This window comes from Burkholderia sp. Ac-20365 (genome assembly GCF_017104715.1).
Lineage (GTDB): Bacteria > Pseudomonadota > Gammaproteobacteria > Burkholderiales > Burkholderiaceae > Paraburkholderia.
The window spans coordinates 1-57,494 of record NZ_JAAGPI010000029.1 but is presented as its reverse complement, the minus strand read 5'-3'; the positions used below and the strand labels follow the sequence as shown (position 1 = coordinate 57,494).

Sequence of the window (57,494 nt, the reverse complement as noted above, 5' to 3'; positions counted from 1 at the left end):
TGCTGGCGTGGAGTCTCGCGAGCGGCCGCAGCCGTGCGATGCGGCTCGCGTCGAAGATGACGGCCGAAGTGCGCGCGAGCGAGGCCGAACTGCGCATTGCCGCCGTCGCGTTCGATTCGCTCGAAGGAATGATGGTGACGGACGCCGCGGGCACCATTCTGCGCGTCAATTCGGCTTTTACGGAGTGCACCGGCTACACGGCCGAAGATGTGATCGGCAGGAATCCGCGCATGCTCAGCTCGGGCCGTCACGATGCCGCGTTCTTCCGCGACATGTGGGACACGATCCGGCGCGTGGGCGGCTGGCAAGGCGAAATCTGGGACCGCCGCAAGAACGGCGAGATCTATCCGAAGTGGCTGACCATCACGGCCGTGAAAGCAGTGGATGGACGCGTCACGCATTACGTCGGCACGCACTACGACATCACCGAGCGCAAGCTCGCCGAAGAGCAGATCAAGGAACTGGCGTTCTTCGATGCGCTCACGCATCTGCCCAACCGCACGCTGCTGCGCGACCGGCTCAAGCAGGTGATCGCACTGAGCGCGCAGAACCATACGCACGGCGCGCTGCTGTTCGTCGACCTCGACAACTTCAAGACGCTCAACGATACGCTCGGCCATGACAAGGGCGACCTGCTGCTGAGCCAGGTCGCGAAACGTCTGCTGCTGAGCGTGCGCGAGGGCGATACCGTCGCGCGCATGGGCGGCGACGAGTTCGTGATCGTGCTGAGCGACCTGAGCCGCAACCGCGACGAAGCCGCGAGCGAAACCGAGAGCGCCGCAGAGAAGGTGCTGGCCGCGCTGTCCAGCCCGTACTACCTCGCGGGCACGGAATTCCGCAGCACGGCGAGCATTGGCGCGACGCTGTTCACGGGACACGAGACGTCGATCGACGAACTGCTGAAACAGTCCGATCTGGCGATGTACAAGTCGAAGGAAAGCGGCCGCAACGCAATCTGCTTCTTCGACCCGGCGATGCAGACAGTCGTGATGGAACGCGCGGCGCTGGAAGCGGCGCTGCGCCGCGCAATCGACGAAGACCAGTTGCTGGTTCACTATCAGGCGCAGGTGTACAACGGCGAGCGCGTGACGGGCGCCGAGGCGCTGGTGCGCTGGCAGCATCCCGAGCACGGCCTCGTGCCGCCCGCCGAATTCATTCCGCTGGCCGAAGAGACCGGACTGATCCTGTCGCTTGGCGACCGCGTGCTCGATACCGCCTGCCGGCAGCTCGCGCAGTGGGCGACGCGCGAGGACCGCGCGCATCTGTCGATCGCCGTGAACGTGAGCGCGCAGCAGCTGCGCGAAGGCAACTTCGTCGCCAGCGTGCTCGATGCGCTCGCGCGCACGGGCGCCAATCCGAGCCGGCTGAAGCTGGAATTGACGGAAAGCGTGCTGGTCGACAACGTCGAGGACATCATCGGCAAGATGACCTTGTTGCGCACCAAAGGCGTGGTGTTTTCGCTCGACGATTTCGGCGTCGGCTATTCGTCGCTGTCGTATCTGAAGCGCTTGCCGCTCGGGCAATTGAAGATCGACAGGTCGTTCGTGCGCGACGTGCTCGACGATCCGAACGATGCCGTGATCGCGCGCACGATCGTTGCGCTCGCACAGAGTCTGGGGCTGGGCGTGATCGCGGAAGGCGTGGAGACGGAAGCGCAGCGGCAGTTCCTGGCCGATGCCGGATGTCAGGCGTATCAGGGCTATCTGTTCTGCCGGCCGCTGCCTATCGAAGATTTCGAGGTTTTCGCGGATACCTTCGATTCGAAGGAGTGGGCGCTGGAGACGCCTTGAGGGTGGCAGGGCAATCTGCCCTGATCCTGCGGAGTTGATAAACTCTCGGGATTCAATTCGCGCGCTTCACGCGTTGTGCCGTTGTACGTGGGGCGCCCCGTCATCCTCGAGGAAAAGCACATGATCGATTTGCGCAGCGATACCGTGACCCGTCCCAGCAAGAACATGCTCGCCGCGATGACGGCCGCCGAAACCGGCGACGACGTCTGGGGCGACGACCCGACGGTCCTGCGCCTGCAAGCCACCGTTGCCGAACGCGCGGGCAAGGAAGCCGGTCTGTTCTTCCCCAGCGGCACGCAGAGCAATCTCGCTGCGCTGATGGCGCATTGCGCGCGTGGCGATGAATACATCGTCGGTCAGGCGGCGCACACGTACAAATACGAAGGCGGCGGCGCGGCCGTGCTCGGCAGCATCCAGCCGCAGCCGCTGGAAAATGCGCTGGACGGCTCGATTCCTCTCGACAAGATCATCGGCGCGATCAAGCCCATCGATAACCACTTCGCGCGCACGCGTCTGCTCGCGCTGGAGAACACGATCGGCGGCAAGGTGCTGCTGGCGGGTTATGTCGCCGAGGCGACGCAGCTTGCGCGCGAACGCGGGCTGGCCACTCACCTGGACGGCGCTCGCGTCTGCAATGCGGCCGTCGCGTCGAAGCAGCCGGTCGAGGCGCTGTGCGCGCCGTTCGACTCGGTTTCCATCTGTTTTTCAAAGGGACTCGGTGCGCCTGTTGGTTCGGTGCTGGTCGGCAGCAAGGCGCTGATCGACGTGGCGCACCGCTGGCGCAAGGTGCTGGGCGGCGGCATGCGCCAGGCTGGCGTGCTCGCGGCGGCGTGTCTCTATGCGCTCGATCACAACGTCGAACGGCTCGCAGAAGATCACGACAATGCCGCGCATCTGGCGGCAGGGCTCGCGCAGATCGATCAGGTGAAGGTGCAGTCGCAGGCGACCAACATGGTGTTCGCGCAGTTCCCGCAAGAGCATTGCGCGCCGCTCGAGGCATGGCTGAAAGAGCGGGGGATCCTCACGCAGATGCTGTATGCGTCGCGCTTCGTGACGCATATGGATGTGTCGCGCGCGGATATCGATACGTTTGTGGTGGCGGTGAAGGATTACTTCGCGCGGTAACGCGCCTGGCGCTTCACACGCGGGTTGTGTGAAGCGCGAATCCCAAGTCGTCTACTGCTCCTTAGCCGTGACCGTTGCCGCTGCCACACCAACCGGCGCGCGATGCGACGGCGCGAACAACCGCAACCCGCTCGCGATACTCGCCGCCCCGGCGAACACCGCGCCCGTCGCGAGTGCAAGCGTCGGGCCGTGACGTCCCGCGATGCTGAAGCTCAACGCCACCAGCGCCGCGCCCGTCGCTTGCCCGATCAGCCGCGACGTCGCAATGATCCCGCTCGCGCCACCACTGCGATTGGGCGGTGCGCTGGCCATCAGCGCTTTCAGGTTCGGCGACTGGAAGAAACCAAAGCCCGCGCCGCAGATCGCCATGCGGATCGAAATATCGAGCACAGACGGATGCGGCGGCAGCATCGCGAGCGCGGCCATGCCGCCGCACAGGATCGCAAGACCAATCGCGCCGAGCAGCCCCGGCGGATAGCGATCGGACAGCCGACCAGCGAACGGCGCCGCCAGCGCGACGATTACCGGCCACGGCGTCATCAGAAAGCCTGTTTCGACCTGGCTGCGATGCAGCACATCTTCGAAATAGAACGGCAGCGAGACGAACGCGAGCCCTTGCGCGGCGAACGAGCACACGGCCGTCACGGCAGACAGTGCGAATACGGGCAGCTTGAACAGATCGACGGGCAGCATTGGCGCCGGGTGGCCGGCTTCACGGCGCATCAGCAGCGCGCCGAAGATCACGGTGACAGCAGCCGCGCCGAGCACGATCGACGTCGATGCACGCTGTGCCGCTTCACCTAGCGCGAAGATCAGCGCGGCGAACGTGATCACGTTCAGCAGCGCCGCAACGCGGTCGAAATGATGCGTGCCACGCGGCGTGCGCGGCAGGCCCGGCAACGCGAACGACAGCGCCAGCACGCCGAGCGGCACATTGACGGCGAACAGCCACGGCCAGCTTGCCACCGAAAGAATCAGCGACGCCACCGTCGGCCCGACCGCGAACGACACACCCACCACCAGCGCGTTCAACCCGACACCGGCCCCGAGCCGATGCGGCGGATAAAGATGCTTGATAAGCGCGGTATTCACGCTCATGATCGCCGCCGCGCCGAGACCCTGTACGACGCGCGCGCCCGCCAGCCAGGGCAGCGTCGGCGACAGCGCGCAGGCGAGCGAGGCCGCCGTGAACACGCAGATCCCGCCGATATAGATGCGCCGGTGGCCGACGATATCGCCGAGCGCGGCGAGCGGCAGCAGCGTCGCGACCATCGCCAGCTGATACGCATTGATGATCCATACCGAGGCGGCCGGCTTCGTGTGCAGATCCGCGGCCATTGCGGGCAGCGCCGTATTGGCGATGGCGGTATCGAGGGAGGCGAGCGCGACGGACAGCATGATCGCCGCCATCGCGAAACGGTGGCCGGCGGACATGGGACCGTCGGCGACGCGGGTCGGGTTGGGTGTGTTCTCGGACAAGGACAGGCTCTGCAGATGGGTGAGCAGGGCGCGTATCGGCATCGGCCGCATGCTCGGGCGGCCGCCGTGCTCGAAGCGAATGAAGCGATTGTTACAGAGCGGCGCGGATTCTGCTGAGCGCCGCGCAAAATCGCTGCTTTTGAAAGGTCGTTGCAAGTCGTTGCCGCGATTGATGGTCTATTACGGCAACAATCGGAACATCGTGCAACTAACTGTCAGCCGCCAGCGGCGACCGCCAATCGGCGTGGGCGTTCAGCCCCGCGTAGGCATCAGCTGCACGACGCCAGCAGAATCGACAGCTTGCGGATATGCGCCCTGAATGCTTCCGTCATCTCCTGATCGTGGCCGTCGCTCAGATGCGGCGCTTCGGCCAGTTCGACTTGCCCCTGGAATTCGTCGGACACCTTGCGCCGGTCGCCGGGCGGAAGCGCGCGGATCAGCGACACGATCAGCAATTCCTGCGCATGGATGATTCCGAGCACGGATTGTGCGTTCATTTTCGACCTCCATCGGAGCACGACGATGCCAGCGACGCTACAGCGGGACTCGGCGGGACGCAGCACGGCGAGGCTGTCTCCGATCCGCCTTTTTACTCATCCATACTAGTGCAAGGAACAGAGCCGTCTGCACCGGCATCGTGCCAACCGCAGGATCTTCAGAGTAACGCCCGGCAAAACCAAACTATGCAGTTAAGGAACTGCGTGACGGTAAGGTTTGTCTGCTTGGGTTGGCGGGCTTTTCGATAACGTAATGGCCGCAGACGCGGGATGACGCAAAATGTCCTACTCTGCTTATTTATCCACCAGACCGGCTCGCGCCGCCCGCATCCAATACGCAAGCAGTGAAGCGCGCGCCGCGTCGTTTTACCGGAGGCTTCGATGACAGCGGTGGATCTGGAATTCGACCAGCTCAACAGTACCGTCGACGCGCTGCGGCGCTCGATTTCCAACCGCATGATGTACGGCGTCGGCAAGGACGCCGTGACTGCGCGCCCGCAGGACTGGCTGCATGCCGCGGCGCTCGCCGTGCGCGACCGGCTCGTCGCGCGCTGGATGAAAACCACGCGCCTGCAATACGAGCAGGACGTGAAGCGCGTGTATTACCTGTCGATGGAATTTCTGATCGGGCGCACGTTCACGAATGCGTTGCTCGCGCTCGGCATCTACGATCAGGTGAAAGAGGCGCTGGCGGACCTCGGCGTCGATATGGAAGCGCTCGTCGATCTCGAACCCGATGCCGCGCTCGGCAACGGCGGTCTGGGGCGCCTCGCTGCATGCTTTCTGGATTCGATGGCGACGCTCGGCATTCCGGGCTTCGGCTACGGCATCCGTTACGAATACGGGATGTTCAAGCAGCAGATCGTCGATGGCGAGCAGATCGAAACGCCCGATTACTGGCTGCGCGCGGGCAACCCGTGGGAGTTTCCGCGGCCTGAGGTGCAATACATCGTGCATTTCGGCGGACGTACTGTGCAGCGCGACGGTCATGTCGAATGGATCGAAACGCAGCATGTGAACGCGATGGCGTACGACACCGTGATTCCCGGTTTCGCGACTAGCGCGACGAACACGCTGCGTCTGTGGTCCGCGCGCGCGACGGAGGAACTCGATCTGTCGGCGTTCAATCAGGGCGACTATCGCCGTGCCGTCGATGCGAAGAACATGTCGGAGAACGTCTCACGTCTGCTGTATCCCGACGATTCGACGCCCGCTGGCCGCGAACTGCGTCTGCGTCAGGAATACTTCTTCGTCTCGGCGACGATGCAGGATCTGATCCGTCGTTATCAGAGAACGCACAGCACGTTCGGCCGTTTCGCCGAAAAGGTGGCGGTGCATCTGAACGACACGCACCCGGTGCTCGCCATTCCCGAACTGATGCGTTTGCTCGTCGATGTGCATCACGTGCCGTGGGCGAAGGCGTGGAAAGACATCCAGCAGATGTTCTCGTACACGAACCACACGCTGATGCCCGAAGCGCTCGAAACGTGGGACGTCGAAACACTCGCGCGCCTGTTGCCGCGTCACCTCGAAATCATCTTCGAGATCAACGCGGAATTTTTGAAGCAGGTCAGCGAGCATTCGGGCCATGACGTCGACATGATCCGTCGTATCTCGCTCGTCGATGAATATGGGCAGCGGCGCGTGCGCATGGCGCATCTGGCTATCGTCGCGAGCCAGAAGGTCAACGGCGTGTCGAAGTTGCACTCGCAACTGATGACGCGCGACATCTTCTCGGACTTCGCGAAGATCTGGCCCGAGCGCTTCACCAACGTGACGAACGGCGTGACGCCGCGCCGCTGGCTCGCGCAATCGAGCCCGTCGATGTCGAAGCTGATCGACGAACAGATCGGCACGCACTGGCGGCGCGATCTGTTCGAACTCGGCAAGCTGCGCGATCTGCGCGACGATCCGTCGTTCATTCACGCGTTCCATGAAGCGAAGCGGCAGAACAAGCTGCGTCTGATCCAGCGCCTGCAACAGCATACGAAGATGAGCTTCGATCCCGAAGCGCTCTTCGATCTGCAGGTGAAGCGCATTCACGAATACAAGCGGCAACTGCTGAACGTGCTGCATGTGATCGTGCGCTACAACCAGATTCGCGCCCATCCCGAGCGCGACTGGGTGCCGCGCGTCGTGATGTTCGCGGGCAAGGCGGCGTCTGCGTACCGGATGGCGAAGACGATCATCAAGCTGATCGGCGATGTCGGCAAGACGGTGAACGAAGATCCGATCATCGGCGACAAGCTGAAAGTGGTGTTCGTGCCGAACTACGGTGTGAGCGTGGCCGAGCTGATCATTCCCGCAGCGGACCTGTCGGAGCAGATTTCGATGGCGGGCACGGAAGCATCGGGCACGGGCAACATGAAGCTCGCGCTGAACGGTGCACTGACCATCGGCACGATGGACGGCGCGAACATCGAGATCTGCGATGCCGTCGGGCGCGAGAACATTTTCATCTTCGGGCACACGGCCGATCAGGTCGACGAGTTGCGCGCGACGGGTTATCGTCCGCGCGAAATCTACGAGCACAACCCCGAACTGAAGATGGCGCTCGACCAGATTCGCACCGGCTTCTTCTCGCCGGATGATCCATTGCGCTTCTCGGATATCTTCCACACGCTGGTCGATTGGGGCGATCACTACATGGTGCTCGCCGATTTCGCCGCACTCAAGAAGGCGCAGGACGAAGTCGACAAGCGCTACGTGGACCGGCGCGGCTGGACGCGAAGCGCGATCGAGAACGTTGCGGGCATGGGGCAGTTCTCGTCGGACCGCACGATTGCCGAGTATGCGCGCGAGATCTGGAATGTGAAGCCGCTCGAACTCGAGTGACGCGATGTGATGTGTGCATAAAAAAACCGCCGCGCGATGCTGAATCGCGCGGCGGTTTTTATTTTATTCGTGCGTTGCTTTAACCGCCCATTCGCTCAGTGTCGCGCGCCGCACGCAGTCCGAGCTGACCCTGCGCGAAGTCGAACAGCAAGTCGATATTCTGTAGCGACATCAACCCGATCACGATGCGGTTCGCGCCCGGCGCGGTCTTCACGATCGTCACCTGCGCGTCGTTGAAGCGATGCGCCCAGTCGCGCACGCCGAGTATCACGTCGTAGTTGCCCTGCGCGAACGGCGTGTGCTCGTCGACATCGCCGGACCAGTCGGGCGCCTTGTCGGTTTCGATGCGGATCATGTCGGTGCCGCCCGTCGAAAACACGACGGGCGCGCAGAAGCGCATCTTGCTGCCGACCTGCACGCAACCGACTGGCCATTGCACGGAGCCGTCCTTGCCAGGCGTCAGCGGCACGAGCGTGAAGTCTTTCGTGACGGCAACCGATGGACTCAGCACAAGAAACGGATGCGCGAGATTCGAGCGCACCATATAGCGCTGACCGATGTTCGCGGGCAGCGCTCGTAACGGTGGCGTGCAGCAGGTATCGCGCGGATCGTCGGCGCCGACGCCGAAGATGCCCGAGAAGGCCCAGCCGAACTCGCCCGTGTAGCCGTCCATTGCGACGCAGCGCTTGTTGATTTTCAGGCAGCTGACTTCGTCGACGGCTTGCGCGGCGACATCGACAGGCTTCGTGCCGACGATGCTCATCGGCAACGTGATGGCCGCGCCGGATATCTGGGCATCGGTCGCGAAGGTGAGCGAGCTGCGCGTGCCCGCAGACGGATAACCGGAACGCGGCAAGACCTTCGACAGCACGCGCACGCCGCGCGTGCCTGTATCGAGCATCAGGTAGACGGATTTGCCATCCATCTGCACGGGCAGGCCGATCGACGTGCGGCCGTGCGGATCGCTGCGCTCTGCGAAGAGCGGTACGAGCAGGCCGTCGCGTCCTTCGTTGATGAGGCTCGCCTTCATGTCGGGCGGCACGGGCGTGGAAATCGGCGTCGAGCAGGCCGCGAGCGCGAGCACGATCAGCGCGCCCGCAAAGCCGGCCATGCGCCGGAAGTAATGGACAGACATCGCACACACCTTGCAGAAGTGCGCGCCCTCCGACGACAGCCATGTCAGCCGTTCAGGCTTGGCAGTGCGCGTTAGCCGCGCGCGAGGGCACGCGAGATGACAGGACCGCCGACTCTACGCGGGCGACTCCCGTGACCTGCAAAAATGTGTGAATGCTGCTTCAGTGCTGCCGCGCGATTGACTGTGCGAGTGCGACGGAGCGCACGCGGCCAATGGTCGCGCGACGCAGCGTGCCGGCCAGCGCGCCGACGACATCGCCGACGCTGCGCGCCATCACATCGACGCGAAATGTGATGCAGTCGGCGCGTTTGTCGACGGACATCACGAAGACGCGCGAGCCTTCGCCGAGCGCCGCGAGCAGTGCGCGGCGTCCCGCTGCCGATGACGTGCCGGGGACCGTCACGTCGATCGTCACGAGCGACAGGGCAGCGTGCGTGGAGCAGTCGAAGGCGGGTGCGCGGCGCGGTAATGCGCGCGATGAGGCGGTAGCAGTGTGCATCGTCGATGCGCCGCCGCGAGGTTGGCGGCGCGGCTGTTGAGACGCGTCCACTGTAGCGGGCGGCGTCTCAAGCGGGTGCTAAAAGGAAGGCTGCGCGCCGTCAATTTTGTGTAAACGCGGCGCGAGTGCAATCAGCTTTTCGGGGCGGTTGCGCAAGCAAGCGCATCGCGGACCGTTTGCGCGACGCGTTCGACGAACGACAGATCGATGCTGGACAGCGCTTCGCGCTCGCTTTCCGCCGTCTGCACCATCAAGCGGTGCGTGACGTCCTGCGTGCGCCACGTCAGCCAGCCAACGACGATCAGCATCACGCCGACCACAACACCCAGCGGCGAAGCATACAAGCCGCCCGCGATCGCGCCGGCGAGGCCGATCAGCGAAATCGCGTAGGGCACGAGCCTGTTCTTCTGCACGGTGACGACGCGCACGTTCTGGATGTCGCGCAACGGAAAGACCTGGCCGGCCGCCGACAGCGCATTGCGCGTGACCGACACGCCGCGTTCGTTGAAAGGGGTTTCCATCTTTGAATTCAAGCTGGGAGAAAGGGCGCAGCGTAACAGAAAACGCAAGCGCCCAACCAGACAAGGATCAAGTGAAAAACTCGAGTGCGCCTGTGCTCAGGTTGTACATCGCGCCGACGATCCTTACCGTGCCTTGCTTTTCCATCTCGGCCAGCACGGGGCTGTCGCGCCGTATGTTCGCGATCGTCAGTTCGACGTTCTTGCGCGCCACGGCATTCACGAACGCGTAATTCGTTGCGCTGCGCTCGCCGCTGTACTCCGTGGCCTGCACCGCCGGTTTGATCTTGTCGAGCAAGGCCGTGAGATTGCCCAGTTCGGCGTCCGCAATGGCGCCCTTGATCGCGCCGCAAGCCGTGTGTCCCATCACGACGACGACCTTCGCGCCCGACAGCTTGCACGCAAACTCCATGCTGCCGAGGATGTCGTTGTTTTCGATGTTGCCGGCGACGCGGCAGTTGAAGATGTCGCCGATGCCGAGGTCCATGATGACTTCGGCGGGTGCGCGCGAATCGATGCAGCTCAACAGTACGGCGGCGGGATATTGTCCCGCCGCGCTTGCGCGCTGCTCGCGCAGATAGTTGCGCGGCTTGCGCTCGCCTTTCTGGAAGCGCGCGTTGCCAGCTTTCATCTCGTCGATGATCTGTTGCGGCGTCATTCTGTCGCGCTGCGCTTTGGTCAGCGAATCGGCCTGCGCCACGTCCGGCATCAACGTGATCTGGGCAAGCCCGGCGACAGCCGCGGCACCCGTCAACCGCAGAAACCGGCGACGGCCCGAGCCCGAGTACTGGCGTGGATATTCATACGTATTGCACATGGTATTTGCACCCGATGCGTCACGCATCAATCGACTATAGGCGATGCCGGGTGGCGTTCAAGAGAAATGAACCCGCACGGTGTTTTCGCTTACGTGCTTCATGAACCCGATTGACTGTACAATATTGGTAACTTTAGATAAAACGTCTATTATGAAAAAGAGCGCATTGGAACGGGAGCAGGAGTCGCTACTCGATCAGGTGAAGCAGATCGCTGACGGTCTGGGGCAGACATTCGCGCCGTTTTGCGAAGTGGTGGTGCACGATCTGCGCGATCCGGGACATTCCATTCTCGCGATTCACAACAACCTGTCCGGGCGTGCCGTCGGCGATCCGACAACGGAACTCGGGCTTGCACGGATCGCAGACGAAAACTATCCGCAGCTGCTGACCAACTATCCGAACCAGTTCAGCGACGGCCGGCGCGCGAAGAGCACGTCGGTGGGGATCAAGGATTCGACGGGACGTTATGTGGCTGCGCTGTGCCTGAATGTCGACCTGAATCTGTTTCGCGGTATCCAGAACGTTCTCGAACAGTTCTGCACCACGTCCGGTGTCGGCGCCAGGGAATCGCTCGATCCCGCCAATGCCGAAGCGATCCGCGAGCGTATCGACCAGTATGTAATGTCGCTGTCCACCACGCCGCAGGCGCTGAAGACGGAACAACGGCGCGCGTTGATGCAGGAACTGAAGCAGGCGGGTTTTCTGGAGGTTCGCAAGTCGATGGAAATCATTGCTGCCCATCTGGGCGTATCTCGTGCGACGGTGTACAACGATGCCAAATGACGCGACATTGCTGCTTCTGAACAAGGACGACGTCGAACAGCTGCTCACGATCGACGACGTGCTCTCTGCCACGCATCGTGCGTTCGTGCTGCATGCCGAAGGGCAAGGGCGTGTGTTTCCCGTCGTGCGAGAAAAGCTTGCGACGGGCGGCGTGTTCGGCATCAAGTCGGGTGACGTGCAGGCAGAAGCGCTGCTGGGCTTCAAGGCGGCGGGTTTCTGGCCGTCCAATCGCACGCTGGGCGGCGAGCCGCATCAGGCGACCGTGATGCTCGTCGATCCCGCAACGGGACGTCCCGAATGCGTGATCGACGGCAATGCGATTACGACGATGCGAACGGGCGCGGCGGGCGGTCTTGGTCTGCGGAATCTGGCGCGCAAGGACAGCGAGAGCCTCTGCGTCTTCGGCAAAGGCACGCAGGCGCGTATTCAGGTGACATTTGCGCTGCATCTGATGCAGCAATTGAAGACCGTTCGCTACGTGACGGCGAATGGTGAGCCCGACGCTGCGTTCGAAGCGTTGTTCGCAGCACGTTGCGCAGTCGGGCACGCGAAGCAAGCGGATGAAGCCGTTGCGCAAAGCGACATCGTAATCACGGCAACACCGGGCGGCGGTCCGCTCTTCAGCGCTGACGCTGTGCGTCCGGGCACGCATATCAACTGCGTGGGCGCCGATACGAAAGGAAAGCGCGAATTGCCGCCGGGCATGCTGGAACGCGCGCAGGTTTATGTCGACGATCGCGTGCAGGCTTCGCAGATCGGCGAGTTGCAATGGAGTCCTGACACGCCGTGCGTGGAGCTTGGCTCGGTTCTCGGCGGTGCAGCGTCAGTCGGGCGGCTTGATGAAGCCATCACGATCTTCGATATGACGGGCCTCGCATTGCAGGACCTCACCGTCTCGCGGATGCTGCGCGATCGTGCGCGCGAGGCGGGTATTGGAACGAACGTCGCGTGGCCCTGGTAACGCGCGTTTGCGCTCACCAGCCGTAGAACCTCGGCCACGTTTCGACCGCGCCATCGTTCGAGAGCGCGTGATATTCAGGATGCTGCGCGCCTGTTGCACAAGCGTGATTCGGCAGGATGCGCAGCCGCGTGCCAACCGGGAAACGCTCTGCAATCGTCGTGTCAGTCGAACCTGTTTGCGAGACGATGCCGTGCTCCTGATTCGCAGCGCTCATCACGAAGCCTTCGATGGGCACGCCGTCTTCCGTGCAAACCAGCCCATAGCCGAAGTCCTGCTGCTGGCGTTGCGTGCCGCGGTCGCGGCTCATCGCCATCCAGCCCGCGTCGACAATCGCCCAGCCCTTGCTTTCCTGATGACCGATCACCGTGGTTAGCACGCTAAGCGCAATCTCGTCGACGGCACACACGCCGACGTTGTGCATCACGAGATCGAAGAACACATAGACACCCGCGCGAACCTCCGTCACGCCTTCCAGATGCTGCGCGGCAAGCGCGGTTGGCGTCGAGCCGATGCTGACCGTGTCGCACGGCAAGCCCGCTGCGCGCAGCCGTTGAGCCGCACGCACGCAACCGGCGCGTTCCTGTTCAGCGATGCGCTCCAGATCTGCCGTCGTGTTGTAGTCGTAGCTCGAACCCGCGTGCGCGAGCACGCCGCCCAGCTTCATCTTGCCGTCGTGCAGCGTGCGGCCTACCAGGAGCAGCAGGTCGTCGTCAGGCGCGACACCGGAGCGATGGCCATCCACATCGATTTCGATCCACACCTCGAAAGTCTCGTTGTGAGCGAGCCCGAATGCGACGATGGCTTCCGCCGAATGGACACTGTCCGTGATGATTTTCAGATTGCAGCCGCGCTGGCGCAGTTGCATCGCCTGTTCCAGCTTGCCGGGCGCCATGGCCACTGCATAGACGATATCGTCGATCCCCGCTGCGAAGAACTGCTCCGCTTCCTTCAGCGTCGAAACGGTGATGCCTTGCGCACCGGCCGCAAGTTGCGCGCGCACCACCGGCTCGCATTTGGTTGTCTTCACATGCGGACGGAATGTCACGCCAAGCGTGTTCATGCGCGTCTGCATGCGCTGGATATTGCGCATCATGACGTTGCAATCGACGATGGCGGCAGGCGTGTTGAGCGAGGGAAGATTCACGGCGGTGTCCCAGATGCAAAGAAGGTTCGCGTCCACTGTAGGACCTTTTGGCTATAGTGTGGTTAATCGCTCATCAATCTTTCGTTTAATTCAATTTAATGGTCGATCTCGACGATATGCGCATGTTCCGCGCGCTCGGCACAACGCATTCGCTTGCGGGCGCCGCGCGGCTGCTCGACGTTACGCCGCCCGCGCTCACCGTGCGGCTGCAAAAGCTCGAAGAGAGGCTGGGCGTGCATCTCGCGGTGCGCGAGGCGCGCGGCATCTCGCTGACGGAAGAGGGCACGCGGCTGATGCACGAAGCGATCGATCTGCTCGAACGCCTTGAAACGCTGCCCGAGCGGATCGCAGCCGAGCATCAGGCTGTATCGGGCAGCTTGCGTATCGTCGCGCCGCTGGGATTCGGGCGCGTTCACATTGCGCCGGTTCTCAGGGACTTTCATCTGGCGTATCCGAACGTGACGGCCAGCCTGAACCTCTCTGATAACCCGCTTGCCGATAGCGCAGGCGCGGACGTCGTGATCCATATCGGCGAGATGAAAGATTCGTCGTGGGTTGCGCACGTGCTCGCACCGAACGAGCGGTTCCTGTGCGCCAGCCCTCGATTCGCGGCGAGTCTTCCGGCGCTCGATCATCCTTCCGCGCTCGCGCATCTGCCTTGCCTCTGTCTGCGCGAAAACGACGAAGACGTGTCGCGCTGGCGCTTCGAGCCCGAGTCGGGCCGGAAAGCGAAAGAGGGCAAGGCGGTCACGGTTCGCGTGACAGGTGCGCTGTCTTCGAACGATGGCGGTGTAATCGGCGACTGGGCGATGCGCGGACTCGGCATCATGGTGCGCTCCGAATGGGACGCGGGTGCGTTGATCGCAAGCGGAAAGCTCAGGCGCCTGCTGCCGCAGTGGCGGCTCGCGCCCGCGCCCATCGTCGCGCTCGTGCCGACGCGAAAGGGCGTGCCCGCGCGCGTGCGGCTTTTCCTCGATGCGGCACGGGCCGCGATGGACCCGCCGCCATGGCGCCGATAGCACTGTGCGGCACGTTAATTTACAAAATGTATTGACATAGACAATATGTCTAATCACAATTCAAACCATCCGGCGGCGTGATTGCGCGCCGCTCCGGCTTGCGCATCGCAAGTTCCTTCGCAAGCCAGCGCGGCGCTGCCCGCATTCATCAACACCACGATCTCTGCCCAACCATGCTCTCTTTGCCTACCTATGACGACGTCGTCGCTGCTTCGAAGCGGCTCGAAGGCGTCGCGCACCGTACGCCCGTCATGACTTCGCGCACCGTTAACGAGATGTTCGGCGCCGAAGTGTTCTTCAAGTGCGAAAACCTGCAGCGCATGGGCGCGTTCAAGTTTCGCGGCGCGTTCAATGCGCTGTCGAAGTTCGACGACGAACAGCGCCGCCGCGGCGTAGTCGCGTTTTCGTCGGGTAATCATGCGCAGGCCGTGGCGCTGTCCGCGCGTCTGCTCGGCATGCCCGCGACGATCGTCATGCCGCACGATGCGCCGCAAATGAAGGTCGAAGCGACCAAGGGCTACGGCGGCAATGTCGTCATTTATGACCGTTACAAGGAAGATCGCGAGCAGATCGGCCGAGACCTCGCGCAAAAGCACGGCCTGACGCTGATTCCGCCGTACGATCACCCCGATGTGATCGCGGGGCAGGGCACGGCCGCGAAAGAACTGTTCGAGGAAGTGGGGCCGCTCGACGCGTTTTTCGTGCCGCTCGGCGGCGGCGGACTGACGTCGGGTTCGGCGCTGACAGCGCGCGCGCTGTCGCCCGATTGCGCGGTGTACGCGGTCGAACCGGAAGCCGGCAACGATGGCCAGCAATCTTTCCGCTCAGGAAAGATCGTTCATATCGAGACGCCCAAGACCATCGCCGACGGCGCGCAAACACAGCATCTCGGCCAGTACACGTTCCCGATCATCCAGCGCGATGTCACCGATGTCGTCACGGCGAGCGACGCGGAACTGATCGACTGCATGCGCTTTTTCGCGGCGCGGATGAAGATCTTCGTGGAGCCGACGGGTTGTTTGAGCTTCGCGGCCGCACGCCAGATGAAGGACAAGCTGAAGGGCAAGCGCATCGGCGTGCTGATCAGCGGCGGCAATGTGGATGTGCGCAAGTTCGCCGAACTGGTGTCGGGGAACTGAGTATCAGGCGCAGGGTCGTGCGGCGGGGCTAGCTATACACGCCCAGATGCGTTGACATCGACGGCCCGCTGATCAGCGGCGGAAAGACGCACCATGCGCCGTCGTGATGGCGGAAGAAGAAGATCGCCCGTGCGCCGCATGTCGTCGATGCCTCGACCTGCGCGTAGCGCGTGCCGTCCCTGCGCCGATGACCGAACCGCACGACGCGAATCTGCCCTTGCGGACCGGGAGCCAGCCACTTTTCGACCAGAGAGTGCAGCGATCTGCCGGCAGTGTTCATGATCAACTCCTGTAGCTCGTCCCGGCTTTTCGTACCGGCGTTTGCGCCCCGGTGCGGTGGGATGAGTTCAAGAGTAGGACTGCCGGTTCATTTGCGATAGTTAATGTTTTTTATGTTTATTATAATCAAACATTGATTCATTTTCCGTGACGGCGGAGCTTGGCTCCATGTCAGCGTCACGGCAAGAATTTGCGTCAGCTCATAGAATCAATTCTGCGCCCGCTTCATACGGGCGCAGCTTTTTGATGAACGTAGCTGGCGCGGCATGAGAAATGAAGCTTTCCATGTGGCCGCGTCCGGAAGGAAGTGCCGACATGGAAGAGGTTTTCACATCGCAATCGAGCGCAGTCGCGCGCATCATGAGCGCGCGCCAGGCGCTGCTGCAAAATCCCGACGACGCAATCATGAGCAGCGGCGAGAAGGCCGCCCGGCTCGAGCGGCTGGAGCGCCTGCTGTTCGACGTGCGCGCAGGCCGTACGAGCGAATTCACGATGCCGACGGCGAACGGGGAAGTGCGGATATGGGTGTCGCCGGATTAATGGCCTGAGATCCGACCTTATTCGAGCGCATCAACAAAAACGCCCCGCAAGCGGGGCGTTTTCCGTCCATCTGCGGGCTGACGAAGCGACCGAAAGCGCCTCGCTTCACGACACAGCTTAGAACTTGTGGCGCATACCGACGCGGAACGCCAGCTGGTTTTGCGAACCGTTGCCCGACGTGCTGAAGTACGACGTCGACGAACCGATCTGAGCCTGGATCGGCTGGCCCGAAGCCGTCTTGCCCGACGCGTCCTGATAGATCACCAGACCGTAGACATCGGTACGCTTCGACAGCGCGTAGTCGACGCTTGCGTCCACCTGGTTGAAGTGGCCCGTCGTCGCGCCCGTCAGACGCGAGTACGTGTAGCCGAGGCCCGTCGTCAGAGCCGGCGTGAACGCGTACTTGGCGCCGCCTTCGAAGTTGTTGAACGTCGTCGATGCACCCGTGATCGGCTCGAGGTGCGTGTTCGTCCACAGCGCGTAGAGCGTTGCCGGTCCGATGATGTAACGGCCGCCCAGGCCGAACGCGCGCAGGTCGCGTACGGTCGTGGTCGTGGCGCTCGTCGTCACGTTGGCGATCGACGTCGAGAATGCCGGCGTTGCGAGGGCCGGGAAGCGGATGTCCGTGTACGCTGCGCCCAGGCCGATCGGGCCGTTCGCGTAGTTCACGCCGAAGCTGTAAGCGCGCGACGAGCCCGTCGTCGTGCCCACGGTCGGTGCGCCGCCGAATGCGCCTGCCTGGTTCGAGAAGCCGTACATCGCGCCGAACGTCAGGCCCGAGAAGTTCGCGCTGCTGAACTTGACCGAGTTGTTGATACGGCTCGACGTGAGCTGGTCGACGTCGTTGATGTGGTAAGCGTAGTTACCGGCGACCGTCAGGCCACCCGTCGAATAGTTGCTGCCCAGGTAGTCGGTCGTGAATGCGTATTGACGGCCGAACGTCAGCGAGCCGATGCCGTCCTTCGACAGACCCACGAACGCCTGACGGCCGAACAGCGCGCCGCCTTGACCCGACGTGCCGTTGCCGCTGTTGAAGCCGCTTTCGAGCACGAACAGAGCCTTCAGGCCGCCGCCCAGGTCTTCTGTGCCGCGCATGCCCCAACGGCTGCCTTGCGCCACGCCGTCGTCATACTTGAACAGCTTGGAGCTGCCGTTGGTCGCGTTCTTCGAATGGTTCACGTAGCTGATACCAGCATCGATGATGCCGTACAGCGTGACGCTGCTTTGTGCGTGTGCGGTACCTGCAAATGCCGAGGCGAGTAGAGCGGTGGTCAGTACTTTCTTGTTCAAAGCTTTCTCCGGATTGAAAAATGGCGATCGCGAGCCTGGCTCTCTGGCTGGTCGCGCGACGGGCGCAAATGTAACGGGGAGAAAGGAAAGGAATATGACAGGAATTATTTTTAGTGAATATGTAGTACAAATGCGACACCGTTTGATTCGCGCGCAAAAGGCTTGCACGCAAATGTGTGCATATGCTTCATATCCTGGCGCGGTTCCTGTTTAGCCGGAGCGAAGAAACAACCGCCGATGTTTGTTCCCGCAACCAAAAAAAATCGCCCGCATAGGGCGGGCGATTTCATATTTCATTCAGAGCCGCCGCGCGTAAGACGCGCCGAAAGCGACATCAGGCCGACAGCAATTGCCCCGTGCGGAACGCCTTCGCGCCCGCGATCCGCACGATCTCCATACCTGCCTGCGCGAAGCGCGACAGATGGCGCGCATACAACACGCCCGATACCGTGGCGTTCAGCGTAATCACGCGATCCGTCAACGGATCGACGATATCGGCGATCGGCTGGCCGGCATCGATCCACTTGCCCACTTCCGCGCGATAGACCACGACGCCGCTCACCGGCGTCACGATAGGCTCGGTGCCCGCGAGCGGCGTCGCGGCGAATTCGAGCGGCGGCATCGGCGCGGCTTCGCCCGCGATCACGCCGCGATGCGTCAGGTATTCGATGATGCCTTGCGCGTCGTGCTCCGCGAACTCGTACGACACGTCGCGCTGGCTGCGCAGTTCGACCGTCACCGAGATCGAACCGTTCGGAATCGGGAAGCGGTCGCCGACGCGCGTGCGCAGTTCCGACCAGCAGAAGCTGTGAATCTCGTCGAACGGATTGCCGACGGAATCCACTGCGAGCAGCGACGCCTTCGAATCCAGATAACGCGCGAGCGGCTCGACGTCCGGCCACAGGTCCGGGTTCGTGTACAGATGCAGCGCCGCTTCCCAGTCGCAATGCAGATCGAGCACGACGTCCGCGTCGTACGACAGCAGTTGCAGCGCGAGACGCTGCGATTCGATTTCGGTGCGCGGCTTCTGCGCGTCCAGTGCTTCGCGCATCGCCTGACGGATGACGGTGCGGTTCTGGTCGGCGTTCGTCGTCAGGCGCCCTTCGATGACCGGCTCGATCAGGTCGAACAGGTTATAGAAATTGCGGTTGAAGTTCTGCGCGGTGTTGGTTTCGAAGCGGCCGGCGAGCAGGCCGAGCACATGCTGGTTCAGGCCGATCGGGTTCGCCACGGGCACGATCACCACTTCGCCGCGCAGCTTGCCCGCTGCCTCGAGCGCTTCGAGCTTGCGGCGCAGCGCCCACGACACCAGCATGCCGGGCAGCTCGTCAGCGTGCAGCGATGACTGGATATAGACCTTCTGTCCGCCGCTCGGACCGTAGTGGAAGCTCGTCAGGCTGCGAGCGGTGCCGAGGGTCGGGGAAATCAGCGGATGATTGAGGGTTTGCATGATTGATGTGACGCGGCAGGCAAAGCGCGCGCGCCCTGTAGTTGCAGAGGTGACTTCGGGTTGACTGCTGAAAACGGTGGCGCGTACAACGGATCGGACGGCCGCCCTGAATCGTTCGATCTTAGCCCATTTGCGCAGCGCGGGCGACGCTGCGCCGCCGCGCATGCGCCGGGCCTCGGCGCAATGGCCGGTATGGCGCCAAAACAAAACGGGCTCCGTGAGGAGCCCGTTTGCCGGTCCAGCCAGGCGGCGTAGCACGCGGGCGAACCGCGCGATACGCTGCCGTGAGGATTAGCCGCCGTACACGTCGAAGTCGAAATACTTCTTCTCGATCTTCTTGTAGGTGCCGTCCTTGATGATGTCGGCGATTGCCTTGTCGACCTTCGCCTTCAGGTCTGCGTCTTCCTTGCGCATGCCGATGCCAGCGCCTTCGCCGAGGATCTTCTTGTCTTCCAGATCCTTGCCGACGAACTGGAAGCCAGCGCCGCGCGGCGTCTTCAGGAAGCCGATGTCAGCTTGCACTGCGTCTTGCAGCGCTGCGTCCAGACGGCCCGAGATCAGGTCGGCATAGACCTGGTCCTGGTTCTGGTAAGGCACGACCTTCGCGCCCTTCGGTTCCCAGTAGGTCTTCGCGTACGTTTCCTGGATCGTGCCTTGCTCGACGCCGACCGACTTGCCCGACAGCGATTCAGCCGTCGGCAGGATGTTCGAACCCTTCTTCGCGACGAGGCGCGTCGGCGTGTTGAACAGCTTCGACGAGAAAGCGATCTGTTCAGCGCGTTGCGGCGTCATCGACATCGACGACAGCACGCCGTCGAACTTCTTGGCCTTCAAAGCCGGGATCATGCCGTCGAAATCGTTTTCAACCCACACGCACTTTGCCTTCAGGCGCGTGCAGATTTCATTACCAAGGTCGATGTCAAAGCCGACCAGCTTGCCGTCGGAACCCTTCGATTCGAACGGCGGGTAGCTGGCGTCGACGCCGAAGCGGATGGTGTTCCAGTCTTTGGCGTGTGCGCCGATCGATACGGTGGCGAGCAGGGCAACCGTCAAAGCCGCAAGCAGTTTCTTCACTGATGTACTCCCGGGAGTGGTTCAAAGTGTCCCGCATGCGGTTGTGCCGCTGCGCGACGTTGCCCGGCCGTTGTGCCGGGCTTGTCTCTATGTGGTTGCCGGCTGGCCCAGCCAGCAACGCGCGCCAAGCTTAACAAATCAAAATATTTGCGGTGCTAGTGAAACACCGGATGGCACAGGAGTATTGCCTCTAACGGTCGTTTTTATGATAAGAGGCAAGCGTGATGCATTGAAAGCGAATCGAAGGTGAAACGGAAGCTGATAGAAGCATTCGCCGCATGCGGCAGTGCGGCAAACGCTTTCAGTTCAATGGTTTATGTATGAGACGTGTTCAGACGATCCGCTCGCCCGCGCGATACGTTGCGCGCGGCACGGGCAAGGCGTCGAGCATCGTGACGCGCACGAAATCCGCGCGCAGGCCGGTTTCGATCGCGCCACGATCATGCAGGCCCGCCGTGCGGGCCGGTTCCGCCGATACCGTCGCCATCGCGCGCGGCAATGTCCAGCCGGCCTTTTCGACCAGTTCGAACGCCGCCGTCAGCAAACTGGACGGCACGTAGTCGGACGACAGGATATCGAGCAGATCCGCCTTTGCCAGCTCCAGCGCCGACACATTGCCCGAATGCGAGCCGCCCCGCACGATGTTCGGTGCGCCCATGATGGTCGCGATGCCGTGACGGTGCGCGGCCTCGGCGGCGATGCGCGTGGTCGGGAATTCGGCCAGCACGATGCCTTCTTCGGCGGCCTGCTGCACGTGTTCGACGAGCGTGTCGTCGTGGCTCGCGACGGGCACGCCCAGCACCTTGCAGCGCTCGACGATCTGGCGGCGGTGTTCATCCGCGAAACGCTGCTGTTCGTCTTCGAGTTCGACGAGCGTCGCGGCCATATGCTCGTCCGTCATCTTGCCGTGGCGCTCCTGGAAGCGGCGCCATTGCTCGCGGTCGTGCCACTGGCGCTGGCCCGGCGTATGGTCCATCACCGACGCGAGACGCAGCAGCGGATGGTCCTTGAGCGTATCGAACAGCTCGACCACATCGGCGGTGGCGATTTCGCAGCGCAGGTGCAGGAAGTGCTCGGCGCGCAGCAGCTTGCGATCGGAGAAGCGTTGCAGCGCTTGCGCGCAGCGCAATTGCGTGTCGGCGCGACGCAGGCCGACGCTCGAACGCGAACCGATTGCGAGCGCGTCGAATACCGTCGTGATGCCGGCTGCGGCAACCTGTGCGTCATGAATCACGAACGCGGCGTCCGTATTCCATTCGACGCCCGGACGCGGCAGCAGATGCTTCTCCAGATTGTCCGTATGCAGTTCGATGAGACCCGGCAACAGATAATCGCCTTCCCAGTCCTGCGCATCGGCAGCCGACGTCGTGCCGCGCGCGATGTCGCGAATCACGCCGTCCTCGACGCGCACGACGCCGTTGAAAACTTCGTCCCGCGTAACGACGCGGGCGTTCTTGATCAGCATGTAAATGCTCCGTATCGGATCGATATCAGTGTAATGCCGTTGCGTGACGCAGCGGTGGCGTCAATTCGAGCCTGCGTGTAGCGACTTTCGCGCGCGTGTCTTCGTCGTGGAAGATGCCGACGATGGCGGCGCCGCGCTCGCGCGCTTCGACGATCAGGCTCGCGACGATGTCGCGGTTCTCCGCATCGAGCGAGGCAGTCGGCTCGTCGAGCAGCAACACGGGGTGCCCCGCGATCAGACCGCGCGCGATATTCACGCGCTGTTGCTCGCCGCCCGAAAACGTCGCGGGCGCGAGCGGCCACAAGCGCTCGGGCACGTTGAGCCTTGCGAGCAATGCAGCGGCGCGCGCACGCGCTTCTTTTTCGTCGACGCCGCGCGAAATCAGAGGCTCGGCAACGAGATCGAGCGTGCTGACACGCGGAATCACGCGCAGAAACTGGCTCACATAACCAACTACGCCACGCCGCAAATGCAGCACGTCGCGGGGTTCGGCGCCTGTGATCGGCAGATACTTCGCTTTCTGCGCGTCGTCGCGAATCGCGATCGTGCCCGTGCTCGCCAGATAGTTGCCGTACAGGCAGCGCAAGAACGTGCTCTTGCCCGCGCCCGAAGGCCCGACCAGCACGATGCATTCGCCGCGCTCGACGTCGAGCGACACGCCCGCGAGCGCGTCGATCTGCACGCCGCCCTGGCCATGCAGCGTGAATGTCTTGCCGATACCGACCGCGCGCAACATGAGCGCGTCGTTGTCGATGAACGATGTTTCGATGGACGTTGTCATCACGTGCTGAACCTCAAACGGGCAAAACGGAGGAAACGAGTGTCTGCGTGTACGGATGCTGCGGATCGTCGAGCACCTGATCGGTGAGACCCGCTTCGACCACTTCGCCGCCTTGCATCACCATCAGACGATGCGCGAGCAGACGCGCAACGCCGATATCGTGCGTGACGATCAGCACCGACAGATGCAGCGTCGACGTCAGCGTACGCAGCAAGTCGAGCAAACGTGCCTGCACGGATACATCGAGACCCGCAGTGGGTTCGTCCATGAACACGAGGCGCGGACCTGTGACGAGATTGCGCGCAATCTGCAAACGCTGCTGCATGCCGCCCGAAAACGCCGACGGCAATTCGTCGATACGCGATGCATCGAGTTCGACACGCGTCATCCATTGCGTGGCCGTGTCGCGGATCTTGCCGTAGTGACGCGCGCCGACGGCCATCAATGGCTCGCCGATGTTCGCGCCCGCCGATACACCGTTGCGCAATCCATCGCGCGGATTCTGCTGCACGAAACCCCATTCGGTGCGCATCAAAAGACGTTTGCGCGGCTCGGTCAGTTCGAGCAGATCGAGCGTGTCGCCGTGCGCGCTTGCGTAATGCAGCGTGCCCGAATCAGCGGGCGTGCGCAGCGCGAGCGTATTGAGCAGCGTCGATTTCCCCGAACCCGATTCGCCTACGATGCACAGCACTTCGCCCGGATACAGATCGAAGCTGACGTTGCGGCAACCATTGCGGCCGCCATACTGTTTGGTGAGCGCGCGTGCGCTCAGAAGCGGCGTCATGCGCTTTCTCCTGCGTTGTTGTCAGTGCCTTGCTGCTCGCGCCGGTCGTGGCAATAGTCGCTATCCGAGCAGACGAACATGCGCTTGCCCGCATCGTCGACGATCATTTCGTCGAGGAAACTTTCCGTCGATCCACACAGCGCGCACGCATGATCCCAACGCTGCACCTCGAACGGATGATCATCGAAATCGAGGCTTTTTACCGGCGTATAAGGCGGAATCGCGTGAATGCGCTGCTCGCGTCCTGCGCCGAACAGTTGCAGCGCCGGGTTCATATGCATCTTCGGGTTGTCGTACTTTGGAATCGGCGACGGCGACGCGAGATAACGGTTATTCACGATGACGGGATAGTCGTACGTCGTCGCGATGCTGCCGTGATGCACGATGTCTTCATACAGCTTCACGCTGATGAGGCCATAGTCCGCGAGTGCGTGCAGCTTCTTGCACTCGGCGTTACGCGGCTCCAGACGGTAGAGCGGTTCGGGCATCGGCACCTGATACACGAGAATCTGCTTCTCCGTGAGCGGTGTCTCGGGAATGCGGTGGCGTGTCTGCACGATGGTCGCTTCCGTCGTCTTGCGCGTGGTGTTGACGCCAGCCGTGCGAGCAAAGAAGCGGCGAATGTTGACAGCGTTAGTCGTTTCGTCGGAACCCTGGTCGATGACTTTCAGCGTGTCGTCTTGTCCGATGATCGACGCCGTCACCTGAATGCCGCCCGTGCCCCATCCATACGGCAGCGGCATTTCGCGCGACGCGAACGGCACCTGATAACCCGGAACGGCCACCGCTTTGAGTAACGCGCGGCGAATCATGCGCTTGGTCTGTTCGTCGAGATACGCGAAGTTGTAGCCTTCGGCAGCGCTGTCGTGCGCGGCGGTTTGCATCGTCGTGTCGGGCGCGTTCATGCTGCCTGCTCCTCGTTGTCGTTTCCTTCACCCGCGTTGTCATCGCGTGCGGCATGTTTTGCGCGCAGGCGGCGCACGAGTTCGAGCTCAGCCTGGAAGTCCACGTAGTGCGGCAATTTCAGATGCTGCACGAAGCCCGATGCTTCGACGTTATCGCTATGCGACAGCATGAATTCGACATCCTGCGTCGGCGAGCCGATGGTTTCGCCGAGTTCTTCCGCACGCAGCGCGCGATCGACGAGCGCCATCGCCATTGCCTTGCGTTCCGAGTGGCCGAAGGCGAGACCGTAGCCTTGCGTGAAGGTCGGCGGCACGTCGGTGCTGCCTGCGAACTGGTTGATCATCTGGCATTCCGTCACGTCGATTTCGCCGATCTCGACCGCTTCGCCCAACTCATCCAGTTCCATTTCGACCGCAACCGTGCCGAAGCGGATCTCGCCCGCGAACGGATGCGAGTGGGCATAGCCGCGTTGCGTTGCATAGCCCATCGCGAGCAGGAAACCTTCGTCGCCGCGCGCGAGATTCTGTAGACGCGTGGCGCGATTCGCGGGAAACGACAGCGGTTCGCGTGTCAGATCGCCTGGCTCGGATGCGCCTTCGGTTACGCGTTCCTGTTCTATCAGACCTTCCTTGTCGAGCAGCGAAACGACGCGCGGCGTTGCTTCCTGTGCGGCGGTTTCGGCTCGTTTCGCATGCACGGTACCGGCTTCATCGCCTTCGGCCAGCAACGTGAAATCGAGCAGACGTTGTGTGTAGTCGTAGGTTGCGCCGAGCATCTGGCCGCCGGGCACGTCCTTGAACGTCGCGGAGATGCGTCGCTCCATCTGCATCGCTTCTGTGTTCACCGGCTCCGTATAGCCGAAGCGCGGCAGCGTCGTGCGATACGCGCGCAGCAGAAAGATCGCTTCGACGAGATCGCCGGCGGCCTGCTTGATCGCGAGCGCCGCGAGTTCTTCGTCGTAGACGGAGCCTTCTGTCATGACGCGCGCAACGGCGAGCCGCAATTGCGTGCGAATCTGCGCGACGCTCAATTCGGCGAGTTGCGTGTCGCCGCGGCGCGCCTTGTCGAGCAGGCGCCACGATGCTTCGATCGCGCGCTCTCCACCTTTGACGGCAACGTACATTAGTTCAGCTCCACGTGAGTTGTGCGCGGCAGGCCGATCAGCGTGTCGCCGCAGACGAGATAACAGTCGATGCCGCACGGAAACAGCGGCGCGAGTTCCGCGCGCTCGCGCCAGAAGCGCGCGGGCAGGCCGGCGGGCGCGATGGTGTGCGAATGCTCGATGCCGGGGCCGCGCAACACGACGGGCGAGCCTTGCGTCAACGACTCGACGCGCACGATCAACGTCACCGATTGCTCCGGCGTTTCCGGCTCGCCAGGCGCGAAGCTCGAAAGCGGCGGCAACGTGGTCGCGTCATGCACATACGCAAACGCGGCATCCTGCGGTTCGTCGACGAGCGGCGCACCCGTATGAAAGCGCAACGCCGAGCCGAGCACGGCGTCCGGTTGCGCGAGCCACACGGGCGTCGAGTAATCGCACAGCGCCAGCAGCGCAGCGAACGCGGCGAGATCGGCGCGCGCATGCGGCAGGCTGTTGCGTGCGTCGCTGCGCGAAGCGGGCAGCACATTGTCGATCGTGCCGATGCGGCCCGGACGCGACAACGCGTCGAGCAGCGTGCGAAACACGGCCTGCGTGTCGTGCACCGGGTCGCTGAAGCCGGGCGTCAGCGTCGACAGCGCGATCTGCGGGGATTGAGCGGAAGTGTTCATCAGTCGCCTCGAACCATCGTGAAGAATTCGACGCGCGTCGATGCGGCGTCGTGTTGGCGTTGCGCGCGTTTCGCTTCGAGTTGCGCAGCGAGCGGCGCGATCAGTTGCGCCTGCAACCGTTCTTGATGCTGCGGTGTTTGCAGCAACGCATCTGCAATCGCAGCGAGTTCCGCGCGGCGGCGGTCGCGGCCCAGATGGCACGCGACGCCAACTGTCGTGCTGTCTGCCGACATGTCGCGCAGACGCAGCGTGGCACGCGTCACGGTTGCTTCGCCCAGATTGAACGCGTCGCCCGTGCCGCCGATGCGCCCGCGCACCATCGTCAGGCCGGTTTCCGGCGGACGCAGCCAGTCGAAGGCGGGAAGCGGCAAGCCTTCCATTGCGCGGTTCAACGCGGCTTCGAGGTCGGTGCGCGTGGAGCGGGCCATCACGGCCATCCAGGCGCGGCGAGTGGAATTCGTGGAGGCGGGGGAATCGGCTGAAGGAGGAGAAGCGGCGGCGCTCATCGGAGTTCCTGGAGGTGTCCTGGAGAGGAGATGTTCGGTAGCGAGTCCAGACATTTGAGCATCTATTCATCTAAACGTCTAGACGTTTAGAGCTAAAGTGTCGCTTGCTCGTGACAGAAGGCGCGGTTTCATATTTCCGCCACGGCGTGCGGTCTACAATGCACAGAACGATTATTTGAACCGAAGGGAATGACAGCACCATGACATCGAACGACGACGCAGCGCCGGGCGCGATGCTCGAGCGGGGAGCGGGCGTTGCCGTGTGGCGGCAGATCGAGCAGATCCTCGCAAAAGAGATCGCAGCAAGCGGCTTCGGCGAAGATGGACGCTTGCCGAGCGAGGGCGAACTGGCCAAGCGCTTCGACGTGAACCGGCATACGATCCGTCGTGCGATGCTTGGGCTCGCGGCGCAAGGGCTCGTCAGCGTCGAGCAGGGGCGCGGCACCTTCGTGCAGCCAGGTGCGATCGATTACACGATCGGCAAGCGCACGCGTTTCACCGAAAACTTGCGTCAGCAACATCATTCGCCTGCTGGCTCGATGCTTTCGGCGGCGCGCGTGAAGGCGGATCCGACGGTCGCAAAGGCGCTGGGTCTGCGCGCGGGCGCATTCGTGTATCGCATCGAGTCGCTGCATGAGGCGGACGGCGTGCCGCTTACGTATGCACGCAACTTCTATCCGGCTGCGCGTTTCGCCGATCTTCCAGACGTGCTTGAACGCGTGGGCGGCATCACGAAGGCGATGACCGAGTATGGCGTGACGGACTATCTGCGCAAGTGGAGCCGTATCGGCAGCGTGCTTCCCGAGCCCGAAGTCGCGCGGCGTCTTGGCATCAACCGGCAGCAGCCGGTGCTGTGGGTCGAGAATGTCGACGTCGATACGGAAGGCACGCCGATCAAATACGGCTTCACGCATTTCGCCGCCGACCGCGTGCAACTGATGGTCGAGCACGACGTATGAGCGCGCTTAACCAGAACCCATGGTCCGCACAGGCGCGCTTCGCGATCTACTACGCACCGGCACGCGCGTCGGGCTGGTGGGACGCGGGCTCGACGTGGCTCGCGCGCGATGCTGAAAGTGGCGCGTTACCCGAACAGCATGATGCGCCAGCGTTGTCGCAACCGCTCGCGCAACTGACGACATCGCCGCGCCGTTACGGCTGGCATGGCACGCTGGTCGCGCCGTTCCATCTCGCAGAGCATCTGACGGTGGCCGATCTGCTGGAAGCATCGGAGCGCTGGGCGCACGCGCAGATGCCGTTTGCATTGCCCGTGGAAGCGGCGACGCTGGGCGACTTCGTTGCATTGCGCCCCGCGACGCCTTCAGGCGAAGCCCAGTTACGCGCGCTTGCTGCCGATGCATTGCGCACTTTCACGCCGCTGCGCGTCGCGCCGTCCGCGACGGATATTGCGAAGCGCATGGAAGCGCCGCTCACGGAACGTCAGCGCGAATTGCTCGTCGAATGGGGATATCCGTATGTGCTCGACGAATTCCGCTTTCACATGACGCTGTCCAATTCGCTCTCCAATGCCGCCGATCGCGCCGCGATTGTCGACTGGTGGCATCGCGAGGCGCAGCGTCTCGGGCCGTTGACGATCGACGGCGCGGCGATCTTCGTCGAGCCTGCACCGGGCGAGCCGTTCATGCTGTGGCAACGGCTCGCGTTCACGGCTGAAAAAGGACACAACGCATGACAGGGCGCTTGATTTATGTGGTCGGGCCGTCGGGTGCGGGCAAGGACTCGCTGCTGCATTTTGCGCGCGAGCATGTGGCGGGCACGTCGGTCGTGTTCGCGCATCGCTACATCACGCGCGAAACGGGGCATAACGAAAACCACATCGCGTTGACCCGCGAAGAGTTCGAAGCGCGTTCGGCGCAAGGTCTGTTCGCGCTCGAATGGACGAGTCACGAATTGCATTACGGCATCGGCGTCGAGATCGACGCATGGCTTGCGCGCGGTTGCACGGTCGTCGTCAACGGCTCGCGCGCGTATCTGTCGCGTGCATTGAAGCGCTATCAGCATCTCGAAGTCGTGCATATTCACGCCGCGCCCGATATTCTCGCGGCGCGTCTGTCGGCGCGTGGGCGCGAGACGGCAGAGCAGGTCGCGGCGCGTCTTGCTCGGCAGGCGCCGTTCGCTTTGCCCGACGGCGCGCATCTCACGCATATCGACAACTCCGGCTCGCTCGAAGAAGCCGGGCTGGCGTTCGTCGATGTTCTGAAAGGTCTGGCGCGTGCACAAGACGACGCGCAAGAAGCGGCGTCGAGTGAAAGCGTGAAGTAAGCTCGGCGCCGCGTCTGTCTTGCGTCTGTCTTATTACGGGAAAGACCGCGCGTTGCTATAGTCTGCGGTCTAACGCTGCGCGCGAGATGCAGCGAGCAAACCCCGGAGTTCATACTGATGACCGACGCCGCCCGCTTGACCGAAATCCCCGACCTCGAACCCGCCGCTGCCTCGCTGCGCGACATTCGTCACCACATCCATCACCATCCCGAACTGGCTTACGAAGAACTTGCGACGGCGGCGCTCGTCGCCGACAAGCTGGAAACGTGGGGCTGGCAGGTGACGCGGGAAGTCGGCAAGACGGGCGTGGTCGGCACATTGAAGGTGGGCGACGGCACGCGCAGCATCGGTCTGCGCGCGGACATGGACGCGCTGCCGATCGTCGAACAGACGGGGTTGCCGTACGCGAGCGGCACGCACGGCAAGATGCACGCATGCGGCCACGACGGCCACACCACGATGCTGCTCGGCGCCGCACAGCATCTGGCAAAAACGCGCCGCTTTTCGGGCACGGTTCATCTGTATTTCCAGCCGGCCGAGGAAAGCGGCATCGACAGCGGCGCGAAGAAAATGATCGAAGACGGTCTTTTCCAGCGCTTTCCGTGTGACGCCGTGTTCGGCGTGCACAACCATCCGGGCGCCGAGCCGGGCAAGTTCCTGTTCCGCAAGGGCGCGTTCATGGCGGCGGGCGACAAGGCGACGATTACGATCGAAGGCGTTGGCGGCCACGCGGCGCGTCCGCAACTGACCGTCGATCCTATCGTGATCGCGTCGAGCATCGTGATGGCGCTGCAGACCATCGTCGCGCGCAACGTGAACCCTGCGCAGCCCGCCGTGGTGACCGTCGGCACGATGCATTCGGGCGTGGCGAACAACGTGATTCCGTCGAGCGCCAAGCTCGAACTGAGTGTGCGCTCGTTCAGCCCGGACGTGCGCGCGTTGCTGAAACAGCGCATCACCGAACTCGCCGAAAGCCAGGCGGCGAGTTACGGCGGCAAGGCGCACGTCGATTATGTGGAAGGCTACCCCGTGGTCGTGAACACGGATGCCGAGACGGAATTCGCCATCGAAGTGGCGCGCGAACTGGTCGGCGCGGAGAACGTCGAGCCGAACGCGGACATCCTGATGGGCAGCGAAGACTTCGCGTTCATGCTCGAACAACGGCCGGGCTCGTTCCTGCGGCTGGGCAACGGCGTGGGCGAAGACGGCTGCATGGTGCACAACCCGCACTACGACTTCAACGACCGCAATCTGCCGATCGGCGCTGCGTACTGGGCGCGTCTGGTGGAACGCTATCTGGGCCGTTGATCGACGCGTGACATGCGTTAGCCGCGCAGCGCGACCATATCCGATACCGATTGCGCGGCTTTCTGCAGTGGCTCGAGAAACGCCTTCACCATCTGCTTCGCGGAATTGCGCTGTGCATTGCCGCTGATGTTCATTGCGGCAATGATTTGCCCGCGCCGGTTGCGAATCGGCGCGGACAGCGAAATCAGCCCGCCTTCCAGCTCCTGATCGACGACGGCCCAGCCCTGGCTGCGCACTTGCGCGATCACTTTCTTCAGCTCGGCCTTGTCGGTGATCGTGCGCGGCGTGTGCGCGACGATGGGGGACGCATCGAGCGTCGCGTCGAGCGTCGCTTCGTCGAGCGTCGACAGCAGCACGCGGCCCATCGACGTGCAATACGCCGGCAAGCGGCTGCCGATCGACAGGTTGATCGTCATGATCTTGTGGGTCGGCATGCGCAGCACGTAGACGATTTCCGTGCGGTCCAGCACGGCCGCCGAGCAGCTTTCGTGCACTTCCGCCGACAGTTCTTCCATGAACGGCTCGGCGAGATTCCAGAACGGCATCGACGTCAGATAGGCGAAACCGAGATCGAGAATCTTCGGCGTGAGGCGAAACAGGCGGCCTTCGGCTTCGACGTAGCCGAGCGTCTGCAAGGTCAGCAAGATGCGGCGCGCGCCCGCCCGTGTGAGGCCGGTGGCCGATGCGACGTCCGTCAGCGTCTGTTCGGGCCGCTCGGCGTTGAACGCGCGAATCACCGCGAGGCCGCGCGCGAACGACTGCACGTACGAATCGCCGGGTTTGTCCGGGGCGTCCTGGGCGTCCGTCTGGCTGGCGGGAACGGCTTGTGACGCGGCGGGTACTTTGCTCATGGGCCTCTGTCTGATTGGTGCGAACGCGTGAACGCGGGGACGGGCGTTCGTTAGCCTGCGGAAAGCCGTGACGATAGCGCAAGCACCCGGATTCGCCAAATTCGCCGCGGCCGGGCTGTCGCGGATGCGCAGCGCGTGCGCGCTGGCTGCCCGAATGACTGGCCCGGGCGCACTGCCGGGCGCGGCGCGACCCGCATTCCTGACGTTTTCGCCAGACCTTATTGCCTGTTCCGACCGTGCAACCATCCGCCGGCGAGCTTGACAGTCTTTCCGACACCCGCCTATTATCGAACCTGAAATGTTCGATACGTGATCGTTTGTTCGAGTATAGAACAAATTTGATTCTATCGACAGGTTTTTCGGGTGCTGCCCAATGCGCCCACGCTGGCGCTTTTTAGCTTCAACGATACGCCAGCCCGCCATTACTGGAGACATCTCATGACGGAAGCTTTCCTGTGCGACGCGATTCGCACGCCGATTGGCCGCTACGCGGGTTCGCTGTCGTCGGTACGTGCCGACGATCTGGGCGCAGTGCCGCTCAAGGCGCTGATGGAGCGCAACAAGGAAGTCGACTGGAGCACGATCGACGACGTGATCTACGGCTGCGCGAACCAGGCGGGCGAAGACAACCGCAACGTCGCGCGCATGTCGCTGCTGCTGGCGGGTTTGCCGAAGGACGTGCCGGGCTCGACGGTCAACCGTCTGTGCGGCTCGGGCATGGATGCCGTCGGCATCGCGGCGCGCGCGATCAAGTCGGGTGAGGCCGGTTTGATGATCGCGGGCGGCGTCGAGAGCATGAGCCGTGCGCCGTTCGTGATGGGCAAGGCGACGAGCGCGTTTTCGCGTCAGGCCGACATCTACGATACGACGATCGGCTGGCGCTTCGTCAATCCGCTGATGAAACAGCTATATGGTGTCGACTCGATGCCGGAAACGGGCGAAAACGTCGCGACCGACTACAACATCAGCCGCGCCGATCAGGACGCGTTCGCGGTGCGCAGCCAGTTGAAGGCGGCGCGCGCGCAGCAGGACGGCACGCTGGCGCAGGAAATCGTCTCCGTGACGATTCCGCAGAAGAAGGGTGACGCGATCGTCGTATCGAAGGACGAGCATCCGCGTGAGACGAGCCTCGAAGCGCTTGCGAAGCTGAAGGGCGTTGTGCGTCCGGACGGCACGGTGACGGCGGGTAACGCGTCGGGTGTCAACGATGGTGCGGCTGCGCTGCTGCTGGCCAACGCGGAGACCGCGAAGCGCTTTGGGCTGACGCCGCGTGCGCGTGTGCTCGGTATTGCGACGGCTGGTGTTGCCCCGCGCGTGATGGGTATCGGGCCTGCGCCTGCGACGCAGAAGTTGCTGGCGCGTTTGAATATGAACATCAACCAGTTTGATGTGATCGAGTTGAATGAGGCGTTTGCTTCGCAAGGGCTGGCTGTGTTGCGTGCTTTAGGCGTTGCCGATGATGATGCGCGTGTTAATCCGAATGGTGGTGCGATTGCGTTGGGTCATCCGCTTGGCATGAGCGGTGCTCGTCTGGTGACCACGGCGATGTATCAGTTGCAACGGACGCAAGGTAGGTTTGCGCTTTGCACGATGTGTATTGGGGTTGGGCAGGGGATCGCGATTGCGATTGAGCGGGTTTGATTGTTGTTCGGTTTTTTTGCGTGACGCACTGGTAGGTTGGGTTGTCGCGTGATGTGTGGAGGCTCGTGCTTTTGTGCGGGCCTTTTTTTGTTTTTGCTGGCATCCGCGGTTTGAGTTTTTGCTGGCATCCGCGATTTGTTATCGGTGCTTCGAGCGTTGCCCCTGTGCGGGGCGGCACTTACTTTCTTTGCCGCCGCAAAGAAAGTAAGCAAAGAAAGCGGGCTAACACCGCCCGCTCTTGACCACCGCCTGAGGGCCCCCAACGGTTCCTCCACTTCACACGGCGTTCTGCCGTCCAACGCCCGTTGCCAACGCTTCGGCTAGGCGCCTCACCCACTTCAAACACCCGTACAACTGTCAGCGGCAGCGAATGGTTGATGCCGCCCAGGTGGCAAACTGTGTGTAGGTCGTAGTGCTTCACACCTCAGCGCTCTTACGACACCGATCGTGCTTTCTAGCCGCTGCGCCTAGCATTTCAGTCCGAAGTGAGTGCGCGTACATCGCAACAACCTACACACAGTTTGCCGCTATAGAACCGATGCAATTTGATCGCGCTTGTGGCGACGCGGGAGCATGAAACAGGTGATGAGCTAATTCAAAGCGCTGGCAGCGGGCATCGAGAAGAGCGATGCCGCGAACAGGACGGGGCATTTGGGGGCCCGTGGGCAAACGTCAAAAGCTTGCGGTTTGAGCGGCTTTCTTTGCTTACTTTCTTTGCCGCGGCAAAGAAAGTAAGTGCCGCCCCGCACAGGGGCGACGTATGAAGCACGAAGGCATAGCGCGGATGCCAGCAAAGGCACTAGCAAACCAAACCAGCGTCGCAGACGAACCGAAGCGTATGCCGCCCCGCAAAGGGGCAACACATGAACAAGGCAAAAAACATCGCGCGAATGCCAGCGCAAAAGCCAAAACCAAAACCGGTCAACAGCCTGCGCAGCAAAAAACCTCATCTCGCCGAAGGCGCAAAAATATCCGCCCCAAGAGAAGCAAACCGCGCCAGCACCCGCGCAAGAACACGCTTCGATCCGACAGGATGAGTAGTCAACGCAATACGCGCCGGCACATGGCCATCAGCACTAACCCAAACCCGCTCGCCTCGCTGCAGGCGAAAAGTCTCGCCAATCTGCAACCAGTGATCATACGGCGACGCCGCACGCGTCAACCACACGCGCGCTCCTTGCACAAAAAGCTCCGTGTTGGTCTCGACGCGCCACGACATCGTCGCGCCGGGCTGCACTTCAAAGTGAACGACGATTCTCGGCAAACGCTCTTCCTGTGAACGCGAGAAGCAGAGTGATTCGTCATCGGTGAACTGCTGGCAAGCCTTGTCCATTATGCACTCCGTCAATTGAGCCGGAGGACAGAAGGCGTACCCAAAACAAAAGGCCCCTTCCGTTTCCGGCGGGGCCTCTGGGATCTTTGCTACCTGCTGCGATTGCTAACGCACGCACGCTCCCATAGGCCCGCCGCGATGGCGTGCCATACGGTTTTTAATGACGTAGGCGTTGGTGATGAGCGTCAGCATGCATTCGAGTTTGTCGTGACGTCGATGTGTTGTCAACCAGTTTTGTCGTACGCGTTGCATTGTCATCGCATTGCCCTCGCACAGGCGTTACGTGTCGACGCGTTCATGCGCGCGCCTCGGCAAGCACTTCTTCACGATGCAATTCAAACGGCACGTCGCGCGCGTCCATACGCACGGTGCGCCATTCCGTGACTTCGCGCGGCCGTACGAGCAGGTCGGCAAGCGCCTCGTGATAGGCGCGCCGGTATGGCCGGTGAATCTGCTCGTCGCTCGCGTCTTCATGGCTTTGCCAGGTTTCGTAAAGCATCAGCCGGCACGGCGAATCGGGATCGCGATGCAACACGGCAGAAATGAAATCCGGCTCGTCACGCATCGCGTCGAGCACGCCATTCAGCAGTGACAGAAAACGTTCGAGCCCGTCAGGCAAGACCTGAAAACGAACTACGTAGGTAACGTGCATTTCGCGGGACATCAGGCGCACTCCCAATGGATCTTTGTCTATGTCTACCTTTATACTCGCCAATAACTGACAACCCATGTCATGAATTAGGAAGGGCGAAAAAATTGGCGACGAGCCGTCTCGTGTCGATGCTGCTGATGCTCCAGGTGAAAGGCCGCGTAACCGCGCAGGCGCTCGCCGACGAGTTCGACGTTTCGATCCGCACCGTATACCGCGACATCGACCAGTTGAGCGCGGCGGGCGTCCCTGTGTATGCGGATCGCGGGCCAGGCGGCGGCTTCGCGTTACTCGACGGCTATCGCGCGAAACTCACGGGAATTACGCGGGCCGAAGCGGAAACGCTGTCGATCGCCGGGCTGACCGGCGCAGCGTCCGATCTCGGACTCTCTGAGCAACTAAGGGCCGCGCAGCTCAAGCTCGTTACCGCACTGCCCGACGCCGCGCCCGATACGTCACGCATCGGATCGCGGCTGCATATCGATCCCGTCGGCTGGTATCAGCGGCCTTCGCCGACACCGTGGCTGACGATGCTCGCGGGCGCCGTGTGGGAACAGAAGCGAATATCGATGCAATACCGCACGTGGAATGGCAACAGCGAGGATGAAGGCGTGCGCGTGCGTGATCCGCTCGGACTGGTGCTCAAGGGCGGCGAGTGGTATCTCGTCACGCGCGTGCGCACGCAGTTGCGCACGTATCGCGTGTCGAGCATCACGCAGCTGACGGTGCATGACGAAACGTTCGAACGTCCGGAAGGTTTTGACTTGCGTGATGAGTGGACGGCCGCCGTCGAATCGTTCGAAACGAGCCTGTTGAAACACACGGCGCGCTTGCGGCTGTCGCCCGAAGGGATGACGCGGTTGCATCGGCTCGGCGCAGCGGCCGTTGAACAGGCGGAGATTGCGTCGCCGTCAGAGCAGGACGGCTGGCAGGAAGTGGTCCTGCCCGTTGAGCAGTTGAGTTTCGCCGCCGAGCAGTTGCTCGGCTTTGCCGGGCATGTGCAGGTGCTCGATCCGCCTGAGTTGCGCGAGCGCCTGCGCAAGCTCGGCGAGCAGATAGCGGCGCTCAACGCCGCCTGAAATCGCTACGTCGCCCGCATCAACTCCGATGCGGCCCGACAATCCCCAGCTTCGCAATCCGCCGATACAGCGTCGCGCGCGACATGCCAAGCGCTTCTGCCGCCGCATTCGGCCGCCAGTGATGCCGCGTAAGCGCATCGACAATCCGCGTGCGTTCGTCGCTTTCAGTGGCAAGGGCAAGGCGTGACGCGGCTTCGTCGGGTGCCAGCAACGCCGCCACATCGGGCGACACATGTCGCAACTCCACACGCGTCGAATCGCACACCGCGCACGCGTAGCGCAGCACGTTGCGCAACTGTCGGATATTGCCCGGCCACGCAAACCGCGCGAGCCGCTCGGCGAGACGCGTATCCAGTGTCAGCACATGTCCCGCGCTCTGCGCTTCTTCGTCGAACACGGCGTGCACGACGTCGAGCACATCGGCGCGTTCGCGCAGCGGCGGCATGTGCAGCGTTGCGCCGCTCAACCGGTAATACAGGTCTTCGCGGAACGTGCCTTCATCGACCATGCGCGCGAGATCGCGGTGCGTCGCGCAGATCACATCGATATCGACGCGCACGGGTGCATCGCCGCCCAGCGGCAGCACTTCGCCTTCTGCGAGCACGCGCAACAGACGCGTCTGCAGATTGAGCGGCATATCGCCGATTTCATCGAGGAACAAGGTGCCGCCATTCGCCTGCGCAATCTTGCCGCGCGCGCCGCGGCTGCGCGCACCCGTGAACGCGCCGGGCGCATAGCCGAACAGCTCGCTTTCGATCAGCGAATCGGGAATCGCGCCGCAATTCACGGCAACGAAAGGCTTCGCGCGCCGCGCGCCCGACGCATGCAGCGCCTGCGCGAACACTTCCTTGCCGACACCCGTCTCGCCGAGAATCAGTATCGGCAGATGCTTGCCTGCGATACGCAGCGCCACTTCAGCGTTGCGCGCGATGCGTGAATCGCGGCTGTGCAGGAAACGGCTGATCGCGTCGAGACTCGTGTCGGCGTGTGTATCGGCAGAACCGGCGACAGCGCCTGGAGACGACACAACGGGCGCAATGCGCGATGCGCGCTTCAAGGGCGCGCGAATCCGTGCGTAGAGCACGGCGCCCGTCGCGCGCAAACGCAGTGGCACGATCGTATCGGTGCGCGCGACGTCGTGCAGATGCACGGCGGACGTATCGAAGATTTCGTCGACGTGGCGCGGGCCGCTCAAACCCGCGATGCACTCCTGTGCCTTGCGATTCGACGCAGCGATATTGCCGCATTCGTCGAACGCGATCAGCACTTCCGGTTGCGCCTCGACGAAGTTGCGGCTCTGGTGCCCGAAGATCACCCAATGCTGCGCGGTCTGATTGAGGAAGTAACCGTCTTCGATCAACGCCGCGCTCTGACGCACCAGTTGAAACACGAGCCGCTGGCTGTCGCGGTTATCCGGTGATTGCACAGCGGATGCATCGAGCACGCCGATCAGTTCGCCCGTCAGCGAGAAGATCGGCGAAGCACTGCACGTGAGTGTCGTGAACGCCGCGCGAAAGTGATCGGTCTTGTGCACGGTGATGGGCGCGAGGTCGGTCAGCACGTTCGCCACGCCGCAGGTGCCTTCCTCGCGTTCCGACCAGCATGAGCCGATATACAAACCCGCATGCTTGAAATCGCCGCGCCGGTCGCGGTCGATGCGATAGTCGATCGTCACGCCATGCGCGTCGGTGAGCATCACGCAGTAGTCGGCCACGCGGATCATGTCGTGCAGACGCGAAAGGCACTGGCCCGACGCACGCAGAAACGCCTCTTCCTTGCCTTGCACTTCGCGCAATTCGGACGACGTCAGCACGCGCGGCCCGATCACCGAGCCGGGATCGAGCTGGTATTGTTCATACGAACGCTGCCACGACGACACGAGCCGCGACGAATTGGCGGGCGCGGGCAGGCGTCCTTCGATCGCACCGCGCACGCGGTCGATGTGCTGCGTCTGAGACACGTAAGGCATGGTCGGCTCCGTCGATAACGGTCGATACCAATGGAATTGAGCGCGCTTGTCCCTTCTGCCGGACCTTCTTGTAGCACATCCCGTTCGCGCAATCACACTGCATTGCAGCACGCGAGACGCCTGAGACGATCGTCTCACCCATGCGTGAGACAGCTGTGAGACGCGCATCGTTCGATGCCGCAATGCATGCGCCGTGTGTTACTTCAACGCCGAAGCGGCTCGCGACGCGATGTGCGTCATGTGCACTGCGTCATGCGACGCAACGCGTGCTTGCACGATGCGCTCTGTATCGCTCGCAAGCCTTTGCGCACAAGGCTTTGCGCATGAACCGCGCGCACTTCGAAAGATTGGCATAGCTGTTGCAGTAACGCTCGTCACATGGAAGCGGCAACGCACGCGACACGCAAGCTGCTTTCGACGAACACAAAACGGAGACAACCCTGGTGGCATCGCCTATCACCGTCGGCGTGATTGCGAACCCTGCATCGGGTCGCGACATCCGCCGCCTCACGACGCACGCGTCCGTATTCCCGACTGCCGAAAAGGCCAACATGGTCGTGCGCCTGATCGCGGGACTTGGCGCGCTCGGCGTCGATCGCGTGCTGACGCTGCGTGATCGCACGGGCGTCGCATCGCTGCTGCTGCGCGCGCTCGACACCCACGCGGCGACGGGTACGGCCGAGCGCTGGCCCGAAGTCGAATTCGTCGATCTGCCCATCACCGATTCCGTCGCCGATACGCATGCGGGCGCTGCGCACATGGTGCGTGAAGGCGTCGAACTGATCGCCGTGCTCGGCGGCGACGGCACGCATCGCGCGGTGGCAGCGCATTGCGGCGGCGTGCCGTTGCTGACGCTTTCGACGGGCACCAATAATGCGTTTCCCGACATGCGCGAAGCGACCATTGCAGGCATGGCGGGCGCGCTGGTCGCATCTGGCGTGGTGCCGCCCGACGTCGCGCTCACGCGCAACAAGCGGCTCGTCGTGCGCTGCGTGGCGGGGCCGAATCGCGGGCGCGAAGAGATCGCGCTCGTCGACGTGTGCGTGAGCCGGCAGCGCTTCATTGGCGCGCGGGCCGTGTCGGAGCCTTCGGATATCGAGTCGCTGTTTCTGACGTTTGCTTCGCCCGATGGCATCGGGCTTTCGTCGATCGGCGGCGCGTGGGCGCCTGTCGATCGCACCGCGCCACATGGCTTGCATCTCACGTTCGCGCTGCCTGACGAACACGGCAATGCTCAAGCCGATGGCGTGCCGATCTTCGCGCCCATTGCGCCTGGCCGCATCGACCGCGTGACGATGCGCACCTGCGAGCGTTTCGAAGTGGGCGACTGGCTCCCGCTCGACGCGCGAGGCGGCACGCTGGCATTCGACGGCGAACGCGAGATCGAAGTCGAGCGCGACGACCGCTACGAAATCTCGCTCGACTGGAGCGGCCCGTTGACGGTCGACGTGAGTCGCACGCTGCGCTTCTCGGCATCGCGTCAACTGATGCGCGAGATGGCAGGCGCGTCGATGCGCACACTCGCACACGCACAAGAGAAATGAAGGGAGTTCATTCCATCACGCGGAGATCGATCCGCACCCGTTGCAGTCACGATTGACATCATCAAGGAGACACACCATGTCAAATCAGTTGAGCAAGGAGAAGCTGCTGGAAGCGTACCGGTCGATGCGCACGATTCGCGAGTTCGAAGAACGCCTGCACGTCGAGTTTGCGACGGGCGAAATTCCGGGCTTCGTGCATCTGTACGCCGGCGAAGAAGCGTCGGCGGTCGGCACGATGCTGCATCTGAACGACAAGGATTACGTGGCGACCACGCACCGCGGCCACGGTCACTGCATTGCGAAGGGCGTCGATGTGCACGGGATGATGGCCGAGATCTATGGGCGGCAGACGGGCGTGTGCAAAGGCAAGGGCGGCTCGATGCACATCGCCGATCTGTCGAAGGGCATGCTGGGCGCGAACGGCATCGTCGGCGCGGGCGGGCCGCTCGTGTGCGGCGCGGCGCTGGCGGCGAAGCTGAAGAAGACGGGCGGCGTGGGTGTGTGTTTCTTCGGCGATGGCGCGTCGAATCAAGGGACGATTTTCGAATCGATGAATCTCGCGAGCGTGTGGCGCTTGCCTGCGATCTTCGTTGCTGAGAACAACGGGTATGCGGAAGCGACGTCATCGACGTGGTCGGTTGCGTCCGACAACATCGCGGATCGCGCGAGCGGCTTTGGCATGCCGGGCGTGATCGTCGATGGTTTCGATTTCTTTGCGGTGCATGAAGCGTTGGGCGAAGCGATCGAGCGCGCGCGTGGCGGCGGTGGGCCGACGCTCGTTGAAGTGAAGCTGTCGCGGTACTTCGGTCACTTCGAAGGCGACGCGCAGACGTATCGCGCGCCGGGTGAAGTGCAGAAGCTGCGAGATGAAAAGGATTGTCTGAAGCGTTTCGAAGAACGTGTGGTGCGGGCGGAGATGTTGACGTCGGATGATCTGCGCAAGATCGATGCGGATGTGAAAGCGCTGATCGATGATTCCGTGCAGAAGGCAAAGGCCGCGCCATTGCCGACGGAAGCGGATTTGCTGACTGATGTGTACGTGTCGTATCCGTAAGTCCACACACGCGACAACTTCATTGGAGACAAAACATGGCACGCAAGATCACATACTCTCAGGCAATCAACGAAGCACTGAGTCAGGAAATGGCGCGCGACGAAAGCGTCATCGTAATGGGCGAAGACAACGCGGGCGGCGCAGGCTCGCCCGGTGAACAGGACGCATGGGGCGGCGTGCTCGGCGTCACGAAAGGGCTTTATCACAAGTATCCGGGCCGCGTACTCGACACGCCGATCTCGGAAGGCGGCTTCATCGGCGCAGCAGTTGGCGCTGCGGCAGCGGGCCTGCGTCCTGTCGCGGAACTGATGTTCATCGACTTCATGGGCGTGTGCTTCGATCAGATCTTCAATCAGGCCGCGAAATTCCGCTACATGTTCGGCGGCAATGCCGTCACGCCCGTCGTGATCCGCACGATGCAAGGTGCGGGCTTGCGCGCAGCCGCACAACATTCGCAGATGCTGACGTCGCTCTTCACGCATGTGCCCGGTCTGAAAGTGGTGTGCCCGTCGACGCCGTATGACGCAAAAGGCCTGATGATCCAGGCGATCCGCGAAAACGATCCGGTCATTTTCTGCGAGCACAAGCTCCTGTACACACGCGAAGGCGATGTGCCGGAAGAGCTGTATGCGATTCCGTTCGGCGAAGCGAACGTGGTGCGCGAAGGCGACGATGTGACCATCGTCACCTATGGACGCATGGTGCATTACGCAACCGACGCCGCGGACAAACTCGCGAAAGAAGGCATCAAGGCCGAAGTGATCGACTTGCGCACGACATCGCCGCTCGACGAAGAGACCATTCTGGAAAGCGTGGAGCGCACGGGCCGCCTCGTTGTTGTCGATGAAGCCAATCCGCGCTGCTCGATCGCCACGGATATCGCCGCGCTAGCCGCGCAGAAAGCGTTCCATTCGCTGAAAGCGCCCGTCGAACTCGTCACCGCGCCGCATACGCCCACGCCGTTCGCGGGCGTGCTCGAGGATCTCTACATTCCGTCGGCGGACAAGATCGCGGCAGCCGTCAAGCAGACGCGACACTGACGCATCACGTACACAGCAACGAGCGAGGAACTGAGCAATGTCGATTCACATGATCACGATGCCCAAATGGGGCCTGTCGATGCAGCAAGGGCAGGTCAACGGCTGGTTGAAATCGGTTGGCGACACGGTGGCGAAGGGCGATGAAGTGCTCGACGTCGAGAGCGACAAGATCGCTTCGGGTGTGGAGTGCGCGTTCAACGGCACGCTGCGCCGGCACATCGCGCAGGAGGGCGAGACGCTGCCCGTCGGCGCGCTGCTTGGCGTGGTCGCGGATGCGCAAGAGGCGGACGCGGACATCGATGCAGCCGTCGAAGCATTCCAGCGCGACTTCGTGCCGCTCGCCGACGATGCCGCCGATGCCGGCCCGCAACCGGAGAAGGCGCAGATCGCCGGACGCACCATCCGATATCTGAAGATCGGCGACGGCGGCACGCCTGCCGTGCTGATCCACGGTTTCGGCGGCGATCTGAACAACTGGCTGTTCAATCACGCGGACCTCGCCGCGCAGCGCGCGGTGTATGCGCTGGATTTGCCGGGGCATGGCGAATCGACGAAGGCAGTCGAGTCGGGCAGCGCCGATGAACTGGCCGACACCGTGATCGCGTTTCTCGACGATCGCGGCATCGAGCGCGCGCATTTTGTCGGGCATTCGATGGGCGGTCTCGTCGCGATGACGGTTGCAGCGAAAGCGCCGCAGCGTGTGGCGTCGCTTTCGCTGATCGCGGGCGCGGGTCTGGGCGACGAGATCAACCGCGAATATATCGACGGATTCGTGACGGGCAACAGCCGCAATACGCTGAAGCCGCATCTGACGAAGCTGTTCGCGGACGGCTCGCTCGTCACGCGGCAACTGGTCGAGGATATCGTCAAGTACAAGCGGCTCGAAGGCGTGAGCGAGACGTTGCAGAAGATCGCGGCGTCGGCGTTCAAGGATGGCGCGCAGCAGCGCAGCTATCGCGATCGCGTCGACAAGCTTGCGCCGCGCACGCTGGTGATCTGGGGTGAACTCGACCAGATCATTCCTGCGAGCCACGCACAGGGGCTGCCTGGCGATATCCGCGTGCATGTGCTGCCCGGCAAGGGGCATATGGTGCAGATGGAGTCGGCCGCCGAGGTGAACCGCCTGCTCAACGACTTCTTCGGAGCCTGACGATGGACGCCGCGCCGCACACTTCCACGCACGACAGCGTCACTGCACTCGGGCAGCACGGCTTGAGGAGCCGGGACAAGCTCGCGCGTATTCCTGTGAAAGTCGTGGCACCGGAGGGCGGCGCATTACCCAAACCCGCCTGGCTGCGCGCGCGGCCGATGATGAGCGAGACGGTGGCGGGCATGGCGTCGATACTGCGCGAGCACCGGCTGCATTCGGTGTGTGAGGAGGCGATGTGTCCGAACATCGGCGAATGTTTTGCGCAGCGCACGGCGACGTTCATGATCATGGGCGGAATTTGCACGCGGCGTTGTGCGTTTTGCGATGTCGCGCATGGACGTCCGCTGCCACTCGACGACGAAGAACCGGGGCGGCTCGCCGATGCCGTTGCTGCGTTGGGGTTGCGCTATGTGGTGATTACGTCGGTGGATCGCGACGATCTCCGCGATGGCGGCGCAGCGCATTTTGCGCGGTGTGTTGCGTTGCTGCGCGAGCGCGCGCCGGGGATACGCATCGAGGTGTTGACACCGGATTTTCGCGGGCGTGTGGAGCGGGCGCTGGATGCGTTATCGGTGGCGTGGCCGGATGTGTTTAACCACAACGTCGAGACGGTGCCTGCGTTGTATCGCGCGGCGCGGGTTGGGGCGGATTATCGTGGGTCTTTGATGCTGCTCAAGCGCGTGAAGGATGCGAATGCTGACGTTGTCACGAAGTCGGGCTTGATGGTGGGGCTGGGCGAGAGCGATGAAGCGTTGCTGGAGACGATGCGGGATATTCGTGAGCATGAGGTCGACGTGCTGACTATCGGCCAGTATCTTGCGCCGTCGCGGTTTCATATGCCCGTTAGGCGGTATGTTTCGCCCGAGACTTTTTCTGCTTATCGCGATGAAGGATTGAGGATGGGGTTTCGGGAGGTCGTGGCTGGGCCGTTGGTGCGGTCTTCTTATCATGCTAATGAGACTTTGCTTTTGTGATGGTTTTTTGGGTTGTCTTGCGATGCAGAGTGGTTTGCTTGTGTTTTTGCTGGCATCCGCGTTTTGTTACTGGTGCTTCAAGCGTTGCCCCTGTGCGGGGCGGCACTTACTTTCTTTGCCGCCGCAAAGAAAGTAAGCAAAGAAAGCGGGCTAACACCGCCCGTTCTTGACCTCCGCCTGAGGGCCCCCAACGGGTCCTCTCCTTCACACGGCAACCTCTCAGTCACCGCCCGTTGCTAGCGCTCCGAGCGGACGCCTCACCCACTTCAATCACCCGTAGCGCAGCCAACGGCAGCGAATGGTTTGTGCCGCCCAGGTGGCAAACTGTGTGTAGGTCGTGAGTGCCTCACACCCCAGCGCTCTTACGACACCGATCGTGTTTTTCAGTCTGGAGTGAAGTGCGTACGCCGCGAAAGCCGACACACAGTTTGCCGCTATAGAACGTGGGAGATTTGATCGCGCATGTGGCGACGCGGGAGTGTGAAGCGGGTGAGGCGCTCAATAAGAGCGTTGGCAGCGGGCATCGAGAAGGGAGATGCCGCGAACAGGACGGGGCCGTTGGGGGCCCGTGGGCAACTACAAGAGCTGGCGGTGTTCAGCGGCTTTCTTTTGCCTACTTTTCTTTGCCGCGGCAAAGAAAAGTAGGTGCCGCCCCGCACAGGGGCGACGCGTGAAGCAGGCAAGACGAAACGCGGATGCCAGCGACGACATAAGAGAAGCAGAAAGCAAAAAGCAAAAAGCAAAAAGCAAACTACTCACAGCGTCGCAGACAAACCAAACCCCCTCAAACCCCACCTACGCACATATACTTGATCACGACATACTCGTCGATCCCATAGTGCGACCCTTCGCGTCCGAGCCCGGACTGTTTGACGCCACCGAACGGCGCGACTTCGTTGGAGATCGCTCCAGTATTGATCCCGACCATACCGAACTCCAGCGCTTCCGCAACACGCCAGACACGACCGATATCGCGGCTATAGAAATACGACGCGAGGCCGAACTCGGTACTGTTCGCCATCTCGATCACCTCGGCATCCGATGAGAAACGGAACAGCGGCGCGAGCGGGCCGAAGGTTTCATCGCGGGCGACTTTCATATCGGGCGTGACATCGGCGAGCACGGTCGGTTCGAAGAAGCCGTGGCCGAGCGCATGACGCTTGCCGCCCGTGATGACGCGCGCACCCTTGCCGAGCGCGTCCTCGATGTGCGATTCGACCTTGAGCACAGCCGCTTCGTTGATCAGCGGGCCTTGCTGCACGCCTTGCTCGGTGCCGAAGCCAACCTTGAGCTTCGTGACAGCCGCCGCGAGTTTTTCGGCGAACGCATCGTAGACGCTGTCGTGCACATAGAAGCGGTTCGTGCACACGCAGGTCTGGCCGCTATTGCGGTACTTCGACGCGATGGCGCCTTCGACGGCGGCGTCGAGGTCGGCGTCATCGAACACGATGAACGGCGCGTTGCCGCCCAGCTCGAGCGAGACCTTCTTTACGGTCGGCGCGCACTGGGCCATCAGCAGACGCCCAACGGGCGTCGAGCCCGTGAACGACAGCTTGCGCACGGTTGCATTGCTGGTCATTTCGCCGCCGATCGGCTTCGGATCGCCGGTGACGATGCTGAAGATGCCGGCGGGCACGCCTGCGCGCTCGGCGAGCACCGCGAGCGCGAGTGCCGACAGCGGCGTTGCTTCAGCGGGCTTGACGACGATCGGGCAGCCTGCGGCGAGCGCCGGGCCGACCTTGCGGGTGATCATCGCAGCGGGGAAATTCCACGGCGTGATGGCGGCGCAAACGCCGACGGGTTCCTTCGTGACGACGATGCGTTTGTCGTTGGCGACGGTCGGGATGGTGTCGCCATAGACGCGCTTGGCTTCTTCGCCGAACCATTCGATAAACGAGGCTGCGTAGCCGATTTCGCCTTTTGCTTCGGCGAGGGGCTTGCCTTGTTCGGTGGTGAGGATCAACGCCAGATCGTCGGCGTTGGCGAGCATCAGGTCGTTCCACTTGCGCAGGATTTCCGCGCGCTGCTTGGCGGTTTTTGCCTTCCAGGTGGGCCAGGCGGCGTTGGCCGCTTCGATGGCGCGGCGGGTTTCCTGTGCGCCCATGCGGGGGACTTGCGCGATCAGCTCGCCTGTTGCCGGGTTCAGGACTTCAAAGGTTTCCTTGTTGTCGGCGTCTTGCCATTCGCCATTGATGTAGGCTTTGCTTTGCAGCAGGGAAGGGTCTTTGAGTTTGCTACGCAGGTCAGTCATTTTTCAATGTCCTTCGGGGTTTGTTTGTCTGCGACGCTGGGGTTTGGTTTGCCTGGTTTTGCGTTGGCATCCGCGTGATGTTTTGCCTTGTTCATGCGTTGCCCCTGTGCGGGGCGGCACCTACTTTTCTTTGCCGCGGCAAAGAAAAGTAGGCAAAAGAAAGCCGCTGAACACCGCCCGTTCTTGACCACCGCCTGAGGGCCCCCAACAGTTCCTCCGCTTCAAACGGCAACCTGATATTCACTGCCCGTTGCCAACGCCCGGAATAGGCGCATCACCCGCTTCACAATCCCGCGTCGCCACACGCGTAGTCGCAGCGCCCACGTTCTATAGCGGCAAACTGTGTGTAGGCTATCGCGGCCGATGCGCTTCACTCCGGACTGAAAAACACGATCGGTGTCGTAAGAGCGCTGAGGCGTGAAGTACTACAACCTACACACAGTTTGCCACCTGGGCGGCACAAACCATTCGCTGCCGTTTGCTGCGCTACGGGTACCTGAAGTGGGTGAGGCGTTTATTCAAAGTGTTGGCGACGAGCGCGAAACCAGCAAGTTGCCGTTTGAGGCATAAGAACCGTTGGGGGCCCTCAGGCAAAGACAAGAGCGGGCGGTGTTAGCCCGCTTTCTTTGCTTACTTTCTTTGCGGCGGCAAAGAAAGTAAGTGCCGCCCCGCACAGGGGCAACGCCTGAAGCACCAGTAACAAAACGCGGATGCCAGCAACAACACAAGCAAACCACCCACACCGCAGACAAAAAAACATCAAAAAAAACGGCGACTTAAAAAAAGCCGCCGCAGGCAAAAAAAGAATCAGGCAGCAACGCCTACCGTTTCCTTGAGCACATCTTCGAGAATCGAAAGAGCCTCATCAAAAACAGCATCCTGAATGGTCAACGGGAACAGGAACCGGACAACGTTCGAATAAACACCACAAACCAGCAGCAACAAACCACGCTCGAGTGCACGAGCCTGCACACGCTTCGTGAAATCGGCATCCGCATCGGACGTACCGGGCTTGCAGAACTCAACCGCAACCATGCCGCCAGGCCCACGAACATCAGCAATCTGCGGCACTTCCGACTGCAGCGCCGTCACGCGAGCCTTCAGCTTGTCGCCCAACGTCACAGCCCGCTCGCACAGCTTCTCTTCATCGATGATGTCGAGCACCGCATGCGCCGACGCCACCGCCAGCGGATTGCCCGCATACGTGCCACCCAGGCCGCCCGGCGCAGCAGCATCCATCACGTCCGCACGACCGACGACACCCGACAGCGGCATGCCGCCCGCCAGGCTCTTCGCCATCGTCATCAGATCGGGCACGACGTCATAGTGATGCATCGCGAACAGCTTGCCCGTACGCGCAAAACCCGTCTGCACTTCGTCAGCGATCAGCAGAATGCCGTGCTCGTTGCACAGCTTGCGCAGCGCGCGCACGAACTCGGCAGGCGCCGGATAGAAGCCGCCTTCACCTTGCACCGGCTCGAAAATGATCGCCGCGACGCGCTTCGGGTCGATGTCGGCCTTGAACAGGAATTCGATTGCCTTCAGCGAGTCCGCCGTCGTCACGCCATGCAGCGGATTCGGGAACGGCGCGTGGAAGACGTCGGCCGGGAACGGGCCAAAGTTCAGCTTGTACGGCGCAACCTTGCCCGTCAGCGCCATGCCCATCATCGTGCGGCCGTGGAAGCCGCCCGTGAAGGCGATCACGCCAGGACGGCCGGTGTACGCGCGAGCGATCTTGATCGCGTTTTCGACGGCTTCGGCACCCGTCGTGAAGAAAGCTGTCTTCTTCGGATAATCGCCCGGCGCGCGCTGGTTGATCTTCTCGGCCAGCTCGACGTACGACGCGTACGGCACGATCTGATAAGCCGTGTGCGTGAAGTTGTCCAGTTGCGAGCGGATAGCCTCGACGATCTTCGGATGACGATGGCCCGTGTTGCACACTGCGATGCCTGCCGCGAAATCGATGTAACGGCGGCCCTCGACGTCCCACAGCTCCGCATTCTCCGCACGCGCAGCGTAGAAATCGCACATCACGCCCACGCCGCGCGGGGTGGCGGCGTCCTTGCGGCTCTTCAGTTCAGCATTCTTCACGGAGATCTCCTGTTGGGGTTTGTTCAGGCGCTCGCGTCCATCGCGGCACATGCAGCGACTATAATCAGATTTGGCTCCAAATTTCAGAGCCATTTCGGTAAAAAATTAGGAGCCAATTCTCATGCGCGCGAGTGTGTTGTCCGACTGGCTGGCCCAGCGCCTCGATCGCGGCAGCGGGCAGCCGATCTACCGCCAGCTGCATCGGCTGCTGCAACAGGCCATTCTGACGCGCGAACTGCCCGCCGGCAGCAAGGTGCCGTCGTCGCGGCTGCTCGCCAACGAGCTGGGCATCGCGCGCAATACCGTCACGCAGGTCTACGAGCAGCTTGCGCTGGAGGGCTATGTGAGCTCGGCGACGGGGCGCGGCACGTTTGTCGCCGATACGTCACCGGATGAAATCGTCGGTTCCGCGGATACACAGACTGCGCCCGTGCCCGTCTCCGCGCCCGTGCGGCAGTTGCAGCAGGCCTTGCCGACACCGCAATCGAAATCACTCCCGCAGACGCACCAGCCCGCGACGCGTGCGCTGTCGCAGCGCGGCTCGCGGCTGATCGCGGGCGCGGGCGTGTCGAAGCGTCAATGGGGCGCGTTCATGCCGGGCGTGCCTGATGTCACGCGCTTTCCGGCGCGGGTCTGGAGCCGCCTGCACAACAAGTACTGGCGGCGTCTGCGGCCCGATCTGCTGACGTATGCGCCCGGTGGCGGCCTGTCGCTGCTGCGCCATGCGCTGGCGGACTATCTGCGCACGTCGCGCTCGGTGCGCTGCACGCCCGAGCAGATCATCATCACGACGGGTATTCACCAGTCCGTCGATCTCGCCGTGCGTCTGCTGTCCGATCCCGGCGATGTAATCTGGACGGAGGATCCGTGCTACTGGGGCGTGCGCAGCGTGATGCATGTGTCGGGCCTGAAATCGCGCCCGATTGCCGTCGACGACGAAGGCATCAACCCTTCACCCGGCGATCTCGCGCACCCGCCGAAGCTGATCCTCGTCACGCCCTCGCATCAGTACCCGCTCGGCATGGTGATGAGCCTCGCGCGCCGGCGGATGTTGCTCGAATACGCGCGGCAGAATCAGTGCTGGATCATCGAGGACGATTACGACAGCGAATACCGCTACGGCAGCCGGCCGCTAGCGTCACTGCAGGGGCTCGATACGGCGGGGCAGGTGATCTATGTCGGCAGCTTTGGCAAGACGCTGTTTCCGGGCTTGCGGATCGGCTATCTGGTCGTGCCCGAGGCGCTCGCCGAGAGCTTTGCGACGGCGAGCGCGGAGTTGTATCGCGAAGGGCAATTGCTGCAACAGGCGATGCTCGCCGAGTTCATCGCGGAAGGGCATTTCACGTCGCACATCCGCAAGATGCGCACGTTGTACGGACAGCGCCGCACGACCTTGCTCGATGCCGCCGCGCGGCGCTATGGCGATGCGCTGCCCGCTGTAGGCGGCGATGCTGGCCTGCATCTCGTGATGCAACTGCCCGAAGGCACTGACGACCGCGCGGTCGCGGCGGCGGCGCTGGAGCGAAATATCGTGGTGCGGCCGTTGTCGGGCTATTACGCGCAACCGTCGCGCGCACAGTCGGGCTTGTTGATCGGCTATGCGTGCGTGCCGGACGAAGAGATCGCGCCTGCATTCGACACGCTCGCCGACGCTATCGATACGACGTTGCCGCTCTTCGCCTGAAGCGCGACGGAGAGTGTTTAGAGGCGAATCAGCACCGCGCCGAGGGTGACGAGCGTGCATGCGAACACGCGACGCGCGGTGAGCTTTTCGTGCATGAACGAGAAGCCGATGAGCACAGCGAAAATCGAACTGAGTTCGCGCAGCGCCGAGACCATCGCGATGGGCAGATAGCGATAGGCTTCGATGATCAGACAGTACGCGGTCAGCGCGATCACGCCCGAGAGCATGCCTTTGAACATGGTCTCACGCGATGTGAAGAGACCTTTCGCGCCGCCGCGCCAGTGCCACACGAGCAGAAACTGCGGCACGTTCCACAGCAGATAGACCCACATGATGTAGCTCATGCTGTTGCCTGCGACACGCGCACCGATACCGTCGACGACTGAATAGGCCGAGATGAACAGTCCTGTGAGCAGGGCGTAGGGCACGCTTTCGCCGGAGAAGCGCATATTGCGGCGAAACGCGAGTGACACGATGCCGAGCGATACGAGCGCGACGCCTGTTGCTGCCAGCGGTTTCAGCGTTTCATGCGCGAAGACGAGTGCGCCTGCGAATACGAGCATTGGCGAGAGTCCGCGCGCGATCGGGTAGATCTGGCCGAAGTCACCGCTACGGTAGGCGCGCACTAGCGCGAGGCAATACGCGAATTCGAGCAGAACGGATGCTGCGATGTATGGCCATGCGGCCGGTTCGGGGAGCGGCAATGCGATGACGCCGATCGCGCTGACGGCGATATACGGGATCGACATCATGCCGAGGAGCCAGATGCGGTCTTCTGCTAGCCGCAGGAAGGCGTTCCAGCTTGCGTGGAGCATGGCTGAGAGCAGCACTAGCAGGACGACTGGGGTATGCATGGGGGTCGGGCAAAGCCGACATTATTCACTGAATGTGGTTGTTTGGGGTGGTTTTGGTTTTTTTGTGGTTTTTTCTGTCTTGCGATGCTTTGGTTTGGGGTGCTTGTGTTGTTGCTGGCATCCGCGATATGTATTGCCTGGTTCACGCGTTGCCCCTGTGCGGGGCGGCACTTACTTTCTTTGCCGCCGCAAAGAAAGTAAGCAAAGAAAGCGGGCTAACACCGCCCGCTCTTGACCTCCGCCTGAGGGCCCCCAACGGCTCTTATCCTTCACACGGCAATCTCTCAGTCGCCGCCCGTTGCTAACGCTTCAAATACTCGCCTCACCCACTTCAATCACCCGTAGCGCAGCCAGCGGCAGCGAATGGTTAATGCCGCCCAGGTGGCAAACTGTGTGTAGGTCGTAGTGCCTCACGCGTCAGCGCTCCTACGACACCAATCTCGCTGTCGAGCCGCAACCTTGCTTTTCAGTCCGGAGTGAAGCGCATACGTCGCGAAAGCCGACACACAGTTTGCCGCCATAGAACGTGGGAGATTTGATCGCGCGTGTGGTGATGCGGGAGCACGAAGCGGGTGAGGCACTAAATAAGAGCGTTGGCAGCGGGCATCAAGAAGGGAGATGCCGCAGACAGGACGGGGCCGTCGGGGGCCCGTGGGCAACTACAAGAGCTGGCGGTGTTCAGCGGCTTTCTTTTGCCTACTTTTCTTTGCCGCGGCAAAGAAAAGTAGGTGCCGCCCCGCACAGGGGCAACACAGGCAAACCAATAACAAATCGCGGATGCCAGCAAAAACGACAAAAAAACCAAACCAAAGCGTCGCAAGACAAAAAAACCCCTAAATCACCCGCTCCCGCAATCGAGCCGACAGCAGGTCAATAACAGTAACAACAACAATGACCATCAGCATCACAGCCGCGGTCTGAGCATAGTTAAACGACCGGATGGACTCATACAGGACAACCCCGATCCCACCAGCCCCAACCATCCCAACAACCATCGCGGAGCGAACATTAGACTCAAACCGATACAACGCATAAGAAATCCACAACGGCAAAACCTGCGGCAGCACGCCATAGATAATCTCATCGAGACTGGTAGCCCCCGTAGCCCGCACGCCCTCAGCAGGCCGCGGATCAATCGCCTCGACGGCTTCGGCGAACAGCTTGGCCAGCACACCCGTGGTATGCACCCACAAGGCAAGCACACCTGCAAACGGACCCAGCCCGACTGCAACGATAAACAACATCGCAAACACCATCTCATTGATCGCGCGGCACGCATCCATCACCCGCCGCACCGGCTGCACGACCCACGCAGGCGCCATGTTATGCGCCGACATCAACCCGAACGGAATCGCGCACACGATCGACAGCGCCGTGCCCCACACCGCAACCGCCAGCGTCACGGACATCTCCTGCACATACGTGCGCCACTCGGTGAAATCGGGCGGAAAGAAGTCCTTCGCGAACTGCCCCATGTTGCCCGAGTCGGACAGCAGATCGAGCGGTCGCATATCGGCGGCGTGCCACGACAGGCCAAGCACGGCAATCACGGCGATCCAGCCGATCAGCGACGCCCAGCTGCGCTTGCCCGCCGCAGCAGCGAGAGCCTCGCGTGAAGGCTTGGCCGGACTGGCTGAAGACGCCGATCGCTCGGCGCTCAATTCGGCCGCGTTCATTGCTTTTGCGCGCTCAGTGCGGACAGCTTCGCATCGATCGCGGCCGTCTGCGTCTTGCGGTCAGCGTCCGACAACGACGCATCGGCTTCGATCTTCTGCTTTTGCTCGAACAGCTTGATCTGGCGGATCGGCTGCAACTGCGCATCCGTCGACGGCGAGAAACCGCCGTAGCTGAAGATGTTCGCCATCACCGCCTTCTCGCGCGGATCCGTCTTCGCGTAGTTGTAGAAGAACTTGCGCAGCTTTTCCTTCGTCTCTTCCGGGAGATCCTTGCGCCACACCAGCGGGTCCGACGGAATCAGCGGCGACGTCCACAGCACGCGCACCTGCGCGAAACGGTCCGGATGCTGCTTCTTCAGCGTGTCGAGCATCTCGCTGTTGTTCGTCGCGATGTCGACCTTGTTGTTCACCACGGCGAGCAGGTTCGCTTCGTGGCTCGACGGCAGCACCGTCTTGAACGACGTGCGCACCGGCGTGTTGCGCTGCGCGAACAGGTAGTAGCCGGGGACGAGCGTGCCCGACGTCGAGTTCGGATCGCCGAAACCGAGCGTCACGTCCTTCGTATTCTTGAACACGTCGTCGAGCGTCTTGAAGCGGCTGTTCACGTTCGTGATCAGCACCGAGTAATAGCCGGCGTCGCCGTTCGCGTACGTGACCTTGCCGAATACTTCGCCATTCGAACGATCGACGGCTTCGATCGCCGACGCATTGCCGAGATACGCAACCTGCACCTTGTTAAAGCGCATGCCTTCGATGATGCCCGCATAGTCGGTCGCGAAGAACGCCTTGATGTTCAGACCAGTCTGCTTGTTCATGTCATCGATGAGAGGCTGCCAGCGCTGCTTGAGCACCGCCGACGAATCCGTCGAGATGATGCCGAGGTTCAGGTCTTCGGCATGGGCAGCGAAGCTCGCGAAGGCCGACACGGCCGCGACGCCGGCCAGCAGAGAGCGCAGGAATTTCATGAGTTCTGTTCCAGGTGAGTGAGTCGGTTAAAGCGTTTCTTTCCGGCAAAGGGATTCAGGCCGAGCGTGCCGCCTTGAGCGGCATCACAGGCGCGCGCGGTGCCACGCTTGCCGCACTGTCGGACTGCTGACTGTCGTCGAGCAGTTCGCGCGCATCGTCGCCGTAGAGTTGCTGCAACAGCGCAGGCGTGAGCGCCGACGACAGCCCGTCATAGACGACCTTGCCGCGCCGCATCGCGATCGTGCGCTGGCAGTACTGCATCGCGATATCGACCTGATGCAGCGAAACCAGCACCGTCAGCCGATGCTCGATATTCAGCGTGCGCAGCATGTCCATCACGCGGCGGGAAGATTCAGGGTCGAGCGAGGCGATCGGTTCGTCGGCGAGAATGATCTGCGCCTGCTGCACGAGCGCGCGCGCCAGCGCCGCGCGCTGCTGCTGTCCGCCTGACAGCGTCGACGCGCGTTCGCGTGCATGTTCGCCGATACCAACCTCGTTCAGTGCCGACAGCGACAGTTCGCGTTCGCCACGCGGAAAGCAGCCAGTCAGACGGCGCCACAGCGGCAAGCGCGCCAACGCGCCGATCAGCACGTTCGCTTCGACCGTCAGCCGGTTCACGAGATTGAATTGCTGAAACACGAAGCCGATGTCGCGTCGAATGCTGCGCACTTCGCGCACGATGCGCCCGTTCTGCTGGATCGGGCGGCCCAGAATCGCGATCTGCGAAGGCTGCGCATCCGACACCGTGAAGCCCGCGATATGACGCAGCAACGTCGATTTGCCTGAGCCCGACGCGCCGATCAACGCGACCATTTCGCCCTGTTCGACACGCAGGTCGATTTCGTCGAGCGCCTTGCGGCCGTTGCCGAATGTCTTGCTCAGACGTTCGATGCGGATTGCTTCCATGTGTGTCCTGTCGATGACTCCGGCGCGAGCCGGAAGTTGTGGGACATTCTAGAAAGCGTCTGTGACGGTTAAGTGAAGGCGTCGCAACATCTAGACGACTATATCTTTTGCGATTTCATCGGGTCGTCATGCCGTGTGCGGTGCGCCGCAGTGATCGATCGCGCAGTGTGTCATCGATATGACAAACGCAACGGCGCGGGCCACTGTCATGTATTGGCAAGCCCAAAACGCTATAGTGGAGACGTCACGCGTGAGCCGTCTCCAATAACCGCACATCACAACCGGCGCAGCCCATGCAGGCTCTGAGCTTTTTGCCCGATACGTTTACGGAGTACGAAGAACTGCAGGCGATTCTCGAAGTCGGCAGCGGCAGCTTCGAGATTCGCACTGCATGCGAAACGCAGGTGCGCGGCAGGACCTTCGCCGTGCAGACGGCGAGCATCGGTTCGCGCGATCCGCGCGCGCCCGCAATCGGGTTTTTCGGCGGCATACACGGGCTGGAGCGGATCGGCACGCAACTCGTGCTCGACTACATGCGCGCGCTGCTCGGGCGGCTCGAATGGGACGAACTGCTGGTGCGCCAGCTTCAGTCCATCCGCCTCGTGTTCATGCCGATCGTCAATCCCGGCGGCATGTGGGCCGCAACGCGCGCGAATCCGAACGGTGTCGATCTGATGCGCAACGCGCCGCAGGACGCCGAAGAGCGCGTGCCGCTGCTCGCAGGCGGACAGCGTGTCGGTTCGTGGTTGCCCTGGTATCGCGGGCAGCGCGGCGCGCCGATGGAAGCGGAGGCGCAGGCGCTCTTGCGTGTCGTCGCGCAAGAGCTTGCGGCGCGGCCGCTGTCGTTCGCGCTCGATTGTCATTCGGGCTACGGCTGGAGCGACAGCATCTGGTTTCCCTACGCGAAGACGCGCCGCGCGATGCCGCATCTGCCGGAAATGTACGCGCTGAAGACGATGTTCGAACGCGCGCATCCGCATCACGGCTACATGTTCGAACCGCAAAGCCATCAATATCTGCTGCACGGCGATCTGTGGGACTGGGCGTACGACCGCACGCCGCCTCCCAACATCTTTCTGCCGATGACGCTCGAACTCGGCTCGTGGCTCTGGATCAAGAAAAACCCGCGGCAGATTTTTTCGCGTCAGGGCATGTTCAATCCGCTGAAGGCGCACCGTACCGCACGCGTGTTGCGGCGGCACGCGAACCTGCTCGATTTCCTGACACGCGCGGCTTACGCGTCGCAGCGCTGGTTGCCGCAGGGCAGCCGCCGCGAGCAGTTGCTCGATAGCGCGACGCAGCTCTGGTACGAGCCCGCCCGCAAATGAGCACGTGGATCCTGTTGCGCGGCCTGACACGCGAGGCACGCCACTGGGGCGCGCTGCCCGACGCGTTGTGTGCCGCGCTGGACGATCCGAAGCAGGGGGCGTCTTCCACAGACGCTCCGACGCGCGTATTGACCATCGACTTGCCCGGCAATGGCGAGCACGTGAGTCTGCGCGCGCCATCCGATGTCGCCGGGATAGTCGACTTCGTGCGCGAGGCGGCCCGCGCGAGCGGCGCGCCGGGCCCGTATTGCGTGCTGGCTATGTCCCTTGGCGGCATGGTCGCGACCTGCTGGGCGCAACGTCATCCCGCCGACATCGCGCGGCTCGTGCTGATCAACACCAGCATGCGGCCCTTCAGCCGCTTCGACGAACGGCTGCGCCCGCAGGCGTGGCCGGGGCTCGCGCGGATCGCGTGGCACTGGAGCAGGGCGGCAGCGGCGGAAAACGTGATTCATCGCCTGACCTGCAACAACCGCGAGACGCGCGACGCCGATCTGAAGCAATGGATCGCGATTCGCGAGAGTGCGCCCGTCAGTCGCGCGAATGCGCTTCGCCAGTTGCTCGCGGCCGCGCGCTTCAGCGCAGGCCGGCGGCGGCCCGCGTGCGAGACGCTGGTGCTGTCGTCGCGTGCGGACGGGCTCGTCGATCCCGCCTGCTCGGCGGCGCTGGCGGCGGCGTGGCACGCCGACCACTGGCGCCACCCGTGGGCGGGCCACGATCTGCCCCACGACGATCCCGCATGGACCGTCGAGCGCATCCGCGCGTGGTTCATGGATTCGTTGTCCGGAACAGGCCTTGAAAACGCCGATTCCGGTTTAACCGACGAATAACTAATAATTAAATATCCCATTCAGTTTTAAACGCAGAGAAAATCCCCCTATTGATGCACTGCGTTAGTGCAAAGCAATATCGGTGCATTGCCTTTTGCTGTGCTGTTCAGCCGATTTTATTTTCATGGACATAATGCAAAATTAATGGCAAATTGATGCTGTGCGCCAAATATCGTGTGATAAAAGACGGGGGTTCGGTGCATCAGGCGCATACTGAAATTGTAAAATAATGCCTGTTGCCGTCCGGGCGTGCGGAAAAACTTGCGGATGAAGGCTACATGCGGCTTGCGGCGTCGTAAACGATACGTTTTTTTACGCCAGCAATAAGGCATGTCACGCCACTCCCAATCTGGCGCAAACCCATGGTGCGCAAGGCCACTAAGAGTGTTTGTCGAAAAATCGCGGGGTGTTCGGGGCTGATTATCCTGGGACTCAAGAATCGCGCCCGACAAAAAAGAAACGTTTTTAAAAGCTGGCGTTTTTTCTTAGTAATGTCTGGCAATCTGTTGAATTAAAAGAGATTGCAAATCCCCTCATATTCGGAAATCGGCGCAATGCCGGTTTATCCGTTTCAAACGCGAAACATAAAACCTGGGTATTTACCCTTATCCTCACATCCCACATCGCGGGAAATGTGAAATTTCTTTAAATTTCAAAGTGTTACATGCATGGCACTCCCTATGCGACACGGCGTGCCGGATTGGTGCAGTCTGCCAAGCCGCCCCCCATCTCCTCCAGGAGGATTCCATGCGCAAAACTCTACTGGCGTCCGCAGCAGTCATCGCCTTGGGCTGCAGCGGTTACGCAATGGCAAACCCATGCAGTGACGGCGATTCATCCTGCAATCAGAAGGCCTACAACGGGAGCAACACAGCAACAAACGACGCGACATCCATGCAAACCAGCACCACGGGCAACAACGCAAATGAAATTACGTCGGGTGCCAAGGTTGCACAGGATTCGTTCAACACCACCAAGATCGTCGCAGCAAGCCGTCTGTCCGGCTCGGTTTCAGGCGTAGCGGTCTGGGGCATTGGCAACACTGCCTATAACGAAGGCAATGCGAACGGCGGCCGTGGCGGCAACGGCGCGAAGGGCATTGGCGGCAAGGGTGGTAGCGCATTGGCAGTCGGCGGCTATGGCGGCGACGGCGGCAACGGCGGCAAGGCCATTGCTGGCGACGGCGGCAACTCCAGGGCATCCGGCGGCGATGGCGGCAACGCGAAGTCCTACGCCGGCGATGGCGGCAACGCCAGGGCATCGGGTGGCAAGGGCTCTGGCAGTGGCGGCGACGCCTGGTCCAAGGGCGGCAGCGCGCTGGCCGGTTCGGCAGCAGCGGGCGGCGATGGACGCGGCTCCGGCAAGGGCACAGGTCTTGCGCTCGGCGCTGGCGCCGGACTGGGAGCCAGCGGCGACCTGCATTCGAAAGCCAATGGCGGCGGCGGA

General features: G+C 62.4%; 51 protein-coding genes and 1 pseudogene (1 of these 52 running past the window's edge). 24 read left to right on the top strand and 28 right to left on the bottom strand.

All coding sequences use genetic code 11. The annotated features are described in order from the left end of the window. On the top strand, window positions 1-1,790 hold the 3' portion of the coding sequence (locus tag G3O01_RS33340; RefSeq protein ID WP_205811246.1) for an EAL domain-containing protein. Its footprint begins 958 nt before the window's first position; only the last 1,790 of its 2,748 coding nucleotides appear in the window; its start codon lies beyond the left edge, outside the window; it ends in the stop codon at window positions 1,788-1,790. Window positions 1,791-1,910: 120 nt separating this feature from the next. Then, window positions 1,911-2,915, top strand: coding sequence for a low-specificity L-threonine aldolase (ltaE, locus tag G3O01_RS33335; protein ID WP_205811245.1), 1,005 nt, complete (start codon window positions 1,911-1,913; stop codon window positions 2,913-2,915). Between the two features lie 51 nt (window positions 2,916-2,966). Here ltaE and G3O01_RS33330 read toward each other — a convergent pair whose 3' ends face one another. After that, on the bottom strand, window positions 2,967-4,349 hold the full coding sequence (locus G3O01_RS33330) for an MFS transporter (protein ID WP_205811314.1): 1,383 nt from the start codon (window positions 4,347-4,349) through the stop codon (window positions 2,967-2,969). A gap of 314 nt (window positions 4,350-4,663) precedes the next feature. Beyond that, window positions 4,664-4,891 carry a hypothetical protein gene (locus G3O01_RS33325; protein ID WP_205811244.1) on the bottom strand — a complete coding sequence of 76 codons (228 nt, stop codon included), beginning with the start codon at window positions 4,889-4,891 and terminating at the stop codon, window positions 4,664-4,666. Window positions 4,892-5,272: 381 nt separating this feature from the next. On the opposite strand from G3O01_RS33325, the gene G3O01_RS33320 reads away from it, so the two are divergent. Next, the gene (locus tag G3O01_RS33320) at window positions 5,273-7,726 is read left to right on the top strand and encodes a glycogen/starch/alpha-glucan phosphorylase (protein WP_205811243.1); all 2,454 of its coding nucleotides are present in this window, start codon (window positions 5,273-5,275) and stop codon (window positions 7,724-7,726) included. A gap of 79 nt (window positions 7,727-7,805) precedes the next feature. Here G3O01_RS33320 and G3O01_RS33315 read toward each other — a convergent pair whose 3' ends face one another. From G3O01_RS33315 to G3O01_RS33300, 4 genes are all read right to left on the bottom strand, one after another. After that, entirely contained in the window at window positions 7,806-8,861 is a 1,056-nt protein-coding gene (locus G3O01_RS33315) for a hypothetical protein (protein ID WP_205811242.1), read from the bottom strand. A 160-nt stretch (window positions 8,862-9,021) separates the two neighbouring features. Then, a complete protein-coding gene (locus G3O01_RS33310) occupies window positions 9,022-9,360 on the bottom strand; it encodes a hypothetical protein (protein ID WP_205811241.1) in 339 nt (112 codons plus the stop codon). Window positions 9,361-9,491: 131 nt separating this feature from the next. Further along, window positions 9,492-9,881 carry a DUF6232 family protein gene (locus G3O01_RS33305; protein WP_205811240.1) on the bottom strand — a complete coding sequence of 130 codons (390 nt, stop codon included), beginning with the start codon at window positions 9,879-9,881 and terminating at the stop codon, window positions 9,492-9,494. Between the two features lie 67 nt (window positions 9,882-9,948). Continuing rightward, entirely contained in the window at window positions 9,949-10,695 is a 747-nt protein-coding gene (locus tag G3O01_RS33300; RefSeq protein WP_205811239.1) for a carbonic anhydrase family protein, read from the bottom strand. Between the two features lie 151 nt (window positions 10,696-10,846). On the opposite strand from G3O01_RS33300, the gene G3O01_RS33295 reads away from it, so the two are divergent. Both G3O01_RS33295 and G3O01_RS33290 read left to right on the top strand, forming a co-directional pair. After that, the gene (locus G3O01_RS33295; RefSeq protein ID WP_205811238.1) at window positions 10,847-11,479 is read left to right on the top strand and encodes a helix-turn-helix transcriptional regulator; all 633 of its coding nucleotides are present in this window, start codon (window positions 10,847-10,849) and stop codon (window positions 11,477-11,479) included. Continuing rightward, complete coding sequence (locus G3O01_RS33290) at window positions 11,469-12,440, top strand: ornithine cyclodeaminase family protein (protein WP_205811237.1); 972 nt, start codon at window positions 11,469-11,471, stop codon at window positions 12,438-12,440. Before G3O01_RS33295 ends, G3O01_RS33290 begins: the two co-directional genes overlap by 11 nt. Before the next feature lie 13 nt (window positions 12,441-12,453). On the opposite strand, the gene G3O01_RS33285 is transcribed toward G3O01_RS33290, so the two are convergent. Then, window positions 12,454-13,584 (bottom strand): DSD1 family PLP-dependent enzyme, encoded by a 1,131-nt coding sequence (locus G3O01_RS33285; protein WP_205811236.1) that lies wholly within the window; start codon window positions 13,582-13,584, stop codon window positions 12,454-12,456. A 98-nt stretch (window positions 13,585-13,682) separates the two neighbouring features. Here G3O01_RS33285 and G3O01_RS33280 point away from each other — a divergent pair, with 98 nt between their 5' ends. After that, a complete protein-coding gene (locus tag G3O01_RS33280; protein WP_205811235.1) occupies window positions 13,683-14,603 on the top strand; it encodes a LysR family transcriptional regulator in 921 nt (306 codons plus the stop codon). 173 nt (window positions 14,604-14,776) lie between these two features. Next, window positions 14,777-15,742, top strand: coding sequence for a threo-3-hydroxy-L-aspartate ammonia-lyase (locus G3O01_RS33275; RefSeq protein ID WP_205811234.1), 966 nt, complete (start codon window positions 14,777-14,779; stop codon window positions 15,740-15,742). A gap of 28 nt (window positions 15,743-15,770) precedes the next feature. Here the strand turns inward: G3O01_RS33275 and G3O01_RS33270 are convergent, their stop codons facing one another. Continuing rightward, complete coding sequence (locus tag G3O01_RS33270) at window positions 15,771-16,022, bottom strand: hypothetical protein (protein WP_205811233.1); 252 nt, start codon at window positions 16,020-16,022, stop codon at window positions 15,771-15,773. 314 nt (window positions 16,023-16,336) lie between these two features. Between G3O01_RS33270 and G3O01_RS33265 the strand changes: the two genes are divergently transcribed. Then, window positions 16,337-16,561 (top strand): hypothetical protein, encoded by a 225-nt coding sequence (locus tag G3O01_RS33265; RefSeq protein WP_205811232.1) that lies wholly within the window; start codon window positions 16,337-16,339, stop codon window positions 16,559-16,561. A 117-nt stretch (window positions 16,562-16,678) separates the two neighbouring features. On the opposite strand, the gene G3O01_RS33260 is transcribed toward G3O01_RS33265, so the two are convergent. The 10 genes from G3O01_RS33260 to phnG form a co-directional block, all read right to left on the bottom strand. Next, window positions 16,679-17,851 (bottom strand): porin, encoded by a 1,173-nt coding sequence (locus G3O01_RS33260; protein WP_205811231.1) that lies wholly within the window; start codon window positions 17,849-17,851, stop codon window positions 16,679-16,681. Window positions 17,852-18,185: 334 nt separating this feature from the next. Then, window positions 18,186-19,301 (bottom strand): succinylglutamate desuccinylase/aspartoacylase family protein, encoded by a 1,116-nt coding sequence (locus G3O01_RS33255; RefSeq protein ID WP_205811230.1) that lies wholly within the window; start codon window positions 19,299-19,301, stop codon window positions 18,186-18,188. 291 nt (window positions 19,302-19,592) lie between these two features. Next, complete coding sequence (locus tag G3O01_RS33250) at window positions 19,593-20,375, bottom strand: ABC transporter substrate-binding protein (RefSeq protein WP_205811229.1); 783 nt, start codon at window positions 20,373-20,375, stop codon at window positions 19,593-19,595. 331 nt (window positions 20,376-20,706) lie between these two features. After that, entirely contained in the window at window positions 20,707-21,840 is a 1,134-nt protein-coding gene (locus G3O01_RS33245) for an alpha-D-ribose 1-methylphosphonate 5-triphosphate diphosphatase (RefSeq protein ID WP_205811228.1), read from the bottom strand. 25 nt (window positions 21,841-21,865) lie between these two features. After that, on the bottom strand, window positions 21,866-22,621 hold the full coding sequence (gene phnL, locus G3O01_RS33240; protein WP_205811227.1) for a phosphonate C-P lyase system protein PhnL: 756 nt from the start codon (window positions 22,619-22,621) through the stop codon (window positions 21,866-21,868). A 13-nt stretch (window positions 22,622-22,634) separates the two neighbouring features. Further along, window positions 22,635-23,405 (bottom strand): phosphonate C-P lyase system protein PhnK, encoded by a 771-nt coding sequence (gene phnK, locus G3O01_RS33235; protein WP_205811226.1) that lies wholly within the window; start codon window positions 23,403-23,405, stop codon window positions 22,635-22,637. Continuing rightward, a complete protein-coding gene (locus G3O01_RS33230; protein ID WP_205811225.1) occupies window positions 23,402-24,310 on the bottom strand; it encodes an alpha-D-ribose 1-methylphosphonate 5-phosphate C-P-lyase PhnJ in 909 nt (302 codons plus the stop codon). The genes phnK and G3O01_RS33230 overlap by 4 nt, the downstream gene beginning before the upstream one ends. Continuing rightward, entirely contained in the window at window positions 24,307-25,434 is a 1,128-nt protein-coding gene (locus G3O01_RS33225) for a carbon-phosphorus lyase complex subunit PhnI (RefSeq protein WP_205811224.1), read from the bottom strand. Before G3O01_RS33225 ends, G3O01_RS33230 begins: the two co-directional genes overlap by 4 nt. After that, window positions 25,434-26,081 carry a phosphonate C-P lyase system protein PhnH gene (phnH, locus tag G3O01_RS33220; protein ID WP_205811223.1) on the bottom strand — a complete coding sequence of 216 codons (648 nt, stop codon included), beginning with the start codon at window positions 26,079-26,081 and terminating at the stop codon, window positions 25,434-25,436. The genes G3O01_RS33225 and phnH overlap by 1 nt, the downstream gene beginning before the upstream one ends. After that, window positions 26,081-26,587, bottom strand: coding sequence for a phosphonate C-P lyase system protein PhnG (gene phnG, locus G3O01_RS33215; protein WP_205811222.1), 507 nt, complete (start codon window positions 26,585-26,587; stop codon window positions 26,081-26,083). Before phnG ends, phnH begins: the two co-directional genes overlap by 1 nt. A 200-nt stretch (window positions 26,588-26,787) precedes the next feature. On the opposite strand from phnG, the gene phnF reads away from it, so the two are divergent. The 4 genes from phnF (at window position 26,788) to G3O01_RS33195 (ending at window position 30,178) form a co-directional block, all read left to right on the top strand. Further along, on the top strand, window positions 26,788-27,546 hold the full coding sequence (gene phnF, locus G3O01_RS33210; protein WP_205811221.1) for a phosphonate metabolism transcriptional regulator PhnF: 759 nt from the start codon (window positions 26,788-26,790) through the stop codon (window positions 27,544-27,546). Then, window positions 27,543-28,280, top strand: coding sequence for a DUF1045 domain-containing protein (locus tag G3O01_RS33205; protein WP_205811220.1), 738 nt, complete (start codon window positions 27,543-27,545; stop codon window positions 28,278-28,280). Before phnF ends, G3O01_RS33205 begins: the two co-directional genes overlap by 4 nt. Beyond that, window positions 28,277-28,870: a phosphonate metabolism protein/1,5-bisphosphokinase (PRPP-forming) PhnN gene (gene phnN / locus G3O01_RS33200; protein ID WP_205811219.1), complete on the top strand. Its 594-nt coding sequence runs from the start codon at window positions 28,277-28,279 to the stop codon at window positions 28,868-28,870. The genes G3O01_RS33205 and phnN overlap by 4 nt, the downstream gene beginning before the upstream one ends. Before the next feature lie 117 nt (window positions 28,871-28,987). Further along, window positions 28,988-30,178, top strand: coding sequence for a M20 aminoacylase family protein (locus tag G3O01_RS33195; RefSeq protein ID WP_205811218.1), 1,191 nt, complete (start codon window positions 28,988-28,990; stop codon window positions 30,176-30,178). A 17-nt stretch (window positions 30,179-30,195) separates the two neighbouring features. Here the strand turns inward: G3O01_RS33195 and G3O01_RS33190 are convergent, their stop codons facing one another. Beyond that, a complete protein-coding gene (locus tag G3O01_RS33190) occupies window positions 30,196-31,029 on the bottom strand; it encodes an IclR family transcriptional regulator (RefSeq protein WP_205811217.1) in 834 nt (277 codons plus the stop codon). 438 nt (window positions 31,030-31,467) lie between these two features. Between G3O01_RS33190 and pcaF the strand changes: the two genes are divergently transcribed. Continuing rightward, window positions 31,468-32,670, top strand: coding sequence for a 3-oxoadipyl-CoA thiolase (pcaF, locus tag G3O01_RS33185; protein ID WP_205811216.1), 1,203 nt, complete (start codon window positions 31,468-31,470; stop codon window positions 32,668-32,670). Window positions 32,671-33,616: 946 nt separating this feature from the next. On the opposite strand, the gene G3O01_RS33180 is transcribed toward pcaF, so the two are convergent. Together G3O01_RS33180 and G3O01_RS33175 are read right to left on the bottom strand one after the other, a co-directional pair. Beyond that, window positions 33,617-33,889, bottom strand: a complete 273-nt coding sequence (locus G3O01_RS33180) for a DUF2917 domain-containing protein (RefSeq protein WP_241024478.1) — start codon at window positions 33,887-33,889, stop codon at window positions 33,617-33,619. Between the two features lie 409 nt (window positions 33,890-34,298). Continuing rightward, entirely contained in the window at window positions 34,299-34,667 is a 369-nt protein-coding gene (locus tag G3O01_RS33175) for a putative quinol monooxygenase (protein ID WP_241024472.1), read from the bottom strand. A gap of 92 nt (window positions 34,668-34,759) precedes the next feature. On the opposite strand from G3O01_RS33175, the gene G3O01_RS33170 reads away from it, so the two are divergent. Continuing rightward, window positions 34,760-35,731: a YafY family protein gene (locus G3O01_RS33170; protein ID WP_205811214.1), complete on the top strand. Its 972-nt coding sequence runs from the start codon at window positions 34,760-34,762 to the stop codon at window positions 35,729-35,731. A 19-nt stretch (window positions 35,732-35,750) separates the two neighbouring features. On the opposite strand, the gene G3O01_RS33165 is transcribed toward G3O01_RS33170, so the two are convergent. After that, on the bottom strand, window positions 35,751-37,700 hold the full coding sequence (locus G3O01_RS33165) for a sigma-54-dependent Fis family transcriptional regulator (protein WP_205811213.1): 1,950 nt from the start codon (window positions 37,698-37,700) through the stop codon (window positions 35,751-35,753). A gap of 443 nt (window positions 37,701-38,143) precedes the next feature. Between G3O01_RS33165 and G3O01_RS33160 the strand changes: the two genes are divergently transcribed. The 5 genes from G3O01_RS33160 (at window position 38,144) to lipA (ending at window position 43,462) form a co-directional block, all read left to right on the top strand. Further along, entirely contained in the window at window positions 38,144-39,244 is a 1,101-nt protein-coding gene (locus G3O01_RS33160; protein ID WP_205811212.1) for an NAD(+)/NADH kinase, read from the top strand. Between the two features lie 76 nt (window positions 39,245-39,320). Beyond that, entirely contained in the window at window positions 39,321-40,298 is a 978-nt protein-coding gene (locus G3O01_RS33155) for a thiamine pyrophosphate-dependent dehydrogenase E1 component subunit alpha (protein ID WP_205811211.1), read from the top strand. 35 nt (window positions 40,299-40,333) lie between these two features. Beyond that, window positions 40,334-41,338: an alpha-ketoacid dehydrogenase subunit beta gene (locus G3O01_RS33150; protein WP_205811210.1), complete on the top strand. Its 1,005-nt coding sequence runs from the start codon at window positions 40,334-40,336 to the stop codon at window positions 41,336-41,338. 37 nt (window positions 41,339-41,375) lie between these two features. Continuing rightward, window positions 41,376-42,488, top strand: coding sequence for an acetoin dehydrogenase dihydrolipoyllysine-residue acetyltransferase subunit (locus G3O01_RS33145; protein WP_205811209.1), 1,113 nt, complete (start codon window positions 41,376-41,378; stop codon window positions 42,486-42,488). 2 nt (window positions 42,489-42,490) lie between these two features. Continuing rightward, entirely contained in the window at window positions 42,491-43,462 is a 972-nt protein-coding gene (lipA, locus tag G3O01_RS33140; RefSeq protein ID WP_205811208.1) for a lipoyl synthase, read from the top strand. 784 nt (window positions 43,463-44,246) lie between these two features. On the opposite strand, the gene G3O01_RS33135 is transcribed toward lipA, so the two are convergent. Continuing rightward, a complete protein-coding gene (locus tag G3O01_RS33135; protein WP_205811207.1) occupies window positions 44,247-45,713 on the bottom strand; it encodes an NAD-dependent succinate-semialdehyde dehydrogenase in 1,467 nt (488 codons plus the stop codon). A 417-nt stretch (window positions 45,714-46,130) separates the two neighbouring features. Here G3O01_RS33135 and G3O01_RS33130 point away from each other — a divergent pair, with 417 nt between their 5' ends. Next, window positions 46,131-46,283, top strand: a complete 153-nt coding sequence (locus G3O01_RS33130) for a hypothetical protein (RefSeq protein ID WP_205811206.1) — start codon at window positions 46,131-46,133, stop codon at window positions 46,281-46,283. Between the two features lie 237 nt (window positions 46,284-46,520). Here the strand turns inward: G3O01_RS33130 and G3O01_RS33125 are convergent, their stop codons facing one another. Beyond that, window positions 46,521-47,804 carry a 4-aminobutyrate--2-oxoglutarate transaminase gene (locus G3O01_RS33125; protein ID WP_205811205.1) on the bottom strand — a complete coding sequence of 428 codons (1,284 nt, stop codon included), beginning with the start codon at window positions 47,802-47,804 and terminating at the stop codon, window positions 46,521-46,523. A gap of 121 nt (window positions 47,805-47,925) precedes the next feature. Between G3O01_RS33125 and G3O01_RS33120 the strand changes: the two genes are divergently transcribed. Beyond that, complete coding sequence (locus G3O01_RS33120; RefSeq protein WP_205811204.1) at window positions 47,926-49,488, top strand: PLP-dependent aminotransferase family protein; 1,563 nt, start codon at window positions 47,926-47,928, stop codon at window positions 49,486-49,488. 17 nt (window positions 49,489-49,505) lie between these two features. Here the strand turns inward: G3O01_RS33120 and G3O01_RS33115 are convergent, their stop codons facing one another. From G3O01_RS33115 to phnC, 4 genes are all read right to left on the bottom strand, one after another. Continuing rightward, a complete protein-coding gene (locus G3O01_RS33115) occupies window positions 49,506-50,342 on the bottom strand; it encodes a DMT family transporter (RefSeq protein ID WP_205811203.1) in 837 nt (278 codons plus the stop codon). An 833-nt stretch (window positions 50,343-51,175) separates the two neighbouring features. Continuing rightward, window positions 51,176-52,018 carry a phosphonate ABC transporter, permease protein PhnE gene (gene phnE, locus G3O01_RS33110; RefSeq protein ID WP_205811202.1) on the bottom strand — a complete coding sequence of 281 codons (843 nt, stop codon included), beginning with the start codon at window positions 52,016-52,018 and terminating at the stop codon, window positions 51,176-51,178. Then, on the bottom strand, window positions 52,015-52,983 hold the full coding sequence (gene phnD / locus G3O01_RS33105) for a phosphonate ABC transporter substrate-binding protein (protein WP_205811201.1): 969 nt from the start codon (window positions 52,981-52,983) through the stop codon (window positions 52,015-52,017). Before phnD ends, phnE begins: the two co-directional genes overlap by 4 nt. 55 nt (window positions 52,984-53,038) lie before the next feature. Continuing rightward, entirely contained in the window at window positions 53,039-53,890 is an 852-nt protein-coding gene (gene phnC, locus G3O01_RS33100) for a phosphonate ABC transporter ATP-binding protein (protein ID WP_205811200.1), read from the bottom strand. A gap of 293 nt (window positions 53,891-54,183) precedes the next feature. Here phnC and G3O01_RS33095 point away from each other — a divergent pair, with 293 nt between their 5' ends. The 3 genes and pseudogenes from G3O01_RS33095 to G3O01_RS33085 all read left to right on the top strand — a co-directional run. Continuing rightward, on the top strand, window positions 54,184-55,218 hold the full coding sequence (locus G3O01_RS33095; RefSeq protein ID WP_205811199.1) for a M14 family zinc carboxypeptidase: 1,035 nt from the start codon (window positions 54,184-54,186) through the stop codon (window positions 55,216-55,218). Next, the gene (locus G3O01_RS33090; RefSeq protein ID WP_205811198.1) at window positions 55,215-56,048 is read left to right on the top strand and encodes an alpha/beta hydrolase; all 834 of its coding nucleotides are present in this window, start codon (window positions 55,215-55,217) and stop codon (window positions 56,046-56,048) included. Before G3O01_RS33095 ends, G3O01_RS33090 begins: the two co-directional genes overlap by 4 nt. Before the next feature lie 894 nt (window positions 56,049-56,942). Beyond that, window positions 56,943-57,494, top strand: a pseudogene (locus G3O01_RS33085) (hypothetical protein); the annotation flags it as partial.

Coding starts and splice junctions, on each gene's coding strand:
- G3O01_RS33320 (WP_205811243.1), top strand. CDS start 5,273: ATGACAGCGGTGGATCTGGAATTCGACCAGCTCAACAGTACCGTCGAC.
- G3O01_RS33195 (WP_205811218.1), top strand. CDS start 28,988: ATGACCGACGCCGCCCGCTTGACCGAAATCCCCGACCTCGAACCCGCC.
- G3O01_RS33165 (WP_205811213.1), bottom strand. CDS start 37,700: ATGCCTTACGTGTCTCAGACGCAGCACATCGACCGCGTGCGCGGTGCG.
- G3O01_RS33295 (WP_205811238.1), top strand. CDS start 10,847: ATGAAAAAGAGCGCATTGGAACGGGAGCAGGAGTCGCTACTCGATCAG.
- ltaE (WP_205811245.1), top strand. CDS start 1,911: ATGATCGATTTGCGCAGCGATACCGTGACCCGTCCCAGCAAGAACATG.
- G3O01_RS33280 (WP_205811235.1), top strand. CDS start 13,683: ATGGTCGATCTCGACGATATGCGCATGTTCCGCGCGCTCGGCACAACG.
- G3O01_RS33175 (WP_241024472.1), bottom strand. CDS start 34,667: ATGTCCCGCGAAATGCACGTTACCTACGTAGTTCGTTTTCAGGTCTTG.
- phnH (WP_205811223.1), bottom strand. CDS start 26,081: ATGAACACTTCCGCTCAATCCCCGCAGATCGCGCTGTCGACGCTGACG.
- phnL (WP_205811227.1), bottom strand. CDS start 22,621: ATGACAACGTCCATCGAAACATCGTTCATCGACAACGACGCGCTCATG.
- G3O01_RS33230 (WP_205811225.1), bottom strand. CDS start 24,310: ATGAACGCGCCCGACACGACGATGCAAACCGCCGCGCACGACAGCGCT.
- G3O01_RS33095 (WP_205811199.1), top strand. CDS start 54,184: ATGCAGGCTCTGAGCTTTTTGCCCGATACGTTTACGGAGTACGAAGAA.
- lipA (WP_205811208.1), top strand. CDS start 42,491: ATGGACGCCGCGCCGCACACTTCCACGCACGACAGCGTCACTGCACTC.
- pcaF (WP_205811216.1), top strand. CDS start 31,468: ATGACGGAAGCTTTCCTGTGCGACGCGATTCGCACGCCGATTGGCCGC.
- G3O01_RS33255 (WP_205811230.1), bottom strand. CDS start 19,301: ATGCAAACCCTCAATCATCCGCTGATTTCCCCGACCCTCGGCACCGCT.
- G3O01_RS33150 (WP_205811210.1), top strand. CDS start 40,334: ATGGCACGCAAGATCACATACTCTCAGGCAATCAACGAAGCACTGAGT.
- G3O01_RS33190 (WP_205811217.1), bottom strand. CDS start 31,029: ATGAGCAAAGTACCCGCCGCGTCACAAGCCGTTCCCGCCAGCCAGACG.
- G3O01_RS33120 (WP_205811204.1), top strand. CDS start 47,926: ATGCGCGCGAGTGTGTTGTCCGACTGGCTGGCCCAGCGCCTCGATCGC.
- G3O01_RS33315 (WP_205811242.1), bottom strand. CDS start 8,861: ATGTCTGTCCATTACTTCCGGCGCATGGCCGGCTTTGCGGGCGCGCTG.
- G3O01_RS33145 (WP_205811209.1), top strand. CDS start 41,376: ATGTCGATTCACATGATCACGATGCCCAAATGGGGCCTGTCGATGCAG.
- G3O01_RS33205 (WP_205811220.1), top strand. CDS start 27,543: ATGAGCGCGCTTAACCAGAACCCATGGTCCGCACAGGCGCGCTTCGCG.
- G3O01_RS33090 (WP_205811198.1), top strand. CDS start 55,215: ATGAGCACGTGGATCCTGTTGCGCGGCCTGACACGCGAGGCACGCCAC.
- G3O01_RS33245 (WP_205811228.1), bottom strand. CDS start 21,840: ATGCTGATCAAGAACGCCCGCGTCGTTACGCGGGACGAAGTTTTCAAC.
- G3O01_RS33135 (WP_205811207.1), bottom strand. CDS start 45,713: ATGACTGACCTGCGTAGCAAACTCAAAGACCCTTCCCTGCTGCAAAGC.
- G3O01_RS33305 (WP_205811240.1), bottom strand. CDS start 9,881: ATGGAAACCCCTTTCAACGAACGCGGCGTGTCGGTCACGCGCAATGCG.
- phnN (WP_205811219.1), top strand. CDS start 28,277: ATGACAGGGCGCTTGATTTATGTGGTCGGGCCGTCGGGTGCGGGCAAG.
- phnK (WP_205811226.1), bottom strand. CDS start 23,405: ATGACGCCGCTTCTGAGCGCACGCGCGCTCACCAAACAGTATGGCGGC.
- phnD (WP_205811201.1), bottom strand. CDS start 52,983: ATGAAATTCCTGCGCTCTCTGCTGGCCGGCGTCGCGGCCGTGTCGGCC.
- G3O01_RS33270 (WP_205811233.1), bottom strand. CDS start 16,022: ATGAACACTGCCGGCAGATCGCTGCACTCTCTGGTCGAAAAGTGGCTG.
- G3O01_RS33225 (WP_205811224.1), bottom strand. CDS start 25,434: ATGTACGTTGCCGTCAAAGGTGGAGAGCGCGCGATCGAAGCATCGTGG.
- G3O01_RS33290 (WP_205811237.1), top strand. CDS start 11,469: ATGCCAAATGACGCGACATTGCTGCTTCTGAACAAGGACGACGTCGAA.
- G3O01_RS33325 (WP_205811244.1), bottom strand. CDS start 4,891: ATGAACGCACAATCCGTGCTCGGAATCATCCATGCGCAGGAATTGCTG.
- G3O01_RS33300 (WP_205811239.1), bottom strand. CDS start 10,695: ATGTGCAATACGTATGAATATCCACGCCAGTACTCGGGCTCGGGCCGT.
- G3O01_RS33275 (WP_205811234.1), top strand. CDS start 14,777: ATGCTCTCTTTGCCTACCTATGACGACGTCGTCGCTGCTTCGAAGCGG.
- G3O01_RS33115 (WP_205811203.1), bottom strand. CDS start 50,342: ATGCATACCCCAGTCGTCCTGCTAGTGCTGCTCTCAGCCATGCTCCAC.
- G3O01_RS33330 (WP_205811314.1), bottom strand. CDS start 4,349: ATGTCCGCCGGCCACCGTTTCGCGATGGCGGCGATCATGCTGTCCGTC.
- G3O01_RS33155 (WP_205811211.1), top strand. CDS start 39,321: ATGTCAAATCAGTTGAGCAAGGAGAAGCTGCTGGAAGCGTACCGGTCG.
- G3O01_RS33310 (WP_205811241.1), bottom strand. CDS start 9,360: ATGCACACTGCTACCGCCTCATCGCGCGCATTACCGCGCCGCGCACCC.
- phnE (WP_205811202.1), bottom strand. CDS start 52,018: ATGAACGCGGCCGAATTGAGCGCCGAGCGATCGGCGTCTTCAGCCAGT.
- G3O01_RS33265 (WP_205811232.1), top strand. CDS start 16,337: ATGGAAGAGGTTTTCACATCGCAATCGAGCGCAGTCGCGCGCATCATG.
- G3O01_RS33180 (WP_241024478.1), bottom strand. CDS start 33,889: ATGTCGTGGCGCGTCGAGACCAACACGGAGCTTTTTGTGCAAGGAGCG.
- phnC (WP_205811200.1), bottom strand. CDS start 53,890: ATGGAAGCAATCCGCATCGAACGTCTGAGCAAGACATTCGGCAACGGC.
- phnG (WP_205811222.1), bottom strand. CDS start 26,587: ATGAGCGCCGCCGCTTCTCCTCCTTCAGCCGATTCCCCCGCCTCCACG.
- phnF (WP_205811221.1), top strand. CDS start 26,788: ATGACATCGAACGACGACGCAGCGCCGGGCGCGATGCTCGAGCGGGGA.